Below are 56,984 nucleotides of genomic sequence, written 5' to 3' on the forward strand. Positions count from 1 at the left end.
GCCCACCAGCCCCTGGATCCACCAGCCGTTCGAAGAGTACGACACCCTGCGCCCAGAGGCCCTGGTCAAGAAGCACCAGGGGTGATCCGGGTTGTGCATGGCGGGTTTGAAAGGCGCTCATCGAGGCGCCTTTTTTGTTCACGCGGGGATGATTGAGCGCCCATGAGTCAGGAATCGAGCGATCAGGAGCACGTCCGGCCCTATGTCTTCCGGGATGAGACATCCAGGTCGATGCACTTCTCGCTCCATGAGATCCAGAGTCGCATGCACTTGCACGATCCGCATGCTCTGGACCTGCGCTACACCCGCACGATGATGGGCTTCCTGATGTTTGCCCCCTGTCCGCAGCGCATCATGATGATGGGCTTGGGTGGGGGATCTCTGGCCAAGTTCTGCCACCATCATCTGCCGCAGGCTCACATGGACGTGGTGGAGATCAACCCCCATGTCATTGCTCTGCGTGAGGAGTTTGGTGTTCCTGCCGATGGGCCGCGCTTTCGGGTGATCCAGGCCGATGGCGCCCGCTTCATCCGTGAGGTGGTGCAGCACTATGACGTGCTTTTGCTCGACGCCTTCGATGACCAGGGATTGCCGGGTCCGCTGGCGTCTGCGCGCTTTTACCGCGATTGCGCCGATGCGCTGCAGCCGGGTGGCGTGCTGGTGGCCAATTTGCCCGCCAGCTTGCAGCACCTGTCTGCTTGCCTTCAGCGGATTCGCATGGCGTTCGGTGGTGCGGTGCTGGTGGTGGGCGACGACGATCTGGAGAATGTGGTCGTGTTTGCTTTCAAGCTGGGCGTGGGGCAGAGCCTGGCGTGCCATGTGGACGCCTGTGTGTGCCCTGCGGGTCTGGATGCGTCGGCCCGGGAGCAATTGATGCCTGCGTTTGACGGCATTGCCCAGGCCTGGGCCCGGCGGGTGAGCGCTCGGACCAAAGAAAAAGCCGTTCAGTCGGTGGACTGAACGGCTTTTCAATTGGTGCCCAGGAGAGGACTCGAACCTCCACGGAGTTACCCGCTAGTACCTGAAACTAGTGCGTCTACCAATTCCGCCACCTGGGCAGGTACTTGTTTGACTTATGCTGCTTTGCAATTGCTTGCTCTGCTGCGTCAAGAATTGAACTATAGCACGGCTTTTGAGGTCTTTTGGCGTGCGATGCAGATTTCTTGCAACAACTGTGGCGCGTATGAGCGAGGGAGGGATGTGGCTATGACATTGCGTCAGATCCGGCGATCAGATCGATCAGCTTGATGTACTCTGCAAGGCAATGCAGTTCACACGCACATTTCTGTGTTCATCCTGGCCGGCCATGCGGTCGATGGCGTGCGTCTTGGCTCATCTCGCCCGCCGTGGCGTTGCACATCGACTCATTCGCTGCGCACTTTGCCACCTGAAGGGTGGATCACATGAGAAAAGCCGCATGACCTTTCGATCATGCGGCTTCAATCTGGTGCCCAGGAGAGGACTCGAACCTCCACGGAGTTACCCGCTAGTACCTGAAACTAGTGCGTCTACCAATTCCGCCACCTGGGCAGGTACTTTTTTTCTTCGCTGTGATCAGCGAAGACCGCAACTATAGCATCAAAATTACAAGCATGACAAGCAAAATACAAAATTCTGTGGGCCTGGGCTCCGAAATCGAAGGTGTGGTGCAAGGCCACCGCGATGGACATGGCTTTGTGGTCACCGACGACGGCGCCGTCAGCGTCTACCTGTCCCCGCAGGAAATGCGCACGGTCCTGCACCGAGACATCGTGCGGGTGCGGGTGCAGCGCTACGACCGCCGGGGCCGCCCCGAGGGGCAGGTGCTCGACATCATCGAACGCCGCAAGACGCCCATCATCGGCCGCCTCTTGCATGAAGGTGGCGCCTGGCTGGTGGCGCCCGAAGATCGGCGCTTTGGTCAGGACATCCTGGTGCCTGCCAAGGCCACCGCGGGCGCGGAAGCCGGCCAGGTGGTGGCGGTCGAGCTCACCGAAAAGCCTTCGCTGCACGCGCAGCCTGTCGGGCGTGTGACGGAGGTACTGGGTGGCATCGACGATCCCGGCATGGAAATCGAGATCGCAGTGCGCAAGTACGAAGTGCCGCACCAGTTCAGCGACGAGGTGATGGCGCAGGCGGCCAAGCTGCCCGACAAGATCCGCCCGGCCGATCGCAAGCACCGCATCGATCTGACAGACGTGCCGCTGGTCACCATCGACGGTGAAGATGCCCGCGACTTCGACGATGCCGTGTACTGCGAACCGGCCTGCATCGGTCGCGCCAAGAAGCCCAATGGCTGGCGCCTGCTGGTGGCCATTGCCGATGTGAGTCACTACGTCAAGCCGGGTGAGCCGCTGGACAGCGACGCCTACGAGCGTGCGACCTCGGTGTACTTCCCGCGTCGCGTGATCCCGATGCTGCCCGAGAAGCTCTCCAACGGCCTGTGCTCGCTCAACCCGGAGGTCGATCGCCTGTCCATGGTGTGTGACATGCTGATCACGGCCGAAGGTGAGATCCATGCCTACCAGTTCTTCCCGGCGGTGATCTGCTCGCATGCGCGCTTCACCTACACCGAGGTGGCGGCCATCATCGCCAACACGCGGGGGCCCGAGGCCCTGCGTCGCGCCGAGCTGGTGCCGCATCTGCTCAATCTGTACGACGTCTACCGCGCCTTGCTCAAGGGGCGGGGAGAGCGTGGCGCGGTCGATTTCGACACCACCGAGACGCAGATCGTGTGCGATGACAACGGACGCATTGCCAAGATTGTGCCGCGCACCCGTACCGAGGCGCACCGCCTGATCGAGGAGGCCATGCTGGCCGCCAACGTCTGTTCGGCCGAGTTCATCGAGCGTGCACGTCATCCAGCGCTCTACCGAGTCCACGAAGGCCCGACACCTGAAAAGCGCCAGACCCTGCGCAACTACCTCAAGGCTTTGGGCTTGGGCTTGAGCCTCAGTGAAGAGCCCACGCCCGGCGAATACCAGGCGATCGCCCAGGCCACCAAGGAGCGGCCCGATGCGATGCAGATCCACACCATGCTGCTGCGCTCAATGCAGCAGGCGATCTACACGCCCATCAACAGTGGCCACTTCGGCCTGTCCTACGAGGCCTACACCCACTTCACCAGCCCGATCCGGCGCTACCCCGATCTGCTGGTGCACCGTGTGATCAAGGCCCTGCTGGGCGGCGGTCGCTACGGCTTGCTGCTGCCTCCGACCGTGGTGTCGTCGACCAGCACCTTCAAGGGCAAGGGCGGCAAGGCGCCCGCCAAGGGCTTGCCGGCGGCACCCACCAAGGTGCGCACCAAGGCCAAGGTGTCCACCGAAGAGGCGCAGGCCTGGGAGGTGGCTGGCATCCATTGCAGCGTCAACGAGCGCCGCGCCGACGAGGCTTCCCGCGATGTGGAAGCCTGGCTCAAGTGCATGTTCATGCGTGAGCGTCTGGGCGAGGAATACGGCGGCACGGTGAGCACGGTGGCCAGCTTCGGCCTGTTCGTGCAACTCGATGGCCTGTATGTCGAAGGCCTGATCCACATCACCGAGCTGGGAGGTGACTACTTCAAGTTCGATGAGGCGCGCCAGGAGTTGCGTGGCGAGCGCACGGGGGTGCGCTACAGCGTGGGCAATCGGGTGAGGGTGCAGGTCAGCCGCGTCGACCTGGACAGCCGCAAGATCGATTTCCGCATCGTGCGTGAAGGGCAGGGCCCGCTGGGTGAGGCCACGGGCGGGCGTCGCCGTGGTCGGGGTGGGGCAGGCGAAGGCGGCGAGTCTGCGCAGGCGCAACTGGCCGACGTGCAGCGCCGTGATCGCGACACCAAGCGCGAGGGCAAGGCCGCGAAGGCAGGCAAGGGTTCGGCCCGCAAGGGGGCGGTGTCGGCGCAGCGTGACGAGTTGCGCAGCGACGGTCTGCCGGCGTCACCGCGCCCGGCTGGCAAGAAAGCGCCCAGCCGCAAGAGTGTCCGCCGGAGAAGCTGAGATCGCGTGCTATAATCCGAGGGTTTGTCCGAAATAGGTCGGCAAACGTAATCGCGAAACCGCCAAAACCAAGGTGTCGCTTCGCTGTTGCACAGAGGTGCGCAGCGGGTGATCTCTGGCGGTTTCCAGACCCAACCTCTGGAGCTCTTTATGCCCGTATCCATGCGCGACATGCTGGAAGCCGGTGTCCACTTCGGTCACCAAACCCGCTTCTGGAACCCCAAGATGGCCCCGTACATCTTCGGTCATCGCAACAAGATCCACATCATCAACCTCGAGAAGACGCAGCCCGCCTTCGAAGAGGCCCTGAAGTTCATCAAGCAGCTGTCCGCTCGCCGCGGCACCGTGCTGATGATCGGCACCAAGCGTCAAGCTCGCGACGTGGTGGCTGCTGAAGCCGAACGCGCTGGCGTGCCTTACGTGAACCAGCGCTGGCTGGGCGGCATGCTGACCAACTTCAAGACGGTCAAGGGTTCGATCAAGAAGCTGAAGGACGCCCAGGTTCAGGTGGAAGCCGGTCTGGACAACCTGAAGAAGAAGGAAGGCCTGCTGTTCCAACGTGAGCTGTCCAAGCTGGAAAAGGACATCGGCGGCATCCAGGACATGAACGCCCTGCCTGACGCTCTGTTCGTGATCGACGTCGGCTACCACAAGATTGCCGTGGCCGAAGCCAAGAAGCTGGGCATCCCCGTGATCGCCGTGGTGGACACCAACCACTCGCCCGAAGGCATTGACTACGTCATCCCCGGCAACGACGACTCCTCCAAGGCTGTGGCGCTGTACGCCAAGGCCGTGGCTGACGCCGTGCTGGAAGGCAAGGCCAACGCCGTGAACGAAGTGGTGCAAGCCGCTGCTGCGACGGGCGACGACGAATTCGTCGAAGTCAACGACGCCGCCTGATCACCCGCTTGAAAGGGTCGTCAGACCCGATCCAAAGGGGGCTCATGAGGCCCCCTTTTTTCAAACAGATTCTGATGTGACACGGCTGTGACGGCCGTGTCCGAACCAAACGGAGAAAAGTATGGCTGCTATTACCGCCAGCATGGTTGCCGAACTGCGCGCCAAGACCGACGCTCCCATGATGGAGTGCAAGAAGGCCCTGACCGAAGCCGAAGGCGACTTCGCCAAGGCTGAAGAGATCCTGCGCGTCAAGCTGGGCAGCAAGGCCTCCAAGGCCGCCACCCGCGTGACCGCCGAAGGCGTGGTGTCTGCTGCCGTGTCCGGCTCGACCGGTGCCCTGGTCGAAATCAACTGCGAAACCGACTTCGTTTCCAAGAACGAATCCTTCCTGGCCTTCGCCAAGTCGGTGGCCGAGTTGATCGCCCAGAACAACCCCGCTGACGTCGCTGCCATCGGCGAGCTGCCCCTGTCGCAAGACGGTTTCGGCCCCACCGTGGAAGAAGTCCGCAAGGGCCTGATCGGCAAGATCGGCGAGAACATGTCCATCCGTCGCTTCAAGCGCTACGCTGACGGCGGCAAGCTGGCCGCCTACCTGCACGGCGCCCGCATCGGCGTGGTGGTGGAGTTCGACGGTGACGACGTGGCTGCCAAGGATGTCGCCATGCACATCGCCGCCATGAAGCCCGTCTCCCTGTCGTCGGCCGACGTGCCCGCTGCCCTGATCGAGACCGAGCGCAGCGTGGCCACGGCCAAGGCGGCCGAGTCCGGCAAGCCGGCCGACATCGCCGCCAAGATGATCGAAGGCGCTGTTCAGAAGTACCTCAAGGAAGTGTCCTTGCTGAACCAGGTCTTCGTGAAGGCCGCCGACGGCAAGCAGACCGTCGAGCAGTACTTGAAGGCAACCAACACCTCGGTCAAGAGCTTCACGATGTTCATCGTGGGCGAAGGCATCGAGAAGAAGCAGGACGACTTCGCTGCTGAAGTGGCCGCCACGGTGGCCGCTGCCAAGGGCCAGTAAGGCCTGACGCACACAAGGGGGCTGACGGGCCCCCTTGTTGTATGTGCCTGGCCGGGAACCTTCGGCCACTGAATACACTCCAAAGCGGGGCCTGCACCACAAGATGGCGATAATCGCCCACTGTGGTGACCGGCCTCCGGTTACGACGAACACGACAACAAGGACGATTGCATGCCCGCCTACAAGCGCATCCTTCTGAAACTTTCCGGTGAAGCCCTGATGGGTGACGATGCCTACGGCATCAACCGCGCCACCATCGTGCGCATGGTCAAGGAAATTCAGGAAGTGACCTCGCTGGGTTGCGAGGTGGCGGTGGTCATCGGCGGCGGCAACATCTTCCGCGGCGTGGCGGGCGGCTCCGTCGGCATGGATCGCGCTACGGCCGACTACATGGGCATGCTGGCCACCGTGATGAACTCGCTGGCCCTGGCCGACACCATGCGCCAGGAAGGCATGACCGCACGTGTCATGTCGGCCATCAGCATCGATCAGGTGGTCGAGCCCTATGTGCGCCCCAAGGCGCTGCAGTACCTCGAAGAGGGCAAGGTGGTGGTCTTCGCCGCCGGCACGGGCAACCCCTTCTTCACCACCGACACCGCCGCCGCATTGCGAGGTGCCGAGATCGGCGCCGAGATCATGCTCAAGGCCACCAAGGTCGATGGCGTGTACACGGCCGACCCCAAGAAGGACCCCTCGGCCACCCGCTACACCAGCATCACCTTCGACGAGGCCCTGATCAAGAACCTGCAGGTGCTGGACGCCACGGCCTTCGCGTTGTGCCGTGATCAGAATCTGCCCCTGAAGGTGTTTTCCATTTTCAAGCCTGGCGCGCTCAAGCGCGTCGTGATGGGCGAGGACGAGGGCACGCTGGTCCACGTCTGAGCCCGCGGCCGGTCAGCATGGGCCGGCCACCGGTATGAGCGTTTCCGCACGGAGCATCACATGAGCATTGCAGACATCAAGAAGACCGCAGAGCAGAAGATGGCCAAGTCCATCGAAGCCTTCAAGCACGAACTGACCAAGATCCGCACGGGCCGTGCCCACCCCGGCATCCTGGACCAGATCCACGTGGAGTACTACGGCTCCATGGTGCCCCTCAGCCAGGTGGCCAATGTGGCCCTGGTGGACGCACGCACCATCAGTGTTCAGCCCTGGGAAAAGGGCATGGGCGCCAAGATCGAAAAGGCCATCCGAGAGTCGGATCTGGGCTTGAACCCCGCCACGCAGGGTGATTTGATCCGCGTGCCGATGCCGCCGCTGACCGAAGAGCGTCGCAAGGAGCTGACCAAGGTCGTCAAGAGCGCGGGTGAGGACACCAAGGTGGCCGTGCGCAATCTGCGTCGTGATGCCAACGACCATGCCAAGCGCCTGCTCAAGGACAAGGAGATCACCGAGGACGATGATCGCCGCTCGCAAGACGAGATCCAGAAGCTGACGGACAAGACCATTGTCGAGATCGACAAGCTGGTTCAAGCCAAGGAAGCCGAGATCCTCGCGGTGTGACGGTCAGGCCTCTGGCCTGATTCATCGTGTGTGCGAGGCGGTCTGACCGCCTCGCTTGTTTTGAACAATGACAAATACCATGGCAGTTACCGACCCGTCCCGTGATCCTGGCGTCCCCCGACATGTGGCCATCGTGATGGATGGCAACGGTCGCTGGGCGCGCAAGCGCCTGATGCCGCGCGGCATGGGGCACAAGGCCGGTGTGGATGCCCTGGTGCGTGTCGTGCAGGCGTGTGCCGATCGCCACATTGATTACCTGACGGTTTTTGCCTTCTCGTCAGAGAACTGGAAGCGGCCTGAAGAAGAGGTCTCAGGCCTCATGAGCCTGCTGATCGTGGCACTGTCCAAGCACCTCACCAAGCTGCGCAGCGATGGGGTGCGCATCCGCGTGGTGGGCGATCTCAGCACGGTGTCTGACAAGGTGCGCGAGGCCTTGCTGGATGCGCAGACCAAGACCGCGCACAACGACCGACTGGTGCTGACCGTGGCCTTCAACTACGGTGGCCGCTGGGACATCGTCCAGGCCGCCCAGCGTGCGCTGGCGGCCAATCTGAAGCCCGAGATGCTGGATGAAGCCACGCTGTCGCGGTTCATGGCCATGAGCTACGCGCCGGATCCCGATCTCTTCATTCGCACGGGGGGAGAGGTTCGCCTGTCCAACTTCCTGTTGTGGCAAAGCGCCTACGCGGAACTGGTGTTCACCGATTGCCTCTGGCCGGATTTCGACGAACGCGAGCTCGACAAGGCCCTGGCCGACTATGCACAGCGCGAGCGTCGCTTTGGCGACGTCGGTGCCAGCGGCGATGAGTCCGGTGGGCCGTCTGACGCAGGAGTGGCGTGATCATGCTGAAGCAACGTGTCATCACGGCCCTGATCCTGGTGGCGATCCTGCTGCCTACGCTCTGGGTGGAGGCCCTGTGGCCTTTTGCCTTGCTGAGCCTGCTGTTCGTGGCGGCCGCAGGGTGGGAGTGGGCGCGCCTCAACGAGGCCCCTGGCGTGCCTGCCTGGGGGCTGGGCGCCGCCGTGGCGGGCACAGGCTTGCTGCTGGCAGGCCAGTGGGGCTTGCCGGTGTGGCAGGCTCTGCCCGAGGGCCAGAGTGCCTCGCAGGGGCACGTGCATGCCCTGACCGAAACCCTGGTGGGATTCACGGTGCCGGCCCCGCTGTGGTGGGGCGCCGCGCTCGTGTGGCTGTTGGGGGGCGCCATGGCCTTGCGTCATGGCAGCCAGCATTGGCGCGCCGTTCCCATGGCCTTGCGCGCCGTGCTGGGTCTGGCCCTGCTGGTGGTGGCCTGGCTGGCTCTGGCCGAAGCCAAGCTCCAGGGGCTCAATTTCCTACTGTCGATCCTGTGCCTGGTCTGGGCGGCCGACATCGGCGCCTACTTTGGTGGTCGAGCCTTCGGCCGACGCAAGCTGGCACCCAGCATCAGCCCCGGCAAGAGCTGGGAGGGTGTGCTCGCCGGTGCGCTGGCCGTGCAGGCGCTGGCCGCCTTGTGGTTGTGGGTGGATGCGCATGTGGGGGTGGATTCACCCAGCCTGTACAGCCACCTGCGTCAGGGCCTGGGTGCGCCGGGCATGGTGCTGGCGGTGCTGGCGCTCACCGGCATGAGCGTGGTGGGCGATTTGTTCGAGTCCCTGATCAAGCGTCAGGCGGGCGCCAAGGACAGCAGCCAGTTGCTCCCGGGGCATGGCGGTGTGCTGGATCGCATCGATGCGCTGTTGCCGGTGCTGCCGCTGTCCATGGCCTTGATGTCTCTCTGCCATGGATGGTGAAACGCCCATGACCACCCCATCCCTGCCTTTGGGTCGGCTCAAGCTGTGCGTGCTGGGTTCGACCGGTTCGATCGGCACCAACACGCTTGACGTGGTCGCCCGTCACCCGGATCGCTACGAGGTGTTCGCGCTGGCTGGGGGTAGCCGTGTCGAAGAACTGCTCGCGCAGTGCGTGAACTGGCGGCCCCGCTTCGCGGTGATGCCCCAGGAGGCGGCCGCACAGCGCCTGCGCGAGGCCGTGCGCGAGGCCGGACTGCCCACCGAGGTGCTCAGTGGCGAGCAGGCGCTGGCAGACGTCGCCGAGCATCCCGAGGTCGACATGGTGATGGCGGCCATCGTCGGTGCGGCCGGTCTGATGCCCTGTCTGGCGGCAGCCCGGGCCGGCAAGCGCCTGCTGCTGGCCAACAAGGAAGCCATTGTGGTGGGCGGCCAGTTGTTCATGGACGCCGTGCGCGCGGGTGGCGCCACCTTGCTGCCCATCGACAGTGAGCACTCGGCCATCTTCCAGTGCCTGCCGGAGGATCCGTCCACCTGGGCTGCACGCATCGATCACATTGTGCTCACAGCCTCGGGCGGGCCTTTCCGGCAGCGGGAGCTGGCCACGTTTGGCGACATCACGCCCGAGATGGCTTGCGCCCATCCCAACTGGGTGATGGGGCGCAAGATCTCGGTGGATTCGGCCACCATGATGAACAAGGCCCTGGAGGTCATCGAGGCGCGCTGGCTTTTCAATCTGACGCCAGAGCAGGTGAGGGTGGTGATCCACCCCCAGAGCATCATCCACTCGATGGTGGTTTGCCGCGATCGCTCGGTGCTGGCCCAATTGGGTACGCCCGACATGCGGGTGCCCATCGCTTATGGTCTGTCCTGGCCCGAGCGCATCGAGTCGGGTGGCGAGTTGCTGGATTTCACACGCCTGAGCGCCTTGACCTTCGAGCCCCCTTGCGAGCAGCGCTACCCTGGCCTGTCGCTGGCCTGGCAGACCTTGAAGGGCGCCGAGGGCTCCACTTGCGTGCTCAATGCCGCCAATGAGGTGGCCGTGGATGCCTTCCTGAATCGGCGCATCCGTTTTGATCAGATCCATGCGGTCAACGAGCAGACCCTGGCCGATCTGGTCATCGAGCCGGGCCGTACCCGCAGCGTCGATGGCCTGCTGGATCTGGACGCGCAAGCGCGTCGTCAGGCCAGGTCGGCGGTGGAACGCATGACCTCGGGTACCATCGCGCTGCGGTGACGGCCCATGCCTGGTGCCCCGGCCCGTAAGGAGTCTCTCTGATGTTGATGACTGTGCTGGCTTTTCTCGTGACCATCGGCGTGCTGGTGGTCATCCACGAGTATGGCCACTACCGTGCTGCCGTGGCCTGTGATGTCAAGGTGCTGCGCTTTTCGGTGGGCTTTGGCAAGGTGCTGTGGAGCCGCATGCGCGGCGAGACGGAGTTCGTGGTGTCGGCGCTGCCCCTGGGGGGCTACGTCAAGATGCTGGACGAGCGCGAAGGCGCCGTTTTGCCGGCCGAGCAGCACCGCGCCTTCAACCGCAAGCCCCTGTGGCAGCGCGCTTTTGTGGTGGCGGCGGGGCCGCTGGCCAATCTGGCGCTGGCGGTGTTGCTGTATGCCGTGGTCAACTGGGCCGGCGTGCAGGAGCTCAAGGCCCGCTTGGGCGCACCGGTGGCGGGCTCGATCGTCGCCAGCGCGGGCATGGTCTCGGGCGACGAGATCGTGTCGCTGGCGCAGATCAATGCCGAAGCAGGTGGCGCAGAGAGCGATGACACCGCATGGCAGAGCGTGCGCTCCATGAGCGATCTGCAATGGATGCTGACCCAGGCCGTGCTGCAGGGGCACGATCTGCGTGCCCAGGTGCGCCGTGATGGCACGACACGCACCCTGGTGATCTCCACGGCCAGCCTGCCCGCGTCCGATGTGGATGCCAAGCTGATGGACCGTCTGGGGTTTTCCGGCCCCTACACCGTGCCTCGGGTGGGCAAGGTGCTGCCTGGGGGCCCCGCCGAGGCGGCCGGCTTGCAGTCGGGTGACCGCGTGATCCGGTTCGATGGCCGCGAGCCACAGGATGCGGCCCAGTTGCGTGCCTGGATCGCGGCGGGTGATGTCGATGCCGCACCGCGAGCAATCCCCATGGAGATCGAGCGGGCCCAGCAGGTGCTGACGCTGAGCGTGACGCCTGCCCTCAAGGAGGAAGGCGATCGCCGCGTGCCCCGCATCATGGCCGAGATCGGTTCGCCCGCCGAGATGGTCGAGGTGAACTATGGCCCGATCGAGGGCTTGCAGCGCGCATTCCAGCGCACCTGGGATGTGTCGGTGCTGAGCCTGGAGATGCTGGGCAAGATGGTGATCGGACAGGCCTCGGTCAAGAACCTCAGCGGCCCGCTGACCATCGCCGATTACGCCGGCCGATCGGCCGAAATGGGCCTGGCGCACTATCTGGGTTTTCTGGCCCTGGTCAGCGTCAGCCTGGGGGTGCTCAACCTGCTGCCATTGCCGATTCTGGATGGCGGGCACCTCATGTATTATCTTTTCGAAGGATTGACCGGGCGGCCAGTCTCCGACGCGTGGCTGGAGCGCCTGCAGCGCGGCGGAGTGGCCGTCATGTTTTTGATGATGTCGCTGGCCCTCTACAACGATTTCGCCCGCTTGCTGGGCATGCACTGAAACCCGATGCCATTTCCATCGCTGACCTCTCATCGGCTCAAGCCGACCCTGGCCGCTGCACTGCTGGCCTGTTTTTCGACCTTGCCTGCCTGGGCAGTCGAGCCTTTCGTCATCAAGGACATCCGGGTCGAAGGCCTGCAGCGTGCCGACGCTGGCACGGTGTTCGGCTCCCTGCCGTTCCGGGTGGGGGACACCTACACCGACGACAAGGGCGCGGCGGGTCTGCGTTCCCTGTTTGCCACGGGCCTGTTCAAGGATGTTCGCATCCAGATCGACGGCAATGTGGCTGTGGTGGTCGTGGAAGAGCGCCCCGTGGTCTCACGGGTCGAGTTCACGGGCACCAAGGAATTCGACAAGGACGTGCTGGTCAAGGCCCTGCGTGACATCGGCATCGGCGAAGGTCAGCCCTTTGACCGTGCTCTGGCCGATCGCGCCGAGCAGGAGCTCAAGCGCCAGTATCTGTCGCGCAGCCTGTACGGCGCCGAGGTGGTGACCACCATCACCCCGGTCGAGCGCAACCGCGTCAACGTGACCTTCACCGTCACCGAGGGCGATGTCGCCAAGATCAAGAGCATCCGCATCACCGGGGCTCAGGCCTTCACCGAGAGCTCCTTGCTGTCGCAGATGGAGCTGTCCACGGGCGGTTGGCTGACCTGGTACACCAAGTCGGATCAGTACTCGCGCGCCAAGCTCAATGCCGACATCGAGAACATCAAGGCCTACTACCTGAACCGCGGTTACCTGGACTTCCGCATCGATTCCACCCAAGTGTCGATCTCGCCGGACAAGCAGGATATCTCGATCGCCATCAACATCACCGAAGGCATCAAGTACACGGTCACCGGTGTGCGCCTGGAAGGCGAGTTCCTGGGCAAGGAAGACGAGTTCCGCGCCCTGGTCACGGTCAAGCCCGGCGATCCCTACAAGGCCGAAGACGTGGCCTCGACCACGCGCGCCTTCACCGAGAAGTTCGCGGCCTATGGTTATGCATTTGCCCGCACGGAATTCAAGCCCGAAGCCAACCGCGACAAGGGCCTGGTGGTGGCTGTGTTCCAGGTGCAGCCTCAGCGCCGCGCCTATGTGCGTCGCGTGAACGTGGCGGGCAACTCCCGCACCCGTGACGAGGTGATTCGCCGCGAGTTCCGCCAGTTCGAGTCGGCCTGGTATGACGGCCAGAAGATCAAGCTCTCGCGCGACCGAGTGGACCGCCTGGGCTACTTCAAGGATGTGTCCATCGACACCACCGAGGTGCCGGGCTCGCAAGACCAGGTCGACCTGACCGTGTCCGTTGAGGAAAAGCCCACGGGCAACCTGATGCTGGGGGCGGGCTTTTCCAGTGCGGACAAGCTCTCGCTGTCGGCCTCGATCAAGCAGGACAACGTCTTCGGCACCGGCAACTATCTGGGCCTGGAGTTCAACACCAGCAAGTCCAACCGCACCTTCGTGCTCAGCACGGTCGATCCCTACTTCACGGACATCGGCATCTCGCGCTCGATCGACATGTTCTACCGCACCACCAAGCCGCTGAGCAGCCAGGGTGGGGACTATGAGCTGATCACCCCGGGCGCCTCCATCCGTTTCGGCGTGCCCTTCACGGAGTCCGACACGGTCTACTTTGGCCTGGGCATCGAGCAGACGCAGATCAAGGGCGAAGATGGTCTGCCGCTGAGCTACAAGAACTACCGCAGCGAGTTTGGCGAGAAGAGCACCAGCATCCCCCTGACCCTGGGCTGGTCGCGTGACGCGCGTGACAGCGTGCTGGTGCCCACCAATGGCCGCTACCAGCGCCTGAACGTGGAGTGGGGCATCGCGGGTGACACCCGCTACCTGCGCACGAACTACCAGTACCAACAGTACTGGCCCATCTCCAGCCGCTTCACCCTGGGTGTCAATGCGGAGCTGGGTTGGGGCAAAGGCCTGAGCGGCAAGCCCTATCCCTTCTTCAAGAACTTCTACGGCGGCGGCCTGGGCACGGTGCGTGGTTTCGACCAGAACTCCCTGGGCCCCGTGGACGTGGACGGCGCCTACGTGGGCGGTGCCAAGCGCGTGAACGTCAACACCGAGCTGTATGTGCCCTTCCCCGGCACTGGCATGGACCGCACGCTGCGCCTGTTCGGTTACGTGGATGCGGGCAATGTCTGGGGTGAGGAAGACAAGGTGCAGTTCGGCGACCTCAGGGCGTCGGCCGGTATCGGTATCAGCTGGATCTCGCCGGTGGGCCCCCTCAAACTGAGCTATGGTCAGCCCATCAAGAAGAGCGATCAGGATAAAATCCAGAAACTCCAGTTCCAGATCGGTACCGCGTTTTGATCATGAAATCCCTTGTCAAGCTTCTGACGTCCGCGGCCCTGGTCGCGGGCTTGTTCTCCGCGGCACACGCCGAGGATTACAAGATCGGCTACGTCAATCTGGACCGCGTGATGCGTGACTCGGCGCCCGCCAAGGCCGCGCAATCGCGCCTGGAGGCCGAGTTCGGCCGCCGTGAGAAGGATCTCAACGAGATGGCCCAGCGTCTGAAGGCCGCCTCCGACAAGCTCGAAAAGGATGCCCCCACGCTGTCCGAGAGCGAAAAGGTCCGTCGCCAGCGCGAGTTGCTGGACCAGGATCGTGAGTTCCAGCGCAAGCGCCGTGAACTGCAAGAGGACTTCAGCCAGCGCAAGAACGAAGAGCTGGGCAACCTGCTCGAGCGTGCCAACCGCGTGGTCAAGCAGATCTTCGAGCAGGAACGCTATGACCTGATCCTGCAAGAGCCTGTGTTTGCCGGGCCCCGCCTGGACATCACCGAGAAAGTGATCAAGTCGCTCAACGGTTCGGCCAAGTGACATCGACCCTGGATCAGCCTGGCGTCAGCCTGGGCGAACTGGTGCAGGCTCTGGGCGGTGAACTGCTCGGGCCGCGAGACCAGCGGGTCACTCGGATCGCCCCCCTCGATGCAGCCGACCCCGGCTGCATTTCGTTTCTGGCCCATCCCAAGTACCGTTCGCAGTTGCTGAGCACGTCGGCGGGGTGTGTCATCGTGGCGCCGGTGATGCGTGCCGATGCCCAGGCGCGCGGTGCGGCCATCGTGTCGGACGACCCCTATCTTTACTTCGCTCGCCTGACCCAGTGGTGGGCCCGACGCGTGCGTCCGGCCGCGCCTGCGCGGATTCACCCCTCAGCCGTGGTGCATGCCTCGGCACGCCTGGGCCTGGATGTGAGCGTTGGCCCGCTGGCGGTGATCGAGGCGGACGCCGTGCTGGGGGATGGCGTGGTCATCGGCCCGCACACCGTGGTGGGCGAGCGGGTGCACATCGGCGCCCACAGCCGCCTGGCCGCGCAGGTGAGCGTCGGCTTTGACTGCGTGATCGGCGAGCGCTGCATCGTGCACAGCGGTGTGGTCATCGGCGCGGATGGCTTTGGCTTCGCGCCGGTGGAAGGCCGCTGGGAAAAAATCGAACAGCTGGGCGCCGTGCGCATCGGTGACGACGTCGAGCTGGGTGCCAACACCTGCATCGACCGTGGCGCCCTGGGTGACACCATCCTCGAGAACGGGGTCAAGCTCGACAACCTCGTGCAGATCGGCCATAACGTGCATATTGGTGCTCACACCGCCATGGCGGGCTGCGTGGGCGTCGCGGGCAGCGCCCGCATTGGCGCACACTGCACGGTGGGTGGTGGGGCCGTGGTGTTGGGGCACCTGTCCCTGGCCGACGGTGTTCACATCTCCGCGGCCACCGTGGTCACCCGCTCGCTGCGCCAGCCCGGCCACTACAGCGGCGTTTTTCCCATCGACGACAATGCCGCCTGGGAAAAGAACGCCGCGACGCTCAAGAACCTCCATTCGCTGCGCGAGCGCCTTCGCGCTCTGGAAAAGCAAAGTACCCAATCATGACGATGGACATCCACAAGATCCTCGAGCTGCTGCCGCACCGCTATCCCTTCCTGCTGGTCGATCGCGTGCTGGAGATCGAGCACCACAAACGCATCCGCGCGGTCAAGAACGTCACCATGAACGAGCCCTACTTCACGGGGCACTTCCCGCATCGCCCGGTGATGCCGGGTGTGATGATGCTGGAGGCGCTGGCGCAGGCCGCGGCCTTGCTGACGTTCGAGAGCCAGGGCATCCGCAGCGACGACAAGTCGGTGTACTACTTCGTGGGCATCGACAACGCGCGCTTCAAGCGCCCGGTCGAGCCGGGTGATCAACTGATCCTGGAAGTGAGCATCGAGCGGGCCAAGGCCGGCATCTACAAGTTCAAGGCCCAGGGCCTGGTGGACGGCGAAGTGGCCGTGGACGCGCAGCTGATGTGCACCATGCGCAAGATCGACTGAGCGGCCAGGACGACAGGGAACGATCGCATGGCATCCATCCATTCCACCGCGCTGGTGGACCCTCAGGCCGAACTCGGCGCGAATGTCACCATTGGCCCCTACACGGTCGTGGGCCCCCATGTGCGCATCGATGAGGGCACCACCGTGGGCCCTCACTGCGTGATCGAGGGCCACACCACCATCGGGCGTGACAACCGCATCTTCCAGTTTGCCTCGCTGGGTGCGGCCCCGCAGGACAAGAAGTACGCCAACGAGCCGACCCGCCTGGTGATCGGCGATCGCAACACCATCCGCGAGTTCTGCACCTTCAACACAGGCACGGTCCAGGACACGGGCGTGACCATCCTGGGTGACGACAACTGGATGATGGCCTACACCCACCTGGCGCATGACTGTGTGGTGGGCAACCGCACCATCTTCGCCAACAACGCGCAGATCGCCGGCCATGTGCATGTGGGCGATTGGGCCATTCTGGGGGCCTTCACCTGTGTGCACCAGTTCGTCAAGATCGGGGCGCACGCCATGAGTGGCCTGGGCACCGTGCTGGGCCAGGATCTGCCGCCCTTCGTGATGGCTCAGGGCAACACGGCTTCGGCCCATGGCGTGAACCTGGAAGGCCTGCGCCGCCGGGGTTTCAGCGCCGAGCGTCTGGCCGCGGTCAAGCAGATGCACAAAGCCCTGTATCGCCAGGGGCTGACGCTGGAGCAGGCCAAGGCCCAGATCCAGGGCTTGAGCGCGAGCCATCCCGAGGCCGCAGACGACGTGTCCCTGATGCTGGGTTTCCTGAACGCGGCGAGCCGCGGCATCGTGCGTTGAGGCCGCAGATGGACGATCAGGCGCCACGCCTGGCCATGGTGGCCGGCGAGACCTCGGGCGACCTGCTCGCGGGCCTGCTGCTGTCGGGGCTCAAGCAGCGCTGGCCGGCCCTGGTGTCTCACGGCATTGGGGGCCCCAAGATGGCCGCCCAGGGCTTTGACGCCTGGTGGCCGCACCACAAGCTGGCCGTGCGCGGTTATGTCGAGGTGCTGCGCCACTACCGCGAGATCGTCGGCATCCGCGAACAGCTGACCCAGCGTCTGCTGGCTGATCCGCCGTCGGTGTTCATCGGAGTGGACGCGCCGGACTTCAATCTTGCGCTCGAAGCGCGCCTGAAAGCGTCGGGGATCAAGACCGTGCATTTCGTCAGCCCCTCGATCTGGGCCTGGCGGGGCAAGCGCATCCACAAGATCCACGAGTCGGTGGACCACATGCTCTGCCTTTTCCCCTTTGAGCCCGAGCTGTACGAGCGCGTGGGGATCGCGGCGACCTATGTCGGGCACCCGCTGGCCGATGCCTTCCCGATGGAGCCGCCGCGTGCGGCCTCTCGTGCAGTACTGGGTCTGGGCGAGCGTGAGACCGTGGTGGCCGTGCTGCCGGGCAGCCGTCGCTCAGAGATCCAGTACATCGCGCCAGTCTTTCTGCAGACGGTGGCGCTGCTGGCGCGTCAGCGGCCCGAACTGCGCTTTGTGCTGCCGGTGGTGCCGGGTTTGCGCTCGCTGGTCGAACCCATGGTGGCCCAATACTGCCCGGATGCGCCCCTCACCTTGCTCGATGGGCGCTCGCACGAGGTGCTGGCCGCCTGTGATGTCACCCTGATCGCCAGCGGAACGGCCACCCTGGAGGCGGCCTTGTTCAAGTGCCCCATGGTGATCGCCTACCGCATGAACGGTCTGAGCTGGCAGCTCATGAAGCGCATGCGCTATCAGCCCTGGGTGGGCTTGCCCAACATCCTGGCACGCGACTTTGTGGTGCCTGAGCGCCTGCAGGGCGAGGCCCATCCCCGGCAACTGGCGTCCGACGTGCTGGCCTGGCTGGATCAGCCCGCCCGTGCCGAGGCGGCGCGTCAGCGTTTTGTCGAACTCCACCACCTCTTGCGGCGCGATACAGCCCGCTGTGCCAGCGATGCCATCGCCCAAGTCCTCCAGGCGCGCTAAGCCGCCCACCGAACAACTCGACCTGCTGCTGTGGCAACCCGTGGGCCTGGTGGCCGGGGTGGATGAGGCCGGGCGCGGCCCCCTGGCCGGGCCCGTGGTGGCTGCGGCCGTCATCCTCGATGAGCAGCAGCCCATTGCTGGCTTGAACGATTCCAAGAAGCTCAGCGCAGCACGCCGTGAAGTCCTGTTCGACGAGATCCGCGCCAAGGCCCTGTGTTGCTGCATCGCCGAGGCCACGGTGGCAGAGATCGACGAGCTCAACATCTTGCAGGCGACCTTGCTGGCCATGCGCCGGGCCGTCGAAGGCTTGCGCCTCAAGCCCGCTCAGGTGCTGGTCGATGGCAACCGCCTGCCCGTGCTCAAGGTGCCAGCCGAGGCCATCGTCAAGGGCGATGCCAAGGTGGCCTCTATCGCGGCGGCCTCCATTTTGGCCAAGGTGCATCGGGATCGCTTGTGCGAGGACCTTCACCAGCGCTTTCCACAATATGGGTTTGCCACCCACAAGGGCTATCCCACCGCCGATCACCTGGCCGCGCTGCAGCAACATGGGGCCTGCCCGGAGCACCGCCGCAGTTTTGGCCCGGTCAAGCTGGTGCTCCAGCGCCCCTGAGAGATCCACGCCTCATCATGATACCCAGTCAGCTCATCACCTCCAAGGACAACCCGCTGCTGCAGCGATTGCGCAAGCTGGCGGGCGACCCTTCGGCCTATCGCAAGCTCGGCGAGATCTGGGTGGAGGGCGATCACCTGTGTTCGGCCTGCGTGCAGCGTGGTGCTCATGTGCCGCTGGCCGTGGTGGCCGAATCGGCCTGGACCGGGCTGGATGGCCGCGCACAGGCAGGGGACACCGTGGCCGCCAGATTGTCGGCGCTGGCCTGCGAGGCGGACCGTGTCGTGGTGGTACCCGATCTGCTGTGGCGTCAGTTCACCTCGCTGGAGTCTCCCGCACGTCTGGGTTTCGTGCTGTCCACCCAGGGGATCACGCCTGGCGTGTTGCCGGGGGTGGCCACGGTGGTGCTCGACCGGCTGCAGGACGCGGGCAATGTCGGCACCATCTTGCGCACGGCCTCGGCGCTGGGCGTGCGGCAGGTGGTGGCGCTCAAGGGCACGGCTGCGCTGTGGTCGCCCAAGGTGCTGCGTGCGGGCATGGGGGCTCACTGGGGCCTGCACCTGGTCGAGCAGGCCACGGTGGATGATTTGCAGGCCTTGCAGGTGCCTCTGGTGGCCACCAGTTCGCATGCCGATCACGAGTTGTCACGCGCGCCCCTGCCATCACCCTGCGCCTGGGTGCTGGGGCACGAAGGGCAGGGCGTCAGCGACGAGTTGATGGCGCGTTGCGCCATGACGGTGAGCATTCCGCAGCCCGGTGGTGAAGAGTCCCTGAATGTGGCCGTGGCGGCCTCGATCTGTCTTTACGAGTCCTTGCGCCGTCAAATCACTTGAATTGCGAATTATTCGCATTTAAACTGTCGGGCATGAAGCCTGATCGATCTTCTCCAGCGGAGACCTTGTTCGACGATTTCTCCCTCAATGGCCAGAGCACGCCAGGGTTCGCACCGGATGCCAGCTCCGGGGTTGCCCCGGCGCGGGTGGACAGCGCCGCCTTGTTTCAGGGACAGGACGTGGTGCACATCGTCCACCAGGGCGCGGTCTACCAGTTGCGAACCACCCGCCAGGGCAAGCTGATCCTCACCAAATGAGGCAGCGGGAACTACAATGGCGCCGTGCTGTCCAACACGGCGCATGACTTGTAGAGGAATCTCGATGGACCAATCTCTGAAATCTCTGGACACGGTGTACGGTGCAGCCTTCGGTGCTCAGCGCCAGCGCGTGCTGCGCAACACCTATGCCTTGCTGGCACTTTCCATGGTGCCCACGGTGCTGGGGGCGTGGCTGGGCGTGGCCATGGAATTCAGTTTCTTTGGCGGCAGCCCCTTCATGGGTTTCATCGCCTTCATGGCGATTGCCTTCGGGTTCTTTTTCGCCATCGAGAAGTACAAGAACTCCGGCCTGGGCGTGCTGTTCCTGCTGGGTTTCACCTTCTTCATGGGCTTGATGCTGTCCCGCCTGATCGGTGCCGTGCTGGGCCTGGGCAACGGAGCACAGCTCATCGGCGTGGCCTTTGGTGGCACGGCGCTGGTGTTCGCCGGTATGGCTTCGCTGGCCGGCACCATGAAGCGTGACGTGAGCAGCCTGGGCAAGTGGCTGACCGTGGGCGCCATTGTGCTGATGGTGGCCATCGTGGCCAACATCTTCCTGAAGATGACCGCCTTGATGCTGACCATCTCGGCTTTGTCCGTGGTGCTGTTCTCGGCCTTCATGCTCTATGACCTCAAGCGCATCATGGACGGTGGCGAGACCAACTACGTGACTGCCACCCTGGCCTTGTACCTGGATGTCTACAACGTCTTCCAGTCGCTCTTGAGCCTGCTGGGCATCTTCGGCGGCAGCGACGACTGATCACCGCTGCTGCGATGCTGCAGCGCATGTCAACGGGGCCCGAGGGGGCCCCGTTTTCTTTGGTACAACATGCACAGTGACACGACCGGGTGGTCGACAAGAGCAAAGGACTGGATGTGGCCTGGATGAAAACCGTCGCCCTGGGTGTGGGCACCGTGGTGCTTGTGTCGGGAGGCGCAGCCGCCTACCTGGTGGCCACCTTTGACCCCAATGCCCACAAGCAGGCGCTGGTGGACTGGGTGCAGCAGGAAAAGCAGCGGACCTTGACGCTCCATGGCCCGATCGAGCTGGGCTTGTGGCCGCGGCTGCATGTGCGACTGCAGGATGTCAGCCTGAGCGAGCACCAACGGCCCGCCGAATTCGCCCGTCTGAGTGAGCTGGATCTGGCCGTGCAGGTGATGCCCTTGTTCAAGGGGCAGTTGCGGGTGGGGCAGGTGCACGCCTCGGGCGTGAAGCTCAACTATCGCCGCGATGCCCAGGGCCGCAGCAACATCGACGATCTGCTCACCCCCTCGGACAAGCCCGACAACGCATCCCAGGGGCAGGACCTGTCCTTTGACGTGGAAGGCATCTCTCTCAAGGACGTCCAGGCCGATGTTCAGGACGAGCGCTCGGGTGTGAAGGCCCTGTTGACGCTGGCCGAACTCCAGAGCGGGCGTCTGGCCGATGGTCTGGCCACCGATCTGGTGGTGGCTGCGCAGGCGCAACTGAGTGCGCCACGGGTCGCCAAGGTGGCGGTCAAGGGGAGCTTGACCCTGACGCCGGAACTCAAGGCGCAGCGCTTTTCAGCCAGCAAGCTGGATCTCAGTGTGCTGGGCCAGACGTCGACGCATGAGGGGCAGGCCGCACAAGCTGATCTCAAGGCCGACATCCAGGCGGCCAAGGCGGTCTGGGATGGCCGCAGTGCGGCGGCCACGGCCGACGACCTGGCCGTGACGCTGTCCGGTCAGGTGGGGCAGGGCGCAGGGGCCTTGCTGCTGGACAAGGCCGACCTGGTCGTGGCGCAGTTCGCTTTCGATCCCAAGGCGCAGGCGCTCACCGTCTCCAAGCTGGATGCCAAGGTGCTGGCGCATCAGGATGGCCATGTGCGCGAGGTGGAGGCGCAATGGCCCGAGTTGAGCGTCAAGGGCGATCAGCTCAAGGGCAGTGCCCTGCAGGGGCGCTTCAGCGTGGCGGGCCCCGTGGCCGTGAGTGGCCAGTTCAAGAGTGGCTCGCCGGTGGGCTCATTCCAGGCGATCCGCCTGCCAGATCTGGGGGTGGACTTCAAGGTCACGATGGCGGGCCAGGGCGGTCAGCGGGAGGTGAGTGGCCAGTTGAAGGGACAACTGTCGGCTCAACCGCAAACGCTGGCCGGCACGCTGGAGGGCCTCAAGCTGCAGGCCCGCATCAGCGAGCCCTCGCTGCAGCCGCTGGTGGTGAACATCGCGGGCCGTCTGCATGCCTCGGCGCCGACCTCGGCCGACTGGTCACTGCAGGGCGACATCAACAGCAATGCCTTCACCACCACGGGCAAGGCCATGCTAGGCCAGGGCGCGCCGCGCATTGACGCCAAGGCGAAGTTCGCCTCGCTGGATCTCAATCGCCTGCTGCCTGCCAGACCAGCGTCGCAGGCTCCCGCCAGCGGCGGCGGTCTGGACAAGACCGTGGTGGACCTGTCGGCTCTGCGATCGGTCAATGGGCATTTTGATGTGACGGCGGGCCAACTGGCCTGGCAGCAGTACCGCGTGAGTGACGCCGTGATCCTGGCCCAACTGGACCAGGGGCGCCTGACCTTGCAGCAGCTCTCCGGCGGTGCCTGGGGGGGACGCTTCAAGGCTCAGGGCTCGGCACAGGCCGGTCAGCAAAGGGTGGCCCTGCAGGCCACGGCCGAGGGGGTGAACATCCTCAACATGCTCAAGGATGTGGCGGGCAAGGACATCCTGGAAGGTACGGGCCAGGTCAAGCTGGAGGTGAGCACCTCGGGTGGCACGGTGGGGGCGCTGACTTCGGGCTTGAACGGCACGGCGGCTGTGGTGCTGCGTGATGGCGCCGTGCGCGGCATCAATCTGGCCAAGTCCCTGCGAGAGGCCAAGTCGCGTTTTTCCAGCCACAGCGATGCGGTTGAGAAGGCCAAACAGACGGAGAAGACCGATTTCACCGAGATGACGGGCTCCTTCGTGATCACCCAGGGCGTGGCACGCAACGAGGATCTGTCCGCCAAGAGTCCCTTTCTGCGTGTGGGCGGCAAGGGGGACATTGATCTGGTGCAGCGGCGCATCAACTACACGGTCAATGCCACGGTCACGGGCACGGTCAAGGGGCAGGATGGTGCGGACATCGATGGACTCAAGGGCCTGACGGTGCCGGTCAAGCTGTCCGGGCCTTTCGATGCCCTGGACTGGAAGATCGCCTGGTCGGGTGTGGCCCTGGGCTCCATGCAGAACACCCTCAAGGGGCAACTGGACACCAAGCTGGACAAGGCCGGGGGCAAGCTGGAAGACCAGCTCAAGGCCAAGCTGCTGGGCAAGCCCGCCGCAGCGGCGTCGGGGGCCTCGGCGGCCAGCGCACCGGCGCTCAGTGCAGAAGATGCGGCCAAGGAGAAGCTCAAGAGCAAGCTCAAGGGCTTGTTCCGCTGAGCCTCTTGAATTGGGTGCGCCACATCCCATGTGAGGGATGAGTTCAATGAAGGAGCCGACCATGGACACAGCACTGGAACTTGTCTGCCCGCACTGTCAGGCCGTCAATCGCGTGGCGTCGGCGCGCCTGCATGACACCCCGCTGTGCGGCAAGTGCGGTCAGACGGTTCTGCCGCCCGAGCCCATCGTCCTGACAGGCCAGACCTTTGATCGCTTCGTGGGCCGCAACCATCTGCCCGTGCTGGTGGACTTTTGGGCGCCCTGGTGCGGTCCCTGCAAGATGTTCGCGCCGGTGTTCGCACAGATGGCGGCTTCGCAGTCCGCACGCCTGCGTTTTGCCAAGGTGGACACGGAGGCTGAACCGCAGCTGGGGGCGCAGCATGGCATCCGCAGCATCCCCACGCTGGCCTTGTTCCGTCAAGGGCGTGAGGTGGCCCGCGTGTCAGGGGCCTTGCCGGCCACGCAGCTCGAAGCCTGGCTGCGTCAGAACGGGGTCTGAGGGGCGCCGATCAGTATTCGTCGCCGCCGCCGACGTAGGTGCCTGGGGCCAGGTTCTCGAAGCGCGTGTTGGACTTCAGGAATGCCAGGTGCAGACTGCCCACCGGGCCGTTACGCTGCTTGCCGATGATGATCTCGGCCGTGCCTGGAATCTTCGATTCCTTGTTGTAGTACTCGTCGCGGTAGATGAACATGATGACGTCGGCATCCTGCTCAATGGCGCCGGATTCCCGCAGGTCGGACATCATGGGCCGCTTGTCGGGGCGGGTCTCCACCGAACGGTTCAACTGCGACAGTGCGATCACCGGGCACTGCAGTTCCTTGGCCAGGGCCTTGAGGCCGCGTGAGATTTCACCGATCACGGTGGCGCGGTTTTCCTCGTTGCCGCCCGAGCCGCTCATCAACTGCAGGTAGTCGATGATGATCAGGCCCAGGGTGCCACCGAACTGGCGCGCGAGGCGGCGCGCGCGGGCGCGCAATTCATTGGGTGAGAGGCCCGGGGTCTCGTCGATGAAGACGTTGGCCGTGCGCAGCTTTTCCACCGTCTCGCTCAGGCGGCCCCACTCATCGTCGCTCAGTCGGCCGGTGCGCAGGTTCTGCTGGTTGATGCGGCCGATGGAGCCCACCATACGCAAGGCGAGCTGTGAGGCCCCCATTTCCATGGAGAACACGGCCACAGGCAGGCCTTCGTTCACGGCCACGTTCTCGCCGATGTTGAGCGCAAACGCCGTCTTGCCCATGGAGGGGCGGGCCGCCAGAATGATCAGGTCGCCCTTTTGCAGGCCAGCCGTCATCTTGTCCATGTCATAAAAGCCGGTGCGCACCCCGGTGACGTCTTCCGCGCCGTTGTCGGCCAGCTCCTGCACGCGGTCCAGCAGGTCCACCACCAGGTTGTCCATCGAATGGAAGCCCTGCTTGTTGCGGTTGCCTTCTTCGCCGATCTTCATGATCTTGGCTTCGGCCTCGTCGAGGATGTCGGCCACCGCCTTGCCCTGTGGGTCGAAGGCGTTGGTGGCGATCTCGTCGCTGACGGTGACCAGCTTGCGCAGCACGGCGCGCTCGCGCACGATCTCCGCGTAGCGACGCATATTGGCCGCGCTGGGCACCGATTGCGCCAGGGCATTGAGGTAGGCCAGGCCGCCCACTTCGCCCCCTTTGCCGGACATCTGCAACTGCTCGAAGACGGTGATCACGTCTGCCGGCCGCGAGGCGTTGATCAACTGCGAGATGGCCTTGAAGATCAGCTGGTGCTCATAGCGGTAGAAATCGCTTTCACTGAGCAGATCCTGAGCCCGGTCCCAGGCCGAGTTGTCCAACAGCAGGCCCCCCAGCACGCTCTGTTCACCCTCGATCGAATGCGGAGGCACCCGCAAGCGGGCGATGTCCTCACTGCTGGAGCTGTTGCCGGATGAGCCGGGAAAGGAGGTGGGAAAGACTGCAGACATGCCCTGGATCATACGGGCGACTGCAGGACTTCGAGCCTGTTCCCTGTGGACAAGTCTGTGGATTGACCGGGGAAATGCAGGGGACAGGCTGGGGACAGCGACGCAGAGCCGCTCGACGTGAAGAAATGGCGTGTCGAGGGCCCCGTTGTCCGCATTTCAAATCTAAGATCCCTGGGTTCCAATCGGGGGACACCACAGGCAGCGAGACCCCAAGATGATGGTTGAACCAGCCAGCCAGCCCACCGTGGGTGAGGCCCCCAGCGTGACGCTGGAGTATCTGCTGCGCCGCATGCGCCACAAGAGCGACTTTCCGACACTCTCGGAGTCGGTCACCCGAGTGCAGGCCCTGTCCGAGGCCGAAAACGAAAGCCTGTCGCGCCTGTGTGACGAGATCCTCAAGGACGTGGCCCTGACGCAAAAGCTGCTGCGCGTGGTCAACACGGCGCACTACCGCCGTGCCGGCACGGATTCGATCAGTACGGTGTCGCGTGCCGTGGCCTTGGTGGGGGTGGGCGGGATCCGCAATCTGGCCTTGTCGCTCATGTTGGTCGAGCACATGGAAGACAAGCAGCACGCCCAGCAGTTGAAGGAAGAGTTTCTGCGCACGGTGATGGCCGGAACCCTGGCCAGCGAACTGTGCACCAATGCCAAGGATGCCGAACAAGCCTATATCGAGGCCTTGTTCCGCAATCTGGGGCGTCTGCTGGTGGGCTTCTACCTGCCTGAAGACGCCCAGGAGATACGGGCGCTCATCCAGGGCAAGGACGGCGCCGCTCCGATGAACGAAGCCAAGGCATCGCTCCAGGTGCTGGGCCTGGGCTTCGAGGCTCTGGGCGTGGCTGTGGGCAAGAGCTGGAGCCTGCCCGAGAGCCTGCTGAGCAATATGAGCTCACCTGCGGGGCCGGTGCCCGGCAAGTCTCTGGCGGCGCGCCCCGAGCGGCGTGCCTGGTTGGCCAGTCTGGCCAATGAGGCGGCCAACGCCATGCTCAACTGCGAGCCCACCGAGGTGGGTGATGCGCTGGCCGCTCTGGGGCAGCATTACGCCGTGCCTCTGGATCTGCCCCAGCAGGCTGTGCAGGAAGCGGCGGCACGCGCCCGCAAGCGCCTGACCGAGCTCACGCGCGTGCTCAACCTCAAGCTGGAGCCCGACTCCCACGCCGAGCGCCTGCTGGAGGCCTATTACGTGGATGCACCCAATGCCGGCCAGGCAGACAGCGGCCCCAGCCCCGAGTCCCTGGGTCTGGCCTGGACCGATGAAGAAGGTGCCCTGGCCAGTGGTGAGCTGCCGACGCCGGTGGCTTCCGTGGACATCCTGACCAGTGGCATCCAGGACATCACCAACACCCTGGTGGACTCCTTCCAGCTCAATGAGGTGCTGGGCATGATCCTGGAGACGGTCTACCGCGCGCTGGACTGCCGGCGTGTGGTGTTCTGTCTGCGCGATGCGCGCAGTGCCTCGCTGGTGGGCCGCATCGGCCTGGGGCAGGGGGCCGATCAACTCAAGTCAGCCTTCGTGATCCCGCTCAAGGCACCGGAAGGGGCAAGCGTGGACTTGTTTTCCGCCGTGTGCATCAAAGGCGTGGACACCTTGATCGCCGATGCCAGTGCGTCGTCGGTGGCTTCACGCCTGCCGCATTGGTTTGTGCAACGGGTTCGAGCCCCCACCTTCCTGCTCCTGCCCATGACCATGAAGCGCCAGGGTCAGGATGTGGTGCTGGGCATGATCTACGCCGACCGCGATCAGGCCGACAGCCTGAACATCACCGAAAAGGAGCTCTCGCTGCTACGCACACTGCGGGCCCAGGCGGTGATGGCCTTCAAGCAGAGCACCGCCATCAGTTGATGCCTGGGGGGTGATCAGGGCGAACTTTTGGGGGCCGGAAGGATCCCAACACCGGCGCACATGCGCACGCTGAACGAAGGAAGCCCCGATGAAATGCCCTCATTGTGCAGATGTCACCCTGGTCATGAGCGATCGCCAGGGAATCGAGATCGATTATTGCCCTCAATGTCGAGGTGTCTGGTTGGATCGTGGCGAGCTGGACAAGATCATCGAACGCAGCGCCCAGGCGCAGCCGCCGGTGACCCAGGTGCCCGTGCCGTCGGCGCAGCCTCAGCAGGCGCACCGCCGACCGGATTTCGTCGACTCCGACTATCACGACCACGGCAGCCATGGGCGCAAGCGCCACAAGTCCTGGCTCAGTGATCTGTTTGACTGATGCCCATGAAAAAACCGCCCCTCGGGGCGGTTTTTTTGAGGGGCCAGCGCCAGGTGGCGCTGAGCCTGTCGATCAGGCAGCTTCGCCGACGACTTGAACGGTCACGTCCACCACCACGTCGGAGTGCAGAGCCACCGACACAGCGAACTCGCCCGTGGTCTTCAGGGGACCGTTGGGCAGACGGATCTGCTGCTTGGCCACGTCGAAACCGGCAGCCTTGAGGCCATCGGCGATGTCGTGGTTGGTGACGGAGCCGAACAGGCGGCCGTCCACGCCAGCCTTCTGGCTGACGGACACGGTCTTGCCGTTGAGCTTGTCGCCCAGAGCTTGAGCGGCAGCCAGCTTCTCGGCTTGAGCCTTTTCCAGCTCAGCGCGACGGGCTTCGAATTCGGCGATGGCCTTTTCGGTGGCACGGCGTGCTTGACCGGTCGGGATCAGGAAGTTACGGGCGTAGCCGTCCTTGACCTTGACCACGTCGCCCAGGGCGCCCAGATTGGCGACTTTTTCGAGGAGGATGATTTGCATGTCAGTGACTCCTTAGGCGCGGTGCTGATCGCTGTAGGGCAGCATGGCCAGGAAACGAGCGCGCTTGATGGCGGTCGTCAGTTGACGTTGGTAGATCGCGCGTGTGCCGGTCAGGCGTGCGGGGATGATCTTGCCGTTTTCAGCGATGAAATCGCGCAGGGTGTCCACGTCCTTGTAGTCGATCTGTTCGACGTTGGCGACGGTGAAGCGGCAGAAACGCTTGCGACGGAACAGCAGGGATTGCGTGTTGCGCTTGCCCTTGCGGTCTTTGGAGAACTTGCCTTTGCCACGAGAAATAGCCATGGTGACCTCTTGTGTACAGAAATATCTGAATGTTTAGTTGAGCTCGATGATGTGCAGCAGCACGCCACGTCCGTTGCGCGACATCCCCAGAAATCCCTTGATCTGCAGCTCGGCACCGATGTCGGTGCGGCTGAGCTGGACAGCCATGGGGCCGAGAGCCACCGCCCTGAGATCACAGACCACCTTGCGGGGCTGTCCGGCTTCGACCACGGTGGATTCGTGGTGCAGACCGAGATCCAGAGCCGGCAATCCGGCTGGGGTGTAGCGCAGGGCCTTGCGTTCGACGATGCTGGCGGTCAGTGTCACGTCATTGACGCGAGGGGTGACCGAGGTGTCAGCGTCTGTCAAGGCGGGGGCCCGACGTCACGACCTGATGCTCAATGCATCAGGCAGCGGCTTGCTGGTCTTGCGCGGCCTTGCGGGCTTCTTCGCGCTCAACTTGCTTCATCATGACCGAGGGGGTGGTCTCAGCCTTGTCCTTGACCACGGTCAGGTGGCGCAGAACGGCGTCATTGAAGCGGAAAGCGGTTTCGATCTCAGCCAGGGTTTCCTTGCTGGTTTCGATGTTCAGGCACAGGTAGTGAGCCTTGGCCAGCTTGTTGATCTGGTACGCCAGTTGACGGCGGCCCCAGTCTTCAACACGATGGATCTGGCCGCCAGCGGCGGTGATCGTGGCCTTGTAGCGCTCCAGCATGGCCGGAACTTGTTCGCTTTGATCCGGATGGATCAGCAGCACGATTTCATAGTGACGCATAGGTATGCTCCTTGTGGATTCCCCCCCGTCTAAAGGGGGGATGGAAGCCGTCGTGAAGCGTCAAACCCACGGACGGCAAGGGCTGCAAGAAATCTTGCAACAAACGAAAAGCCTGCGATTGTAGCGCGAATCAGTGCTTGGCTGCAAGGCGCTGCCAGGTTTCGATCACCGTGTCCGGGTTCAGGGACATGGAGACGATGCCTTCGGCGGCCAGCCAGTCGGCAAAGTCCGGGTGGTCACTGGGGCCCTGGCCGCAGATGCCGATGTACTTGCCATGGGCACGGCAGGCGGCAATGGCGCGCGAGATCATGGCCTTGACGGCCGGATCGCGCTCGTCGAAGTCGGCGGCCAGCAACTCCAGGCCGGAGTCGCGGTCCAGGCCCAGGGTCAGCTGGGTCAGGTCATTGGAGCCGATCGACATGCCGTCGAAGAACTCCAGGAACTGCTCGGCCAGAATGGCGTTGGAGGGGACTTCGCACATCATGATGATGCGCAGGCCATCGGTGCCGCCCTGGGAGGCACGCACCAGGCCGTGGTCGGCCAGCATGCCGGTGACGCGCTCGGCCTGCTTGAGGGTGCGCACGAAGGGCACCATGATCTCGACGTTGGTGAGGCCCATCTCGTTGCGCACGCGCTTGAGGGCTTCGCATTCCATGGCAAAGGCCTCGCCGAACTCGGTGCTGATGTAGCGCGAGGCGCCGCGGAAGCCCAGCATGGGATTTTCTTCCTCGGGCTCGTAGCGCGAGCCGCCGATGAGCTTCTTGTACTCGTTGGACTTGAAGTCCGACAGGCGCACGATGACCGGCTTGGGGTAGAAGGCAGCGGCGATGGTGGCGATGCCTTCGGCCAGCTTGTCGACGTAGAAGGCACGGGGACTGGCGTGGCCACGAGCCACCGATTCGACGGCCTTCTTGAGGTCGCTGTCGATGTTGGGGTAGTCCAGGATCGCCTTGGGGTGCACGCCGATGTTGTTGTTGATGATGAACTCCAGGCGGGCCAGACCGACGCCGTTGTTGGGCATCTGGGCGAAGTCGAAGGCCAGTTGGGGGTTGCCCACGTTCATCATGACCTTGATGCCGATGTGGGGCATCTCGCCACGGGTCACCTCGGTGACTTCGGTTTCCAGCAGGCCGTCATAGATGCGGCCGGTGTCGCCTTCGGAGCAGACCACGGTGACCAGGGCGCCGTCCTTGAGACGGTCGGTGGCGTTGCCGCAGCCGACCACAGCCGGGATGCCCAGTTCACGCGCAATGATGGCCGCGTGGCAGGTGCGCCCGCCGCGGTTGGTGACAATGGCGCTGGCGCGCTTCATCACCGGCTCCCAGTTGGGGTCGGTCATGTCGGTGACCAGCACGTCGCCGGGCTTGACCTTGTCCATCTCGGCGATGTTGTCGACGATGCGGACCGGGCCGGTGCCGATCTTCTGGCCGATGGCGCGGCCTTCGGCCAGCACGGCGCCGGTGCTCTTGAGCTTGTAGCGCTGTTCGGTCTTGCCCTGCATCTGGCTCTTGACCGTCTCCGGGCGGGCCTGGAGGATGTAGAGTTGGCCGTCCACGCCGTCCTTGCCCCATTCGATGTCCATGGGGCGGCCGTAGTGCTCTTCGATGATCATGGCGTAGCGCGATAGCTCGAGCACGTCGTCATCCGTCAGGCTGTAGCGGTTGCGCTGCTCGGGGGCCGTGTTCACGGTCTTGACCAGCTTGCCGGATGCGGCCTTTTCTTCGGGCGTGGCGAACTCCATCTTGATCAGCTTGGAGCCCAGGTTGCGGCGGATCAGGGCACGCTTGCCAGCCTTGAGCATGGGCTTGTGCACATAGAACTCGTCGGGGTTGACGGCGCCTTGCACCACGGTTTCACCCAGGCCGTAGCTGGAGGTGATGAAGACCACATCGGGAAAGCCCGACTCGGTGTCCATGGTGAACATCACGCCAGCGGCGCCCAGGTCGGAGCGCACCATGCGCTGCACGCCGGCCGACAGGGCCACGACGTCGTGCGCAAAGCCCTTGTGCACGCGGTAGGAAATGGCGCGGTCGTTGTAGAGCGAGGCAAAGACTTCCTTCATCTTGTGGAGGATGTCGTCGATGCCCACCACGTTCAGGAAGGTCTCTTGCTGGCCGGCAAAGGAAGCGTCGGGCAGGTCTTCGGCGGTGGCCGAGGAGCGCACGGCAAAGGAGGCCTGCAGGTTGTCACCGGCCAGGGTGATGAAGGCCTCGCGGATGGCTTTTTCCAGATCGGCGGGGAAGGGCTGGGCCTCGACCCAGCCGCGGATCTGGGCACCGGCCTCGGCCAGGGCGCGCACATCGTCGGTGTTCAGGGTGGCCAGACGCTGGCTGATGCGCTCACTCAGGCCGTCATGCTTGAGGAACTCGCGGAAGGCGTGGGCCGTGGTCGCAAAGCCCGTGGGCACGCGCACGCCCTGGGGGCCGGTCGGCAGCTGGGAGATCATCTCGCCCAGCGAGGCATTCTTGCCGCCCACCGATTCCACATCGGTCATGCGCAGCTGTTCAAACGGGACGACCAGCGCGGTCGGCTCGAAAAGTTGAGACATACAAACTCCAGATAGTAAAAAATCTTGGGGCCCAGGGCGTGTATGAGCAGCGTTGAATGATGGTTGTTGTTGCGCTGCACCATGGCCCGGGACCGATGCCGGCATTTTAGGGTTGCTCCCTGGTCCTTTGCAGGAAATATTCGAGGAGAGCTACCATCCCGGTCATGCACGGAACGCCCTTGCCCCTCAACGCGCAGCCTGATGCCGCCGCCGACGCGACCGATCAGGCCCTGTTGCTGGACCAGCAACTGTGCTTTGCGCTCTACAGCAACTCTTTGCTGATGACCAAGCTGTACAAACCGCATCTGGAGAAGCTGGGGCTGACCTATCCTCAGTATCTGGTGATGCTGGTGCTGTGGGAGCGTGACGGCTTGACTGTGAGCGGCGCGTCCGCGACACGGATGATGAGCGTCGTCTGCGCCTGATCGTGACCGAAGCGGGGCGGGCGCTCAAGCAGCGTGCGAGGTCCGTGCCGGAGGGCATTCGCTGCCATTTGGGCGGGCAGGACGACGAGATTGAATGACGTTTCCCTTCACCTCATGGACTCAGCCTGGAGATCGCACCATGCAAGCACTCGACAAAGTTGTCTACACCGCCCACGCCACGGCCACGGGAGGCCGTGATGGCCGCGCCTCCACGCCTGATGGCAAGCTCGATGTCGTCTTGTCCGTCCCCAAGGAGATGGGTGGGCGAGGCGAGGGCACCAACCCCGAGCAACTGTTCGCAGCCGGCTACTCCGCCTGTTTCATGGGCGCCATGGGTTTTGTGGCCGGGCAGCAAAAGCGGGGTCTGCCTGCTGGCACCCAGATCGACGGTGAGGTCGACATTGGGCCCATCCCCAATGCGTTCGGCATCGCTGTGCGCCTGAACATCACCTTGCCGGGCATGGCTCGCGAAGATGCCGAGGCCCTGGTGGCGGCCGCGCATCAGGTCTGTCCCTATTCGAACGCCACCCGGGGCAACATCGCCGTGACGCTGACCGTGGTGTGAGGGTCGACCTGGTGATCAGACTCGGGTGACAATGGCGCGCATCGCGCTCGGCGCGCCTGACACGGTCTTGTCGACCGCCCCCATCCATGTCTGATCGCAGTGTGTTCTTCCTTTCCGATGGCACCGGCATCACCGCCGAAACCTTCGGGAACTCCATCCTGGCGCAGTTCGCCATCAAGCCCCGGCATGTGCGCCGTCCCTTCATTGACACAGTGGACAAGGCGCATCAGGTGGTGCGCGAAATCAATGCGGTGTCCGAGCGCGAGGGCAAGAAGCCCATCGTCTTCATGACCCTGGTGGATGAGGAGGTGCTGGCCATCATCCGCCCCTGTCGTGCCAAGGTGTTCGATCTGATCGCCACCTTCGTGGAGCCGCTCGAAGAAGAGCTGAACATGAAGTCCAACCACCGGGTGGGGCGCTTTTCAGACGTGGCGGTCGACCGCGAGTACAACGATCGCATCGAGGCCATCAACTTCACGCTGGAGCACGATGACGGTCAGTCGGCGCGCAGCCTGGAGAAGGCCGATGTGGTGCTGGTGGGCGTGAGCCGCAGCGGCAAGACGCCAACCTCGCTGTACCTGGCGATGCAGCATGGCATCAAGGCGGCCAATGTGCCCCTGATTCCCGAAGATTTCGAGCGGGGCTTTCTGCCCCCCATGCTCAAGCCCTACAAGAAGAAGTGCTTCGGTCTGACCATCGATGCCGACCGCCTGTCGCAGATCCGCAATGAGCGGCGGCCGGGCAGCCGCTATGCCAGCCTGGAGAACTGCCGCCTGGAAGTGCACCAGGCCGAGGCCATGATGCGCCGCGAAGGCATCGCGTGGCTGTCCTCGACCCACAAGTCGATCGAGGAGATCGCCACGACGATTCTGCGGGATCTTCGGCCGGATCGGTTGATCTACTGATCTGCGCAGGCCCGTGTCGCGATCCGGCTTGGCCCGAGGAGGATCAGTTCCAGCTGCTGGCCAGCACGCTTGACAACTGTGCGGCCACGGCGGGGTCCATGCTGACGGCCCCGGGTGCAGGTGGCGTGAATGCAGCCATCGCATTGACCAGGGCGTTGACCTTGCTTGCACTCAGCGTCTGTAAACCGGACGCCTGGATGGTTTCGATGCGGTTGGCGCTGCTGGCGTACCAGCCTTGAATCGTGACGCTGCCCGACGTGGCAGGCTCGCCCAGCGCCTGGATTTTCAAGTCATTGCCGGTGCGGGTCAGCCACAGCTTGTCGGGTGAGACGGTGGCGAAACTGATCTTGTCGTAGGTGAACGGCATCCAGTCGTTGTCCACGATGGTGTCGTCGCCGAAGGCGTTCACGAAGCTATAAGTGTCTGCTCCGGTGCCACCGATCAACAGATCGTTGCCGTCGCCGCCCCGGAGGTAGTCCTTGCCAGATCCGCCCTCCAGCGTGTCGTTGCCCGCGAGGCCTGTCAGGGTGTCATTACCGGCCAGGCCACGAAGAACATCATTGTTGCTGTTCCACCCGTGAAGGTCATCTTTGCCCTGTGTACCGATGATGGGGGGCAAGACAGCAAGGTCCGCAAGTGCCTTCCCCGTGAGTGTGCTGCCGTCGGCAAACCGCACAGTCAGTCCATCCCAACTGCCGATGTCGGGCAAGGTGATCTCCTCGCCTGTGCTCCAACTCAGTACGGCGGATCGCTTTTCAATCAGGTCGTAGGCACCAGCGCCGCTGATGAGAAGGTTGATGGTCATCCCACTGCGTGTCAGGCCAGCACCCAGTTCCAGTATGTCTTGTGAATCGGCGACCACGGTGTCCTTGCCGTCTCCGGTCCCGAAGGCGATGGTGTCCTGTCCCTGAGCGAGGCGGATCGTGCCGACACTCATCCAATACGGCTGGTCGGGCTCACCTCGGGCCACCACCAGATCATTGCCTTGCCCCCCGATGAAAAGGTCATTGCCATGGCCGCCCGTGAGGCTGTCGTTTCCAGCAAGCCCCATCAGGGTGTCGTGACCATCCTGTCCGATGAGCGTGTCATTGCCCGTGGTGCCTGTCAGCGCCTGACTGGCAAGCTCCTGCATCTTCAGGAGCACATCCCAGCGTGTGCCGTCCGCAAATTCAATGAAATCGATGCCATTTGAAAACGGTGCATCCGCTGCCCGGCGTACGTTGAACACAATGGTGTCCGGACGGTCAAGCAGGCTGAGGCGCATGTGGGTGTTGTCCACCATGGTCAACAGGACGTCTGATGCAGCGATGGTGGCATCAAAGCGGATGATGTCCCGACCATCTGATGGCATCTGGATGGCGTTCTGGCTTTGTTCGACATCCTCCTCGATGGTGTCGTTGCCAAAGCCCTCGCTGAACTCGTAAACGTCACCATCACTCGTGTACAGCGTGCCCCAGGCCATGTTGTACTCGGAATAGGGCGGGTTGTAGACCAAATGGGTGCTGCCCACCAACAGGTCGTCGCCAGATCCCCCGCGGATGGTATCCCTGCCTTGTCCCCCATTGATGGTGTCGTTGCCGTCTGTGCCCTGAAGCAAGTCTGCGCCACTTGTGCCGTTGATGGTTTCGCTCATCTTTGTTCCCTTGTCATGCGTTGTATATGATGTTTATTGGATTCCGGCGCTCATCACTACCCCAGGCTACGCCGGACCGTTTGATCTACTGATCAAGCCCAACTGCTGGCCAGGACCTTGCCCAACTGCGCCTCCACCGTCGGGTCAATGGCGCTGGCCCCTGCGGCGGGGGGCGCAAACGCCGCCATGGCGTTGACCAGGGTGTTGACCTTGCTGGCGTTCAGGGTCTTGCCGTCTTGCGACTGGATCTTCTCGATGCGGTTGCTGCTGCTGGCGAACCAGCCCTCGACCGTGACGCTGCTGTTGGTCTGGTCCAGCGCATTGATCTTGAGGTCATTGCCGACCTTGGTCAGCCACAGCTGATGGGCTTTGCTGTCCAGGAAGCGGATCACATCGTTGGTGAAGGGCATGATGTCTTTGTCGACAATGACATCGCGACCGCTGTTGCGGCTGAATTCATAGGTGTCGGCGCCGGTGCCGCCCAGCAGGCGGTCGTCGCCAGCCCCGCCGATGAGCGTGTCCTTGCCTGCGCCCCCCTCCAGCGTGTCGTTGCCCCCCAGGCCCACCAGTTTGTCGTTGCCAGACTGACCGCGCAGGACGTCATTGGTATCGCCCCAGCCCATCATGGCGTCGGCTCCCGACGTGCCGTTGCGTGGCTGCAAGGATGCCTGCTTGATGTCCAGGCCCGACATGCGGCTGCCATCGGCAAACTGCAATTGCAGACCATCCCATTGGCCAGCCTGCTGCAATGTCATGGCTTCGCCAGAGCCCCAGCTCAGGGTGATGCTGCCGGTATCCGATTCGCTCGGGGTATCGCGCAGGCGGGCACCAATGAGCATGGCGCTTTTTGTCAGCCCGGCACCCAATTGAATGACGTCATGCGAGTCGGCGCGCACGGTGTCCTTGCCGTCACCCATGCCAAAGACGATGGTGTCCTGGTCCAACTCATCGAGTGGGGTGATGGTCGCACTTTCGATCAGATCGTTGCCCTGGCCGCCTGTGAGCACATCGTTGCCAGCGCTGCCGATGAGTGTGTCGTTGCCTGAATCCCCCTCCAGCGTGTCGTTACCCCCTAGGCCACGCAGTTGGTCATTCCCCGCCTGACCGCGCAGAATGTCACGGCCGTGGTCCGTGCCTTCCAGGGTGTCGTCGCCCGAGGTGCCGATGCGTGGGGGCAGGGCTGCCAGGGCCAGAATGTCCTGTCCGGTGAGCGTGCTGCCATCGGCAAACTGAAGCCGGGCAAGCCCGATGGCGCTCACGTTTTCCAGCGTGATGGCATCCTCGGTGCCCCAGCTCAGCGTGACCTGCTCCGTCATGGAGTCTGGAGGGGTTGGCACACGCGGGCCGACCGTCAATTTGTCTTTGTCGATGCCCGTGCCCAGGATCAACATGTCGCTGTTGTTCAGGCGGAGGGTGTCTTTGCCGTCTCCAAGGTTGAAGTACACCGTATCAGCGCTGGCCGGGTTGTTGCTGTACTGGTCTGCGACGATGCGGTCATCGCCTGTGCCGCCTTTGAAAATGGTGGTGGGGTTGCTGCCGCCCGTCAGGGTGTCGTTGCCAGCCCCACCCTCCAGAGTGTCGTTGCCGCCGAGAGCGGTGATGAGATCATGGCCATCCAGGCCGCTGAGAAGGTCAGCCGCATCCCACCACCCCAGGATGGTGTCGTCGCCTGTCGTGCCCTGGTGGGTCTTGGCGAGAGCTGTTCGCTTGATCTCCAGTCCTGACATGCTGCTGCCATCTGCAAACTTCAGTTGCAGGCCATCCCATTGGCCTGCATCCAGCAATTTCAGGGACTCGCCAGAGTCCCAGCTCAGGGTGATGCTGCCGTGATCCACCGCGCTCAGGGTGTCACGAAGTCGGGCTCCGATGAGCATGGCGCTCTTTGTCAGCCCCGAGCCCAATTGAATGGTGTCATACGTGTCGGCACGCACAGTGTCCTGGCCATCGCCCATACCAAAGAGGATGGCGTCCCGGTCATCACCGTAGGTGATAGTGCCTGACATCATCTCCTCGAGAGAGGGGGTGTACACACTTTCCAGCAGATCGTTGCCCTGGCCTCCGGTGAGAACATCGTTCCCGGAGTTGCCGATGAGTGTGTCGTTGCCTGAACCTCCATCCAGGGTGTCATTGCCCCGGAGGCCAGCCAACTGGTCATTGCCAGCCAGACCGTGCAGGATGTCATGGCTGTCATTCCAACCTGTCAGCGTGTCGTCACCCGATGTGCCGGTGAGTGGCTGCAGGGCGGCCAGGTCCAGGATGTTCTGCCCGGTGAGGGTGCTGCCGTCGGCAAACTGGACCCGGGCACTGCCGATGTAGTTCACTTTTTCCAGCGTGATGGCATCACCAGTGCCCCAGCTCAATGTGATCTGATCCGACCCGGCGTTTTGGGTCGACACACGAGGGCTGACCATCAACTGGTTTCTGTCGATGCCCGGGCCCAGGATCAAACTGTCGTAGTTGTCCAGTTTGACGGTGTCCTTGCCGTCACCGATATTGAAGTGCACGGTATCGGCACTGGCCGGATTGTTGCTGTCGTCGACGGCATCGATGCTGTCATCGCCTGTACCGCCTTTGAAAACGGTGGAGAGATATAACTGCCCCTTCAGGGTGTCGTTGCCAGCGCCACCATCCAGTGTGTCGTTATCGCCGACAGCGGTGATGAGATCATTGCCAGCCAGGCCGCTGATAAGTTCGGCCACATCCCGCCAACCCAGGAGGGTGTCGTCGCCTGTCGTGCCCTGGGGGGTCTTGGCGAGAGCTACCTGCTTGATCTCCAGTCCTGACATGCTGCTGCCATCTGCAAACTTCAGTTGCAGGCCATCCCATTGGCCTGCATCCAGCAATTTCAGGGACTCGCCAGAGTCCCAGCTCAGGGTGATGCTGCCGTTATCCGTCGCGCTCAGGGTGTCACGAAGTCGGGCTCCGATGAGCATGCCATTTTTTGTCAGCCCCGCCCCCAATTGAATGGTGTCGAGTGAGTCGGCACGCACGTTGTCTTTGCCATCACCCGAGCCAAAGATGATGGTGTCTTGGTCCAGCGAGAGGTAAGCGTCGCTGGGTGCGCTCTCCACCAGATCGTTGCCCTGGCCACCTGTGAACATATCGTTGCCACGGCCGCCATTGAGTGTGTCGTTGCCTGATCCCCCCTCCAGGGTGTCGTTGCCACCCAAGCCCAGCAACTGGTCATTGCCCGCCTGACCGCGCAGGATGTCATCGCTGTTGGACCAACCTTGTAGGGTGTCCGCACCTGTGGTGCCGATGGGCGGGTGCAGGGCAGCCGCCAGGTTCAAGATGTCACCTCCGGTGAGGGCGCTGCCGTCGGCAAACTGGATTTGAATACCGCCGATGTTGTTCACGTTTTCCAGCGTGATGGCATCTGCTGTGCCCCAGCTCAGGGTGATTTGCTGCGACAAGGTGTCGGTGGGGGTTGCCAAACGGGGGCCGACCGTCAAATTGTTTTTCTCGATGCCTTCGCCCAGCATCAACGTGTCATTGCTGTTCAGTCGGACGGTGTCCTTGCCGTCACCGGCATTGAAGTGCACGGTGTCACTCGCCGTGCTGCTGCTGCCCAGGTCGGCGACGATGCTGTCGTTGCCGGTGCCACCTCTGAAATAGGTGGGACTATCACTTCCCCTCAGGGTGTCATTGCCCGCACCGCCATCCAGTGTGTCGTTCTGGCCGTGGGCTTTGATGGAATCATTGCCGTCCAGGCCGCTGAGAAGATCTGCAACATCCGACCAACCCAGGATGGTGTCGTCACCTGTCGTGCCCTGGAGGGTCTTAGCGAGGGCCGCCTGCTTGATCTCCAGGCCTGACATGCTGCTGCCGTCTGCAAACTGCAGCTGCAATCCATCCCATTGGCCTGCTTTCTGCAGTGTCAGGGACTCGCCAGAGCCCCAACTCAGGGTGATGCTGCCGGTATCCGACGTGCTCAGGGTGTCGCGAAGGCGGGCTCCAATGTGCATGGTGCTTTTTGTCAGCCCTGCACCCAATTGAATGGTGTCATGCGTATCGGCGCGCATGGTATCCAGGCCATCTCCTGCATCAAAAATGATGGTGTCCTGGTCCAAGACGCCGGGAGCTGCGCTGGTCGCACTCTCCACCAGATCGTTGCCTTGTCCACCTGTGAGGACATCGTTGCCAAAGCCGCCGATGAGGGTGTCGTTGCCTGCCATGCCGCTGAGGGTGTCGCGTCCATCCTGGCCTGTGAGGACATCGTCTCCGCTGCTGCCGGTCATCACCTGCGTGGACAGTGTCTGCATGAGCTGCAGGGCATCCCATTGGGTGCCATCGGCAAACTGGATCAGGTCGATGCCGATCGACTTCTGTGCATCTGACGCAGTGCGCACATTGAACAAGAGGGTGTCCGTGCTGCCCGCCACGCTGAGCAGCATGTGGGTGTCATCGACCTTGGTGGCTTGGACGGATGATGCCGCGATATCCGCGCCAAACTGGATGATGTCTGCGGGGTCGTTGCTGGAGTAATAAAGGACAGCGTCGTTCTCGTCTTCACGAATGGTGTCGTTGCCAAACCCCGCGCTGAACTGGTAGGTGTCCCCGCCGCTGGGATAGAGGGTGTACGTTCCACCACCGTAGCGCGGATCCCTCATGACATATTCGCCGTAGCTGCTGCCTACCAGCAGATCATTGCCTGAGCCACCGATGATGGTGTCGGCACCCTGGTTTCCATTGATGGTGTCGGCACCATCGGTGCCCAGGATCAGATCTGCACCATTTGTGCCATAGAGGGTTGTGCTCACATTGACTCCCATGTCATGAGTTATGAATAGCGTGTACTGGACGCTTGAGTGATTATTTCCGCACTTGTGTGACGAGCTTGTCCGGGTTGTCCCGAGAAATGAAAAACCGCCCAGATCGGGCGGTTTGAAAGACAAAAAGAGTTGATCGTGATCAGGGTGCCACGGCAGGTGCGGGCGATTCTGGAGCCGCGCTGGTGGCTGGTGCATCGTTCGACCGGCTGAACAGGCTGCCCAGTCCTTGGATCAACGCGCCGGCAGCTGCGGCCTTGCCAGCATCGCCAGCGAGGCCAGGCGCGTAGTAGTTGCCGCGACCGGCCAGACCCTGGGTCAGCGCATTCTGGACGGCCTGCTGGGCGATGGGGTTGACGGTGCCCGCCGTCACGCCGGGCGCACCCGCCACCGGAGCGGCGTTGTAGCCCAGACGACGCGAGGCGATGGACTGGCGCACCTGCATGTCGATCACCGGCGCCAGGGTGGCGCGTTGGTTCGCGGGCACCGAGGCCAGGCTTTGCATCATCAGCGACTGGTATTCCGGGTCCCCCGTGGGGATGGCCGCGGCCGTCGCTGCGATGGCGTTGGTCTGGGCGGGGGTGAGCGTGGCAACCGGCGCGGCGGCGGGGGCCACAGGCTGACCCGTGATGGCGGCTGCGGCCGCCTGAGCAGCGGCTTGTTGTGCCGCTTGCTGGCCTGCCTGCTGGGTCGCGGCGTTCAACACGCCCTGCAGAAAACCGCCGAACTGGGCCTGGGCGCTGCCTGCGACCACCAGCAGGGCGATGCCGAGCGATGCGGGGGCTATGTGCAGGCGGGCGGGGACGGACGAGGGGGGACGGCTCATGGTGGACTCCTGTATCGATATGTAAGGCGGAGCCCATGCTATCGACCCATTCCACGGAGATCTATAGGGGCCGAGCCCTTCCCCCTGCGAACTGGGAGGTCCACACGGGGCTGTGTCGCATGATCATGTGACACAGCCCTTGAAACCCATCACTCCTGATACTGACTCACCGGCACACACGAGCAGAACAGATTGCGGTCCCCATAGACGTTGTCCACACGGCCCACGGGCGACCAGTACTTCTGCTGGCGCAGGCTGGCCACCGGGTAGGCCGCCGTTTCGCGGCTGTAGGCGTGGGGCCACTCGGCCTTGAGCAGGCTGGCAGCCGTGTGTGGTGCGTTCTTGAGCGGGTTGTCGTCTTGCGGCCACTGGCCTTGTTCGACCTGGCGGATCTCTTCGCGGATGGCGATCATGGCGTCGCAGAAGCGGTCCAGCTCGGCTTGGGATTCGCTCTCGGTGGGCTCGACCATGAGCGTGCCCGCCACCGGGAAGCTCAGCGTGGGCGCATGGAAGCCATAGTCGATCAGGCGTTTGGCCACGTCTTCGGCGCCGACACCACTGGCGTCCTTGAGGGGGCGCAGATCCAGGATGCACTCGTGGGCCACGCCGCCACCCTTGATGGTGCTGCTGCCGCCGCTGAAATGGATGTCGTAGTGATCGGCCAGGCGGGTGGCCACGTAGTTGGCATTGAGGATGGCCACTTCAGTGGCGGCCTTCAGACCATCGGCGCCCATCATGCGGATGTACATCCAGCTGATGGGCAGCACGGCCGCGTTGCCCAGGGGCGCTGCCGACACGGCGCCGACCTGGCTGGGCGTGCCCAGCCCTGCCGAACGGTGGGCCGGCAGGAAGGGGACCAGATCCTCGACCACGCAGACGGGGCCGACACCGGGGCCGCCACCGCCGTGGGGGATGCAGAAGGTCTTGTGCAGGTTGAGGTGGCTGACATCGCCGCCAAACTGGCCCGGGGCGGCCAGGCCAACCAGGGCGTTCATGTTGGCGCCGTCCACGTAGACGCGGCCGCCGTGCTGGTGCACCAGGGCGCACAACTCGGTCACACGGGTTTCGAACACGCCGTAGGTGGACGGGTAGGTGATCATCACCGCGGCCAGGTTGGCGCTGTGGGCCTCGCACTTGGCACGCAGGTCATCAAGGTCGACATTGCCCTCGCTGTCGCACTTGGTGACGACCACGGTCATGCCGGTCATCTGGGCGCTGGCCGGGTTGGTGCCGTGGGCGCTCTCGGGGATCAGGCAGATGTTGCGGTGGCCCTCGCCACGCGACTCGTGGTAGGCCTTGATGATCAGCAGACCGGCGTATTCACCTTGCGACCCGGCATTGGGCTGCAGGCTGATGCCTGCATAGCCGGTGGCCTGTGACAGCCAGGCGCACAACTGCTCGTTGAGCAGGTCGTAGCCCTGAAGCTGATCGCGCGGGGCGAAGGGGTGGATGTGCGCGAACTCAGGCCAGGTGATGGGGATCATCTCGCTGGTGGCGTTGAGCTTCATGGTGCACGAGCCCAGCGGGATCATGGTGCGGTCCAGGGCCAGGTCCTTGTCGGACAGGGCACGCAGGTAGCGCAGCATCTCGGTTTCGCTGTGGTGGGTGTTGAACACCGGGTGGGTCAGGAAGGCGCTGCTGCGGCGCAGGGCGGCGGGCAGGCCCAGGGCCACGCCACCTTCGAACGCGGCGAAGGAGGGCAGGGCTTTGGTACCGCCAAACAGCGTCCACAGGTCGATGATGTCGTCTCGGGTGCTGGTTTCGTCCAGCGAGATGCTCAGGGTGTCGGCGCTGGCAATGCGCAGGTTGATGCCCTTGGCCACGGCCGCGGCCACGATGGCATCGCGGTCATCGCACTGCACCTGCAAGGTGTCGAAGTAAGTCGAATGAATCAGTGTACGGCCCAAGGCCTTGAGGCCTTCGGCCAGGATGGCGGTGTAGGCGGCCACGCGCTGGGCGATGCGGGTCAGGCCCGAGGGCCCGTGGTAGACCGCGTACATGCTGGCGATGACGGCCGGCAGCACCTGAGCGGTACAGATGTTGGAGGTGGCCTTTTCTCGGCGGATGTGCTGCTCGCGAGTCTGCAGGGCCAGTCGGTAGGCAGGGTTGCCATGGCTGTCCACGCTGACGCCCACCAGCCGGCCCGGCATGGAGCGCTTGAACTCGTCCTTGGTGGCCAGGTAGGCGGCGTGCGGGCCGCCATTGCCCATGGGCATGCCAAAGCGCTGGGTGGTGCCCAGGGCGATGTCGGCACCCAGCTCGCCCGGGGGCGTGAGCAGGGTCAGGGCCAGCAGGTCGGCCGCTACGATGGCCAGGGCTCCCTTGGCGTGCAGGGCATCGATCAGGGGGCGCAGATCACGCACCTGGCCATTGACCCCGGGGTACTGCATCAAGGCGGCAAAGCAGTCGTGGGCGGTCAGGTGCTCGGCCAGTTGGGCGGCGTGGACCACGTCGACGGTGATGCCCAGCGGCAAGGCGCGCGTCTGGATCACTTCGAGGGTCTGGGGGAAGACATCGTGGCAGACCACGAAGCGGGTGGACTTGGACTTGCCGGCACGGGCGGCCAGGGTCATGGCCTCGGCGGCGGCGGTGGCCTCGTCCAGCATGGAGGCATTGGCCATGGCCAGACCGGTCAGGTCGGTCACCATGGTCTGGAAGTTGACCAGGGCCTCCATGCGGCCTTGCGAGATCTCGGCCTGGTAGGGCGTGTAGGCGGTGTACCAGGCCGGGTTCTCGAGGATGTTGCGCAGGATGACGCCGGGCGTGTGCGTGCCGTAGTAGCCTTGGCCGATGAAGTTGCGCATCACCTTGTTCTGCTGCGCAATGGATTTCAGTTCGGCCAGTGCCTGGGCTTCGGTCAGCGGGGCGGGCAGATCCATGGGCCGGGCGCGATGGATGCTGGCAGGGACGATGCCGTCCATCAGAGCCTGACGCGAGGCCACACCGATCACGCTGAGCATGTGGGCCTGCTCCTGCTCCCAGGGGCCGAGGTGGCGAGCCTGGAACTCGGTGGCGTTTTCAAGTTCAGCGAGAGAGGGCAGGGCAGTGTTCAGCATGGCGGTGTGTCGGCGTCGGTCAGGTCAGTGGCGGGCTCAGGCGTTCTTGAGCAACTCGTCGTAGGCGGTCTTGTCCAGCAGCGCGTCGAGTTCGGCGGCGTTGGCCAGCTTGACCTTGAAGAACCAGCCTGCGCCGGTGGGGTCGCTGTTGGCCAGGGACGGATCGTCACGCAGGGCTTCATTGACTTCGGTGATCTCGCCGGTCACGGGCATGTAGACATCGGCGGCGGCCTTGACGGACTCGACCACGCCGGCCACATCCTTGGGCTTGAAAGTGGCGCCCACGGCGGGCAGGTCCACATAGACCACGTCGCCCAGGGCATCTTGTGCGTGGTGGGTGATGCCGACGGTGGCGGTGCCGTCAGCGTCGATTTGCAGCCATTCGTGGTCGGGCGTGTACTTGATGGTCATGAGACGTCCTAAAAAAATGAAAATGTGGTGGATGCCGAACGGGCGTGAGTATCTCAGCCCAGGGACATATTTTTTGTTTCAGCCGCGGTATCAGCCGCGGTAGTAGCGGTTGGGCACGAAAGGCAGGGGGGCCACGGTCATGGCCACACGCTTGTCGCGCACCAGGGCAAACACCTCGGTGCCCAGGGCCGATTGGGCCGTGGGCAGGTAGGCCAGGGCGATGGGTTGACCCAGGCTGGGGCTGGGCGAACCACTGGTGACCACACCGATCTCGGTGCCATCGGCCGACACGACTTTGGCGCCTTCGCGCACGGGCATGCGCTCGGTGCTGATCAGACCCACGCGCTTGCGGGCCGCGCCGTTCGCCAGTTGGGCGTCGATCACGCTGGCACCCGGGTAGCCACCGGCGCGCTCGCCACCGGCGCGGCGCACCTTCTGGATGGCCCAGGTGATGCTGCCTTCCACCGGGGTGGTGGTGGTGTCGATGTCATGGCCATACAGGCACAGGCCGGCCTCCAGGCGCAGGGTGTCACGCGCACCCAGGCCGATGGGCTTGACCTCGGGTTGCGCCAGCAGGGCGCGGGCCAGTTGCACGGCCTTGTCCGCCGGGACGGAGATCTCGAAGCCGTCTTCGCCGGTGTAGCCCGAGCGGGTCAGGAAGCAGTCGATGCCATCGAGCACGAAGTGGCCGCCCGTCATGAAGGTGAGCTTCTGTACATCGGCATTCAGGCGGGCCAGCGCAGTCACGGCCTGGGGGCCTTGCAGGGCCAGCAGCGCCTGCTCCGGCAGGGGCTGCACCGTGCACAGGTGGCCGATGTGCTGCTGCATGTGGGCGATGTCCTGGGCCTTGCAGGCGGCGTTGACCACCACGAAGAGGTCGTCGGCGCGGCGCGTGACCATCAGGTCGTCAAGGATGCCGCCTTCACTGTTGGTGAACAGGGCATAGCGCTGCTTGAAGGCGGGCAGACCGACGATGTCGACGGGCACCAGGGTCTCCAGCGCGGCATCGGCGCCAGAGCCCTTGAGCAGGACCTGACCCATGTGCGAGACATCGAACAGGCCGGCGGCCGTGCGGGTGTGCTTGTGCTCGTTCAAGATGCCGGTGGCGTACTGCACGGGCATGTCGTAGCCGCCAAAGGGCACCATCTTGGCGCCCAGTTCGATGTGCAGGGCGTGCAGCGGGGTGGTCAGCAGCGGGGCATTGTGATCAGCGGACATGGCTAAAGGCTGGCCGCCAGGCCAGGCAGGAGGGCAATCGACGTGTTCGATCCAGCAGCGCCGATCTGGTCGATCTGCGCCCTGGTGCTGCCCTCGCTGTCCGCTTTACCTGAGAGATTGACCCATCGCGCAGACCTGGTCCACGCGTTACGGGCTTGCCCCTTCGGTGGGCAGGCTCACCATCGTGCTGGTGAAAGCACCTTGGTCACCCACCTCTCTCCAGTGAGGATCACGGTTGTCAAACAACCGTGTCTGCCAGTCCTTTTGCCTGAGCGTTCGGGCCTCTCACTACCTTCTGAGGGGCCCTGCGCCTTCGGCGACCGGGCGACCGTTGGATGCCGTGGCATCGTTCGGGGCCGGTTCTCTCCTGGCTGGGCGCGATTGTAGCGCCCAGGCTCCGGGTTTCCAAGGGGGCCCCTGGATCGAGGGGCCCCGAGCCGGTCTTATTTCATCAACAGATTGGGCAGCCACAGGGACAGAGGCGGCCAGTAGGTGACCAGCACCAGGAAGCCCAGCATGGTCAGCAGCCAGGGCCACACGGCCACGGTCAGCTCGGTGATGCCCATCTTGGTGATGCCCGAAGCCACGTAGAGGTTCAGGCCCACGGGCGGATGGCACATGCCCACTTCCATGTTGACCACGATGAGGATGCCGAAGTGCACCGGATCGATCCCCAGCTTGACGGCCACCGGGAACAAGATGGGCGCCATGATCAGCACGATCGAGGAGGGCTCCATGAAGTTGCCGGCCACCAGCAGCAGGATGTTGACCACCAGCAGGAAGGCGATCGGGCCCAGGCCCATGCCGATCAGCCAGTCGGCCAGTTGCTGCGGGATGTTCTCATTGGCCAGAACGAAGCTGAACAGCACCGCGTTGGTGATGATGTAGAGCAGCATCGCGCTCATGTTGGCCGAGTTCAGCAGCACGCGGGGCACGTCCTTGAGGCCCATGTCCTTGTAGACGAACACGGCGATGAAGAAGGCATAGACCGCGCTCATGGCGGCAGCCTCTGTAGGCGTGAACAGGCCGGTGTAGATGCCGCCCATCACGATCACGATCAGCAGCAGGCCCCAGATCGATTCACGCAAGGCCTTGAAACGCTCGGCGGTGGTGGCCTTGGGCAAGCGCGGGTAGTTGAACTTGCGGGCGCGCCACCAGGCCGTCAGGCCCAGCAGGAAGGCCAGCAGCAGCCCGGGGATCACACCGGCCATGAACAGGGCGCCCACGGAGGTGTTGGTCGAGACCGAGTACATGACCATCACGATGGACGGCGGGATCAGGATACCCAGGGCGCCGGAGGTGGTGATGATCCCCGCCCCGAACTTGTTGGGGAAACCCGCTTTGACCATGGCCGGCAGCAAGATCGAGCCGATGGCCACCACCGTAGCGGGCGAGGAGCCCGACACCGCCGCGAACAGGGCACAGGCCAGCACACCCGCCAGACCCAGGCCACCGTGGTGGTGTCCGACCATGCTGGTGGCGAAGTTGATCATGCGCTTGGCCACCCCGCCATGGGTCAGGAAGTTCCCCGCCAGGATGAAGAAGGGGATGGCCATGATCTCGAACTTCTCGATGCCGGTGAACAGCTTGAGCGCTACCGACTCGACAGGCACCTCAGTGAAGCCGAAGATGAAGGTCAGGACCGTGAGGCCCAGGGAGATGGAGATGGGCATGCCCGTGAGCATGAGGACCAGCAGCAGTCCAAAGATGATGATTCCGCTCATGGTGTGCTCCTCAGGCCTTGGACTGTTCGATCTCGTCTTCCAGGCCATCGACATGGCCATGGTCGTGGTGCGGCAATTCGCCTGTGCGGGCAAAGTGCCAGGCCACCTGCAGGAAGCGGAAGCACATCAGGGACGAACCCAGCGGGATGGCGCAGTAGATGATCCAGGTGGGCCATTCCAGGTCAGGCGTGGTGGGGCCTTCGATCAGGTCGGTCATGTCCAATCCCAAGGCGCTGTGGAAGGCATAGTTGGCGCCGTTGTGCCAGACAAAGCCTGCGCCCATGGTGGCAATGGCGCCCGTGAACAGCGCCCCCGCCAGCAGGCCAAAGAGCACGAACTTGCGGCGGTGCGGTTCCGACAACTGGTTGATCAGCACATCCACACCCACGTGGATGCCGGTACGCACGCCATAGGCGGCCCCGAATTTGGCCATCCACACGAACAGGTAGATGGTGGCCTCCTGGGCCCAGGCCAGGTCGACCGTCAACAACCAGTCCTGCAGGGGGCTGCTCACCCCCACCAGGTAGCGGTGCACAACGGACACAAAAATGATGAGGGTGGCGGCGCCCATGAAGGACGCAATCAGCCATTCTTCGAGATGATCAAGCCACTTCATGGTGTGCTCTCCTGAAAAAAGCCCACGTGGGACGTGGGCTTGGGCAGTGTTCTTTGCGGTGGCTTACAGCTTGGATGGATCGAAGCCGGTGACCTGATAGATCTCCTGGATCGTCTCGGTGCCGATGCGCGAAGCCATCTGCTTGTGCACGCCAATGGTGGCCTTCTTGAGGAGGAAGCGCTCGGCCGGGCTCAAGGTGTAGACCGTCGTCTTTCCGGTCGCCTTGACGGCGGCCAGGGCGTTCTGGTTGTCCTGGAAGGCCACGTCATTGGCCACCTTGGTGGATTCGGCCATGGCCTTGTTCAGCGCGGCACGGACATCGGCGGGCAGGCCGTCCCAGAACTTCTTGTTGACCACCACTGCATAGCCCAGGTAGCCGTGGTTGGTGACGCTGACGTGCTTTTGCACCTCATGCATCTTCTGGGTGTAGAGGTTGGAGGGGGGGTTCTCGGTGCCGTCCACCACGCCAGTCTGCAGGGCCTGGTAGGTTTCAGAGAATGCCAGCACCTGGGGCAGGGCGCCCAGGGCGCGCATTTGTGCGTCCAGCACCTTGGAGGACTGGATGCGCATCTTGGTGCCCTTGTAGTCCTCGACGTACTTCAGGGGTTTGTTGGCCGACATCACCTTGAAGCCGTTGTCCCAGTAAGACAGGCCGGTGATGCCGCGCGACTCCAGCTTCTTGAGCAGCTTCTGGCCGACGGGGCCCAGCGTGATCTTGTGCAGGTCGTTGTAGTCGTCAAAGATGAAGGGCAGATCGAAGACCTCGAATTCCTTGACACCCAACGGGGCGAACTTCGACAGCGAAGGCGCCAGCATCTGGACCGAGCCCAGTTGCAGCGCTTCCATCTCTTCTTTGTCCTTGTAGAGCTGGCTGTTGGGGTAGACCTCGACCTTGACCTTGCCCTTGGTGAGTTCGGCCGCACGCTTGGCGAAGAAGGCGGCGGCTTTGCCCTTGGGGGTGTCCACGGCCACCACGTGGCTGAACTTGATCACGATGGGCGACTGGGCGAAGGCGGCAGGGGTCACCGCCAGTGCGGCGCCCAGAGCCAGCAGAGTGCGACGGACGATGGAGGTGCTCAGCGGTGTGTTCATGGTCGGAAGTCTCCGGTTGATCGGTAGCGTGATTGTTGGCGCTCGCCCATTCGCCGGAAATTGTGGAGATCCACATTCCTGCCACAGGCGCATGCCGTGATCGTGGTCAGCCTCTACACTTTGTGTCCATGAGGCAGCCGCTCACCGCACCCCCCAGGCCACGACTGGCCTTGCCGCCACAGCCGCGGCTCAAATTGCTGGGCTGGCGTCTGGGGGGGCTGCCCAGCCTGTGGGCCTGGCCGCTCATGCTGTCGCTGGTGTTTGTGGTGGGCGTGATGGTCTGGATGGCCAAATCAGCACGCGACGACGCAGAGGCCAAGCGCGCCGAGATGATTTCAGATGCCTTGTCGCTGGAGGCTCAGATCGCGAACTGGCTGGACGGGGAAGCCGTTCGCCTCAAGGCGCTGGGCGACGTCATGGCGGCCGAAGGCATGCGCCCGGAGTCCTTTGCCCGCCATGCCCTGGTGCTCGATGGTGTGCGCCGCTTCTGGGTCAATGTGACCTGGCTGGATGCCAGTGGCCGCATCGTTGCCCAGGTGCCCGATGATCAGGTGCCGCCCAACGATCCCTTGCGGACGTCGGGCACTGACCGTGGCCTGGCGGGTCACCTGATGGTGACCCTGCGCAACGGAGGCACGCTGGTGGCGCGCTATTCATCGGCCAATTTGCTGCGTCAGCGTGTGCCCTGGTGGCTGGCCAGCAAGTACGACATCCGGCTGGTGGATGTCTCCGATGACGTCATTGCGGCCACGGTCGACGGTGAGCGGCGGGAAGACCAACTCTGGTATCGCAAGGCCATGGGGCCGTCCCTGCCTCAGGCCTGGCTGGAGCTGTCCTCCAGAGAGCGTCTGACGCCCTGGTGGCAGACCTTGCCCATGGCCTTGATGGCAGGCTTTGTGCTGCTGGTGGGGGCGGCGTCATGGATGCTGCGGCGCCAGATGTTGGGGGTGGCTCGTGCCGAGGAGGCCTGGCGCACCGAAGCGGCCTGGCGCAGCGCCATGGAAGATTCCTTGTCGGTCGGGATCCGTGCCCGAGATCTCGATGGGCGTCTGGTCTACGTCAACCGCACCATGGCCGACATGGTGGGCTATACCACGGAGGAGCTGGAGGGTGCCATGCCGCCCATGCCGTACTGGCCCCGGGGCGAACTGGATCAGGCCATGGAGCGTCACCTGCGCAACATGGCCGGACGGGCGCCCAGTGAGGGTTACGAGTCCCGCTGGCAGCACCGTGACGGTCATCTGGTGGATGTGATGGTGTTCGAAGCCCCCCTGGTGGATGCCCAGGGTCGACAGATCGGCTGGATGGCTTCGATCCTCAACATCACCGAGCGCAAGCGCCTGGAAGACTGGGAGCGTCGGCAGGCCGAAACCATGGCCCATCATTCACGCCTGACCATGCTGGGCGAGGTGGCGTCCACCCTGGCCCATGAACTCAATCAGCCCTTGTCGGCCATCACGTCCTACAACGCGGGTGTGCTCAATGCCTTGAGGCGGACGGGGGCCACGGACACGACCGTGCTCACGGCCCTGGAGCGCATGGGGGAGCAAGCGGCCCACGCAGGCCGCATTGTCCGACGCATCCGGGACTTCCTGACGCGCCGTGAGCCCCAGCGTGAGGCCTGTGATATCAACCAGGTGGTGGAATCGGCCACAGGCCTGCTCAAGCGCGAGATCGCCCGGCACGCGATCACCGTCACGATGCGTCTGGACAAGACCTTGCCCCGGGTCATGGCCGATCCCATCTTGATCGAGCAGGTGGCGGCCAACCTGGTGCGCAATGCCTGTGATGCGGTGGCCTCGCAAGAGGGGGAGCGTCGCATCGAGGTGCACACGGCGCTGGGCGCGGGCGGGCATTTTGTCAAGGTGAGTGTGACGGACAACGGCCCAGGCCTGGGGGGGCGCAGCATCGAGACGCTGTGCGCACCTTTCTATTCGACCAAGTCCGAGGGCATGGGCATGGGGCTGGCCATCTGCCGATCCATCATCGAATTGCACTACGGCGGCCTGGATGCCGAAGACGTGCCCAGTGGCGGAGCCTGTCTGTCGTTCACGGTGCCCTGCACCGGCGCAGATGATCACCTGGACCACCCAGAAGAGGAGGACGTTCCATGAGTTCACACACCGATGACATCGTGTACCTGGTGGATGACGAGGCTGTGGTGCGCGACGCCTTGGCCTTTCTGCTGGGCTCTCGTGGTTTGCTGGTCTACAGCTTTGCCAGTGGGCCGGCCTTGCTGGCGCATCTGGTGCAGGCTGTGCGGCCGGTCCGGGGCGTGTTTCTGGTGGACGTCCGCATGGAGCCCATGTCCGGCCTGCTGCTGCACGAGGAACTGCTGGCCCAGGGTATCCGCAATCCGCTGCTGTTTCTGAGTGGTCACGGTGACATTCCCATGGTGGTCGAATCCCTCAAGAAAGGGGCCTTCGACTTTCTGGAAAAGCCTTACAGCGACAACACACTGGTCGATCGCATCGAGCAGGCGCTGGCTGTCGAGCGCGCGATGCTGGTCGATGACGCTCGGCATGCCGAAAAAGGCGCCCGTCTGGCCAGCCTGAGCGATCGTGAACGCGAGGTCATGGGCCGAGTCGCGGCCGGCAAGCTCAACAAGGTCATTGCCGATGAATTGCACATCGCGGTACGAACGGTGGAGGTGCATCGCGCGAGGGTGTTTTCCAAGCTGGGTGTGCGTTCGGCCGCGGAGTTGGCCACCTGGTTGGCCGGTGCCTGATGCAAGGACTTGACGAGCCTGCGACAATAGAAGTCTTACCCGATTGTCTGTCCGAATGAATCAGTCCACCGATCCAGCCGTGTCCCCGCAGGAGTCGACGACGTCTGTCGAATTGCTGGCCGAGGCTCGCCTGCCGACGCCCGAGGGCACTTTCACGATGAAGCTCTTCAAAGAGCATCCTTCCGGGGTGGAGCATGTGGCCCTGGTCATGGGTGAGCTCACCGGGCCTGTGCTTTTGCGCGTGCACAGCGAGTGCATGACGGGTGATCTCTTCGGTTCGCTGCGCTGCGACTGCGGCCCTCAACTGCATTTCGCGCTCAAGCAGATCGGTCTGGCCGCTCAAGGGGTGGTGCTGTACCTGCGCCAGGAGGGGCGTGGCATCGGCCTGGCCAACAAGCTGCGTGCTTACGCCTTGCAGGATGAGGGCCTGGACACCGTGGAGGCCAATCTCCGGCTGGGCTTTGCGGCCGATCTGCGGCGCTTTGACGTGGCGGCCCACATGCTCAACGCCCTGGGTGTCAGCCAGGTCCGCTTGATGACGAACAACCCCCGCAAGGTCAGCACCTTGCAGGATGCTGGCGTGAATGTGGTCGAACGAGTGCCCGTGCGGATCGAGCCACAGTCGGAAAACGAGCACTACCTGGCCACCAAGGCACTCAAGCTGGGCCACCACATCGACTGGCTGCCTGCTTCCGAATCGCCTTGAAGCGGCCTGGATGGCCGACCTTCCGTCCGCTGGATGTGGGCGGGTGCAGGGGGGTCAGTGCTTGCGGCCCAGGAGCTTCTGGCCAAAGGTGACCACCGCCAGTACCACGGCGCCTGCGATGATGCCGCCGATGGTGTCCACCAGCGTGGGCGTGACGGCTTGCAGCACCGGGCCCACGGCAGCCACGGTGCCGGCCGCTTCAGACCAGTGATGCACGACATCGTGTGCACCCGGAGTGCCGTGGGTCAGGATGCCTCCTCCCACCATGAACATGGCCACCGTGCCCACCACGGACAGCGTCTTCATCAAGTAAGGCGCGCCAGACAGCATGGCCCTGCCCAGACCCCGCACCAGTGCGCCCGCTCCCTGGCGCTGACTCAGGTACAGGCCGCCGTCGTCGAGCTTGACGATGCCCGCCACCAGGCCATAGACGCCGATGGTCATGACGATGGAGATGCCGCTGAGCACGGTGAGCTGTTGCATGAAGGGCGCTGCCGCCACGGTTCCCAGGGTGATGGCAATGATCTCCGCCGACAGGATGAAGTCTGTCCGGATGGCACCTTTGACCTTGTCCTTTTCGAATGCCAGGATGTCGATCGCCGGGTCGCTGACCGCCTTGACCAGTTCGGCGTGATGGGCCTGGTCCTCTTGCGGACTGTGGAGGAACTTGTGCGCCAGCTTCTCGAAGCCTTCAAAACACAAATAGGCGCCGCCCACCATCAGCAAGGGAGTGACCAGCCAGGGCGCCCAGGCGCTGATGGCCAGTGCAGCGGGCACCAGGATGGCCTTGTTCTTCATGGAGCCCACGGCGACGGCCCAGACCACGGGCAGCTCGCGGTCCGCGTTGATGCCAGTGACTTGCTGGGCATTGAGCGCCAGGTCGTCTCCCAGCACGCCGGCCGTTTTCTTGGCGGCCACTTTGGTCATGACAGAGACGTCATCGAGCACGGTAGCGATGTCGTCAAGCAAGGCGAGGAGGCTGCTGGCCACGGGGAAGATCCTTGAAGTGTGGAATGGTCGGCCAGCAATGTACCGTCAGTTGCAGGCATTGCGGTGCGGCGATGCGCATTTTCCCGGACAATCACGCCCATGACGATCGAACAGACCCCCACATCCGCCCCCGCAAGCGGTCCCGCCCCCAAAATCGGATTTGTCAGCCTGGGCTGCCCCAAGGCCTTGACAGATTCCGAGCTCATCCTCACGCAACTGCGGGCTGAGGGCTATGAGACCAGCAAGACCTTCAACGGTGCCGATCTGGTGATCGTCAACACCTGCGGCTTCATTGACGATGCCGTTAAGGAAAGCCTGGACACCATCGGCGAGGCCCTGGCCGAGAATGGCAAGGTCATCGTGACCGGCTGCCTGGGCGCCAAGACAGGCCAGGACGGCGGCAATCTGATCCGGGGTGTGCACCCCAAGGTGCTGGCCGTGACCGGCCCCCACGCCACGCAGGAGGTGATGGACGCCGTGCACATCCACGTGCCCAAGCCGCATGACCCCTTTGTGGACCTGGTCCCCGAGGCGCGCGGCGTGGCCGGCATCAAGCTCACTCCGCGGCACTACGCCTATCTCAAGATCAGCGAGGGTTGCAACCATCGCTGCAGCTTCTGCATCATCCCCAGCATGCGTGGTGACCTGGTCTCGCGCTCCATCGGTGAGGTGCTGACCGAGGCTCGGGCCCTGTTCGAGTCGGGTGTCAAGGAGCTGCTGGTCATCAGCCAGGACACCAGCGCCTATGGCGTGGACGTCAAGTACCGCACCGGCTTCTGGGATGGCAAACCCGTCAAGACCAAGATGTTCGACCTGGTCGAACAACTCGGTGCGATGGCCCGTGAGCATGGCGCCTGGGTGCGCTTGCACTATGTCTACCCCTATCCCCATGTGGACGAGATCGTGCCTCTGATGGCGCAAGGCCTGATCCTGCCTTATCTGGACGTGCCCTTCCAGCATGCCCACCCGGACATGCTCAAGCGCATGAAGCGTCCCGCCAATGGCGAAAAGAATCTCGAGCGCCTGCTCAAGTGGCGCGAGATGTGCCCGGAGATCGTGGTGCGCAGCACCTTCATCGCCGGCTTCCCCGGCGAGACGCAGGAAGAGTTCGACTATCTGCTGGACTTTCTGCGCGAGGCGCGGATCGACCGCGCGGGCTGCTTTGCCTACTCCCCCATCGAGGGCGCACCAGCCAACGACCTGCCTGGCGCCTTGCCCGACGAGGTCCGAGAGGAGCGCCGCGCGCAGTTCATGGCCGTGGCCGAGCAGGTGTCGATCGCCAAGCTGCAATCCCGTGTCGGGGCCACCATGCAGGTGCTGATCGACAGCGCGCCGGCCCTGGGCCGCAAGGGCGGGGTGGGGCGCAGCTACGCCGATGCCCCCGAGATCGATGGCACCGTGCGCCTGCTGCCTCCCCAGAAAGCCTCCAAAACCCTCAAGGTGGGCGAGTTCACCAAGGCCAAGATCGTGGCGGCTGAAGGCCATGATCTGATCGGCATGCCGATCTGATCGACGCCGGACCTTGTCATGCCCAGCAGCACCGACCTGATCCATCACCCTTACCGCGCACCCGGGGGGTTCGACTCGGTGGTGCCTGGCATCCACAAGGCCTCGACGGTCATCTTCGAGAACACGCAGGCCCTTCGCTCACGCGAGTGGAAGGACAAGAGCGGCTACACCTACGGCCTGCACGGCACGCCCAGCACCTTCATCCTCGAAGAGCGCTTGGCGACGCTGGAGGGCGGTCTGCAGACCCTGCTGGCCCCCTCGGGCCTGTCGGCCATTGCGCTGGTGGACATGGCCTTGCTCCGGCAGGGGGACGAGGTTCTGATCCCGGACAATGCCTATGGGCCCGGCAAGGACTTCGCGCGGGGTGAGCTGGCCCAGTGGGGCATCAGCCACCGCTTCTATGACCCCATGGATGCACAGTCGCTGGCCAGCATGATCGGCGAGCGCACGCGCCTGGTCTGGCTGGAGGCTGCTGGCTCGGTCACGCTGGAGTTTCCTGACCTGATCGGCTTGATGCAGGTCATCCGCCAGCATCCCGGGGTGGTGGCTGCGCTCGACAACACCTGGGGTGCGGGCCTGGCCTTTCATCCCTTTGCTTTCGGGCCGGCAGCAGCGCCGCTGGGGGTGGACGTGTCGGTGCATGCCCTGACCAAATACCCGTCTGGCGGGGGCGATGTCCTGATGGGCAGCGTGGTCACCCGTGATGCGGATCTGCATCATCGCCTGAAGATGACCCACATGCGCCTGGGCCTGGGTGTGGGTGGCAATGATGTCGAAGGCTTGCTGCGCGGTCTGCCCAGCCTGCCGCTGCGTTATGCCGCGCACGATGCCAGCACACGTGAGATTGCCGCCTGGCTGACCACACGCCCTGAAGTCTCTCAGGTTCTGCATCCCGCGCTGCCTGATTCCCCGGGGCATGCCCATTGGGCAGCGGTCTGCCAGGCTGCAGGGGGGCTGGTGTCGATGGTGTTCGATGGGCAACGCTACAGCGCCGCTCAGGTCGACGTCCTGGTGGATGCGCTGCAACTGTTTCGCATCGGCTATTCCTGGGGTGGTCCCATGAGCTTGGTGGTGCCTTATGAGCTCCAGGGCATGCGCCGCTTTGGCGCCATGGCCAGTCGGTCAGGCACGCTGGTGCGCCTGGCCATCGGCCTGGAGCGCACGGCGGATCTGATCGCCGATCTGGAGCGTGCCTTCACAGCCCTGGGGGCTTGACGACCTCAGGTGCCCGCGGCGTGCAGGGCATTGCCTGCGGCGATCGGATCACCGGTTTTCTCGAACGTGGCCACCCAGGTGCCGTAGCTGGGCATCTCGCGCTGCTTCCAGGGGTGGAAGCCCGGCTTGTAGTACGCGAAGTAGTAGCCCAGGGTGGGAATGAACAGTCCGCCGGGCTTGTAGAACCACCACAGCCCCCGTGCCCACAAGCCCATGCGCTGCATGAAGCTGAAGCCGTCGGCCTTGAACATGCGGTTCATCACGCTGGCCACCTTGAAGGGGAAGCCGAAGGTGATGATCAGCATGGGGATGTTGCGGCGCAGCCAGCCTGCCTTGGCCACCTTGACCAGCACATCGAAGGCCACCGCCTTGTGCTCGACCTCCTCGATGGCGTGCCAGGCATAGAGGGCCCGCACGCGGGGATCGCTGGCTTCCAGCAACTCGCGGCGCTCGAAAAAGCAGGTGCACATCATCGAGGTCAGGTGTTCCAGGGCCGCCGTGGCGGCCAGGCGCTGCGTGGGCGTCGAGATCTTGGGCGCGTCGACAAAGAACTCCTGCTCCAGCTCGGCCGTGATGGCATCGACATCGATGCCCTGGCGCTTGAGGCGCTCGTTGTACTGACGGTGCACCATGCTGTGCTGTGCCTCCTGGCGGATGAAGTCCTTCACCTCCTGGCGCAGCTTCGGATCGGTGATCTGGTCGCTGAACTCGCGCACGCTGGTGATGAAGAACTTTTCGCCAGGGGGGAACAAGGTCGACATGGCGTCAAAGAACCGGGTCTTGAAGGCGTCGCCGCCCATCCAGTACTTGGGGATGTCGCCTTCCAGGCCGAAGTCAAGGTGCTCGCGTGGGACGATGCTGGCGTGTGTATCGGTCATGGTCTTGGTCACTCGTTGATGGGATCAGGCAGAGGGATGGCTCTGGTGCTGCTCCTGGTGTTGTCGACGAAATTCGGACGGGGCCAGCCCCGTCCAGCGCCTGAAGGCGCGGGTGAAGCTGTGGCGATCGGAAAAACCCAGTTGCTCGCTCAAGGCCTCGATGTCCGTGGTGGGGCCGGCTTTCAGGGCCGTGATGGCCCGCTCATAACGGCATCGCGCCTGGATGTCTCCAAAAGGCTCGCCTTCCTCGCGCAGACGG

Annotated in this window: 49 protein-coding genes, 2 tRNA genes, 2 pseudogenes and 2 riboswitches (1 of these 55 running past the window's edge); of the genes and pseudogenes, 33 read left to right on the forward strand and 20 right to left on the reverse strand. The window is 63.9% G+C overall.

Features of this window, described 5'->3' with window-relative positions; genetic code table 11:
• A pseudogene (locus tag VFW84_RS17145) lies at positions 1–85 on the forward strand (phosphoribosyltransferase); the annotation flags it as partial.
• A 77-nt stretch (positions 86–162) separates the two neighbouring features.
• Entirely contained in the window at positions 163–960 is a 798-nt protein-coding gene (locus tag VFW84_RS17150) for a fused MFS/spermidine synthase (protein WP_329681689.1), read from the forward strand.
• 13 nt (positions 961–973) lie between these two features.
• Here VFW84_RS17150 and VFW84_RS17155 read toward each other — a convergent pair.
• Together VFW84_RS17155 and VFW84_RS17160 are read right to left on the reverse strand one after the other, a co-directional pair.
• Positions 974–1,058: transfer RNA gene (locus VFW84_RS17155), tRNA-Leu, on the reverse strand.
• Between the two features lie 387 nt (positions 1,059–1,445).
• Positions 1,446–1,530: transfer RNA gene (locus tag VFW84_RS17160), tRNA-Leu, on the reverse strand.
• Positions 1,531–1,592: 62 nt separating this feature from the next.
• On the opposite strand from VFW84_RS17160, the gene rnr reads away from it, so the two are divergent.
• The 21 genes from rnr to trxC all read left to right on the forward strand — a co-directional run bounded on the left by rnr (position 1,593) and on the right by trxC (position 23,666).
• Entirely contained in the window at positions 1,593–3,953 is a 2,361-nt protein-coding gene (gene rnr, locus VFW84_RS17165; protein ID WP_329681690.1) for a ribonuclease R, read from the forward strand.
• Between the two features lie 150 nt (positions 3,954–4,103).
• Positions 4,104–4,853, forward strand: a complete 750-nt coding sequence (gene rpsB / locus VFW84_RS17170; protein WP_329681691.1) for a 30S ribosomal protein S2 — start codon at positions 4,104–4,106, stop codon at positions 4,851–4,853.
• Between the two features lie 121 nt (positions 4,854–4,974).
• On the forward strand, positions 4,975–5,871 hold the full coding sequence (gene tsf / locus VFW84_RS17175) for a translation elongation factor Ts (protein WP_329681692.1): 897 nt from the start codon (positions 4,975–4,977) through the stop codon (positions 5,869–5,871).
• Positions 5,872–6,042: 171 nt separating this feature from the next.
• Complete coding sequence (pyrH, locus tag VFW84_RS17180; RefSeq protein ID WP_329681693.1) at positions 6,043–6,753, forward strand: UMP kinase; 711 nt, start codon at positions 6,043–6,045, stop codon at positions 6,751–6,753.
• 60 nt (positions 6,754–6,813) lie between these two features.
• Positions 6,814–7,374 (forward strand): ribosome recycling factor, encoded by a 561-nt coding sequence (gene frr / locus VFW84_RS17185; protein WP_329681694.1) that lies wholly within the window; start codon positions 6,814–6,816, stop codon positions 7,372–7,374.
• 79 nt (positions 7,375–7,453) lie between these two features.
• On the forward strand, positions 7,454–8,215 hold the full coding sequence (uppS, locus tag VFW84_RS17190) for a polyprenyl diphosphate synthase (RefSeq protein WP_329681695.1): 762 nt from the start codon (positions 7,454–7,456) through the stop codon (positions 8,213–8,215).
• A gap of 2 nt (positions 8,216–8,217) precedes the next feature.
• Positions 8,218–9,144 (forward strand): phosphatidate cytidylyltransferase, encoded by a 927-nt coding sequence (locus VFW84_RS17195; RefSeq protein ID WP_329681696.1) that lies wholly within the window; start codon positions 8,218–8,220, stop codon positions 9,142–9,144.
• 7 nt (positions 9,145–9,151) lie between these two features.
• The gene (ispC, locus tag VFW84_RS17200) at positions 9,152–10,378 is read left to right on the forward strand and encodes a 1-deoxy-D-xylulose-5-phosphate reductoisomerase (protein ID WP_329681697.1); all 1,227 of its coding nucleotides are present in this window, start codon (positions 9,152–9,154) and stop codon (positions 10,376–10,378) included.
• 41 nt (positions 10,379–10,419) lie between these two features.
• On the forward strand, positions 10,420–11,808 hold the full coding sequence (gene rseP, locus VFW84_RS17205) for an RIP metalloprotease RseP (RefSeq protein ID WP_329681698.1): 1,389 nt from the start codon (positions 10,420–10,422) through the stop codon (positions 11,806–11,808).
• Between the two features lie 6 nt (positions 11,809–11,814).
• Complete coding sequence (gene bamA, locus VFW84_RS17210; protein ID WP_329681699.1) at positions 11,815–14,118, forward strand: outer membrane protein assembly factor BamA; 2,304 nt, start codon at positions 11,815–11,817, stop codon at positions 14,116–14,118.
• Positions 14,119–14,120: 2 nt separating this feature from the next.
• Complete coding sequence (locus VFW84_RS17215; RefSeq protein WP_329681700.1) at positions 14,121–14,630, forward strand: OmpH family outer membrane protein; 510 nt, start codon at positions 14,121–14,123, stop codon at positions 14,628–14,630.
• Complete coding sequence (gene lpxD, locus VFW84_RS17220; protein ID WP_329681701.1) at positions 14,627–15,679, forward strand: UDP-3-O-(3-hydroxymyristoyl)glucosamine N-acyltransferase; 1,053 nt, start codon at positions 14,627–14,629, stop codon at positions 15,677–15,679. Before VFW84_RS17215 ends, lpxD begins: the two co-directional genes overlap by 4 nt.
• A gap of 2 nt (positions 15,680–15,681) precedes the next feature.
• The gene (gene fabZ, locus VFW84_RS17225; RefSeq protein ID WP_329681749.1) at positions 15,682–16,119 is read left to right on the forward strand and encodes a 3-hydroxyacyl-ACP dehydratase FabZ; all 438 of its coding nucleotides are present in this window, start codon (positions 15,682–15,684) and stop codon (positions 16,117–16,119) included.
• 27 nt (positions 16,120–16,146) lie between these two features.
• Positions 16,147–16,935: an acyl-ACP--UDP-N-acetylglucosamine O-acyltransferase gene (lpxA, locus tag VFW84_RS17230; RefSeq protein ID WP_329681702.1), complete on the forward strand. Its 789-nt coding sequence runs from the start codon at positions 16,147–16,149 to the stop codon at positions 16,933–16,935.
• A gap of 8 nt (positions 16,936–16,943) precedes the next feature.
• Positions 16,944–18,092, forward strand: a complete 1,149-nt coding sequence (gene lpxB / locus VFW84_RS17235; protein ID WP_329681703.1) for a lipid-A-disaccharide synthase — start codon at positions 16,944–16,946, stop codon at positions 18,090–18,092.
• Positions 18,061–18,702, forward strand: a complete 642-nt coding sequence (gene rnhB / locus VFW84_RS17240) for a ribonuclease HII (protein WP_329681704.1) — start codon at positions 18,061–18,063, stop codon at positions 18,700–18,702. The genes lpxB and rnhB overlap by 32 nt, the downstream gene beginning before the upstream one ends.
• Positions 18,703–18,719: 17 nt before the next feature.
• Positions 18,720–19,535 carry an RNA methyltransferase gene (locus tag VFW84_RS17245; protein ID WP_329681705.1) on the forward strand — a complete coding sequence of 272 codons (816 nt, stop codon included), beginning with the start codon at positions 18,720–18,722 and terminating at the stop codon, positions 19,533–19,535.
• Positions 19,536–19,567: 32 nt separating this feature from the next.
• Positions 19,568–19,792: a hemin uptake protein HemP gene (gene hemP, locus VFW84_RS17250; protein WP_329681706.1), complete on the forward strand. Its 225-nt coding sequence runs from the start codon at positions 19,568–19,570 to the stop codon at positions 19,790–19,792.
• 64 nt (positions 19,793–19,856) lie between these two features.
• Positions 19,857–20,552: a Bax inhibitor-1/YccA family protein gene (locus tag VFW84_RS17255; RefSeq protein ID WP_329681707.1), complete on the forward strand. Its 696-nt coding sequence runs from the start codon at positions 19,857–19,859 to the stop codon at positions 20,550–20,552.
• A 125-nt stretch (positions 20,553–20,677) separates the two neighbouring features.
• Positions 20,678–23,167 carry an AsmA family protein gene (locus VFW84_RS17260; RefSeq protein WP_329681708.1) on the forward strand — a complete coding sequence of 830 codons (2,490 nt, stop codon included), beginning with the start codon at positions 20,678–20,680 and terminating at the stop codon, positions 23,165–23,167.
• A 61-nt stretch (positions 23,168–23,228) separates the two neighbouring features.
• A complete protein-coding gene (gene trxC, locus VFW84_RS17265; RefSeq protein WP_329681709.1) occupies positions 23,229–23,666 on the forward strand; it encodes a thioredoxin TrxC in 438 nt (145 codons plus the stop codon).
• A 10-nt stretch (positions 23,667–23,676) separates the two neighbouring features.
• Here trxC and dnaB read toward each other — a convergent pair whose 3' ends face one another.
• Entirely contained in the window at positions 23,677–25,110 is a 1,434-nt protein-coding gene (gene dnaB, locus VFW84_RS17270; RefSeq protein WP_329681710.1) for a replicative DNA helicase, read from the reverse strand.
• Between the two features lie 214 nt (positions 25,111–25,324).
• On the opposite strand from dnaB, the gene VFW84_RS17275 reads away from it, so the two are divergent.
• Together VFW84_RS17275 and VFW84_RS17280 are read left to right on the forward strand one after the other, a co-directional pair.
• The gene (locus tag VFW84_RS17275; RefSeq protein WP_329681711.1) at positions 25,325–26,953 is read left to right on the forward strand and encodes an HDOD domain-containing protein; all 1,629 of its coding nucleotides are present in this window, start codon (positions 25,325–25,327) and stop codon (positions 26,951–26,953) included.
• An 88-nt stretch (positions 26,954–27,041) separates the two neighbouring features.
• The gene (locus VFW84_RS17280) at positions 27,042–27,329 is read left to right on the forward strand and encodes a zf-TFIIB domain-containing protein (RefSeq protein WP_329681712.1); all 288 of its coding nucleotides are present in this window, start codon (positions 27,042–27,044) and stop codon (positions 27,327–27,329) included.
• Positions 27,330–27,401: 72 nt separating this feature from the next.
• On the opposite strand, the gene rplI is transcribed toward VFW84_RS17280, so the two are convergent.
• From rplI to ppsA, 5 genes are all read right to left on the reverse strand, one after another.
• Positions 27,402–27,854, reverse strand: coding sequence for a 50S ribosomal protein L9 (gene rplI / locus VFW84_RS17285; RefSeq protein WP_329681713.1), 453 nt, complete (start codon positions 27,852–27,854; stop codon positions 27,402–27,404).
• Positions 27,855–27,866: 12 nt separating this feature from the next.
• Complete coding sequence (gene rpsR / locus VFW84_RS17290) at positions 27,867–28,157, reverse strand: 30S ribosomal protein S18 (protein ID WP_329681714.1); 291 nt, start codon at positions 28,155–28,157, stop codon at positions 27,867–27,869.
• A gap of 33 nt (positions 28,158–28,190) precedes the next feature.
• Positions 28,191–28,505: a primosomal replication protein N gene (gene priB / locus VFW84_RS17295; protein WP_329681715.1), complete on the reverse strand. Its 315-nt coding sequence runs from the start codon at positions 28,503–28,505 to the stop codon at positions 28,191–28,193.
• Positions 28,506–28,542: 37 nt separating this feature from the next.
• The gene (gene rpsF, locus VFW84_RS17300; RefSeq protein ID WP_329681716.1) at positions 28,543–28,911 is read right to left on the reverse strand and encodes a 30S ribosomal protein S6; all 369 of its coding nucleotides are present in this window, start codon (positions 28,909–28,911) and stop codon (positions 28,543–28,545) included.
• Positions 28,912–29,041: 130 nt separating this feature from the next.
• A complete protein-coding gene (gene ppsA / locus VFW84_RS17305; protein ID WP_329681717.1) occupies positions 29,042–31,459 on the reverse strand; it encodes a phosphoenolpyruvate synthase in 2,418 nt (805 codons plus the stop codon).
• 164 nt (positions 31,460–31,623) lie between these two features.
• On the opposite strand from ppsA, the pseudogene VFW84_RS17310 reads away from it, so the two are divergent.
• The 3 genes and pseudogenes from VFW84_RS17310 (at position 31,624) to ppsR (ending at position 33,354) form a co-directional block, all read left to right on the forward strand.
• A pseudogene (locus tag VFW84_RS17310) lies at positions 31,624–31,982 on the forward strand (MarR family winged helix-turn-helix transcriptional regulator).
• A 41-nt stretch (positions 31,983–32,023) separates the two neighbouring features.
• Positions 32,024–32,449, forward strand: coding sequence for an organic hydroperoxide resistance protein (locus VFW84_RS17315; RefSeq protein ID WP_329681718.1), 426 nt, complete (start codon positions 32,024–32,026; stop codon positions 32,447–32,449).
• An 86-nt stretch (positions 32,450–32,535) separates the two neighbouring features.
• A complete protein-coding gene (gene ppsR, locus VFW84_RS17320; protein WP_329681719.1) occupies positions 32,536–33,354 on the forward strand; it encodes a posphoenolpyruvate synthetase regulatory kinase/phosphorylase PpsR in 819 nt (272 codons plus the stop codon).
• Between the two features lie 43 nt (positions 33,355–33,397).
• Here ppsR and VFW84_RS17325 read toward each other — a convergent pair whose 3' ends face one another.
• From VFW84_RS17325 to VFW84_RS17365, 9 genes are all read right to left on the reverse strand, one after another.
• The gene (locus tag VFW84_RS17325) at positions 33,398–34,987 is read right to left on the reverse strand and encodes a calcium-binding protein (protein WP_329681720.1); all 1,590 of its coding nucleotides are present in this window, start codon (positions 34,985–34,987) and stop codon (positions 33,398–33,400) included.
• A 92-nt stretch (positions 34,988–35,079) separates the two neighbouring features.
• Positions 35,080–39,747: a beta strand repeat-containing protein gene (locus VFW84_RS17330; protein WP_329681721.1), complete on the reverse strand. Its 4,668-nt coding sequence runs from the start codon at positions 39,745–39,747 to the stop codon at positions 35,080–35,082.
• 151 nt (positions 39,748–39,898) lie between these two features.
• Positions 39,899–40,582 (reverse strand): hypothetical protein, encoded by a 684-nt coding sequence (locus VFW84_RS17335; protein ID WP_329681722.1) that lies wholly within the window; start codon positions 40,580–40,582, stop codon positions 39,899–39,901.
• Between the two features lie 149 nt (positions 40,583–40,731).
• Complete coding sequence (gene gcvP, locus VFW84_RS17340; RefSeq protein WP_329681723.1) at positions 40,732–43,638, reverse strand: aminomethyl-transferring glycine dehydrogenase; 2,907 nt, start codon at positions 43,636–43,638, stop codon at positions 40,732–40,734.
• Between the two features lie 36 nt (positions 43,639–43,674).
• Positions 43,675–44,049 carry a glycine cleavage system protein GcvH gene (gene gcvH / locus VFW84_RS17345; protein WP_329681724.1) on the reverse strand — a complete coding sequence of 125 codons (375 nt, stop codon included), beginning with the start codon at positions 44,047–44,049 and terminating at the stop codon, positions 43,675–43,677.
• 90 nt (positions 44,050–44,139) lie between these two features.
• Complete coding sequence (gcvT, locus tag VFW84_RS17350; RefSeq protein ID WP_329681725.1) at positions 44,140–45,267, reverse strand: glycine cleavage system aminomethyltransferase GcvT; 1,128 nt, start codon at positions 45,265–45,267, stop codon at positions 44,140–44,142.
• Positions 45,268–45,353: 86 nt separating this feature from the next.
• Positions 45,354–45,500, reverse strand: a riboswitch (glycine riboswitch).
• 13 nt (positions 45,501–45,513) lie between these two features.
• Positions 45,514–45,647: riboswitch (glycine riboswitch) on the reverse strand.
• Between the two features lie 63 nt (positions 45,648–45,710).
• Entirely contained in the window at positions 45,711–46,991 is a 1,281-nt protein-coding gene (locus VFW84_RS17355; protein ID WP_329681726.1) for a TRAP transporter large permease subunit, read from the reverse strand.
• 10 nt (positions 46,992–47,001) lie between these two features.
• Positions 47,002–47,607 carry a TRAP transporter small permease gene (locus VFW84_RS17360; protein WP_329681727.1) on the reverse strand — a complete coding sequence of 202 codons (606 nt, stop codon included), beginning with the start codon at positions 47,605–47,607 and terminating at the stop codon, positions 47,002–47,004.
• Positions 47,608–47,670: 63 nt separating this feature from the next.
• Positions 47,671–48,699, reverse strand: coding sequence for a TRAP transporter substrate-binding protein (locus tag VFW84_RS17365; protein ID WP_329681728.1), 1,029 nt, complete (start codon positions 48,697–48,699; stop codon positions 47,671–47,673).
• Between the two features lie 128 nt (positions 48,700–48,827).
• Between VFW84_RS17365 and VFW84_RS17370 the strand changes: the two genes are divergently transcribed.
• Genes VFW84_RS17370 through ribA form a run of 3 tightly spaced genes read left to right on the forward strand, consistent with a single transcriptional unit; the run spans position 48,828 to position 52,133 of the window.
• Positions 48,828–50,813, forward strand: coding sequence for a PAS domain S-box protein (locus tag VFW84_RS17370; protein ID WP_329681729.1), 1,986 nt, complete (start codon positions 48,828–48,830; stop codon positions 50,811–50,813).
• On the forward strand, positions 50,810–51,427 hold the full coding sequence (locus VFW84_RS17375; protein ID WP_329681730.1) for a response regulator transcription factor: 618 nt from the start codon (positions 50,810–50,812) through the stop codon (positions 51,425–51,427). The genes VFW84_RS17370 and VFW84_RS17375 overlap by 4 nt, the downstream gene beginning before the upstream one ends.
• A 55-nt stretch (positions 51,428–51,482) precedes the next feature.
• On the forward strand, positions 51,483–52,133 hold the full coding sequence (gene ribA, locus VFW84_RS17380) for a GTP cyclohydrolase II (RefSeq protein WP_329681731.1): 651 nt from the start codon (positions 51,483–51,485) through the stop codon (positions 52,131–52,133).
• A gap of 54 nt (positions 52,134–52,187) precedes the next feature.
• Here the strand turns inward: ribA and VFW84_RS17385 are convergent, their stop codons facing one another.
• The gene (locus tag VFW84_RS17385; protein ID WP_329681732.1) at positions 52,188–53,123 is read right to left on the reverse strand and encodes a DUF808 domain-containing protein; all 936 of its coding nucleotides are present in this window, start codon (positions 53,121–53,123) and stop codon (positions 52,188–52,190) included.
• A gap of 99 nt (positions 53,124–53,222) precedes the next feature.
• Here VFW84_RS17385 and rimO point away from each other — a divergent pair, with 99 nt between their 5' ends.
• Both rimO and VFW84_RS17395 read left to right on the forward strand, forming a co-directional pair.
• On the forward strand, positions 53,223–54,632 hold the full coding sequence (rimO, locus tag VFW84_RS17390; RefSeq protein WP_329681733.1) for a 30S ribosomal protein S12 methylthiotransferase RimO: 1,410 nt from the start codon (positions 53,223–53,225) through the stop codon (positions 54,630–54,632).
• Between the two features lie 18 nt (positions 54,633–54,650).
• Positions 54,651–55,847 (forward strand): PLP-dependent transferase, encoded by a 1,197-nt coding sequence (locus tag VFW84_RS17395; protein ID WP_329681734.1) that lies wholly within the window; start codon positions 54,651–54,653, stop codon positions 55,845–55,847.
• 5 nt (positions 55,848–55,852) lie between these two features.
• On the opposite strand, the gene VFW84_RS17400 is transcribed toward VFW84_RS17395, so the two are convergent.
• A complete protein-coding gene (locus VFW84_RS17400) occupies positions 55,853–56,725 on the reverse strand; it encodes a metal-dependent hydrolase (protein ID WP_329681735.1) in 873 nt (290 codons plus the stop codon).
• Positions 56,726–56,749: 24 nt separating this feature from the next.
• Positions 56,750–56,984, reverse strand: the final stretch of a protein-coding gene (locus VFW84_RS17405; protein WP_329681736.1) for a helix-turn-helix domain-containing protein. The gene runs 824 nt beyond the window's last position; the window shows 235 of its 1,059 coding nt (coding positions 825–1,059); its start codon lies beyond the right edge, outside the window; the stop codon is at positions 56,750–56,752.

Origin of the sequence: Aquabacterium sp. (genome assembly GCF_036279655.1) — a bacterium.
In the GTDB taxonomy this organism is placed as follows: Bacteria; Pseudomonadota; Gammaproteobacteria; order Burkholderiales; family Burkholderiaceae_C; genus Aquabacterium.

What these genes read in the sequence shown, in the direction of transcription:
- VFW84_RS17315 (WP_329681718.1), top strand. Translation starts at nt 32,024, where the DNA reads ATGCAAGCACTCGACAAAGTTGTCTACACCGCCCACGCCACGGCCACG.
- hemP (WP_329681706.1), top strand. Translation starts at nt 19,568, where the DNA reads ATGAAGCCTGATCGATCTTCTCCAGCGGAGACCTTGTTCGACGATTTC.
- fabZ (WP_329681749.1), top strand. Translation starts at nt 15,682, where the DNA reads ATGGACATCCACAAGATCCTCGAGCTGCTGCCGCACCGCTATCCCTTC.
- VFW84_RS17280 (WP_329681712.1), top strand. Translation starts at nt 27,042, where the DNA reads ATGAAATGCCCTCATTGTGCAGATGTCACCCTGGTCATGAGCGATCGC.
- VFW84_RS17360 (WP_329681727.1), bottom strand. Translation starts at nt 47,607, where the DNA reads ATGAAGTGGCTTGATCATCTCGAAGAATGGCTGATTGCGTCCTTCATG.
- VFW84_RS17400 (WP_329681735.1), bottom strand. Translation starts at nt 56,725, where the DNA reads ATGACCGATACACACGCCAGCATCGTCCCACGCGAGCACCTTGACTTC.
- rnhB (WP_329681704.1), top strand. Translation starts at nt 18,061, where the DNA reads ATGCCATCGCCCAAGTCCTCCAGGCGCGCTAAGCCGCCCACCGAACAA.
- lpxB (WP_329681703.1), top strand. Translation starts at nt 16,944, where the DNA reads ATGGACGATCAGGCGCCACGCCTGGCCATGGTGGCCGGCGAGACCTCG.
- ribA (WP_329681731.1), top strand. Translation starts at nt 51,483, where the DNA reads ATGAATCAGTCCACCGATCCAGCCGTGTCCCCGCAGGAGTCGACGACG.
- rpsR (WP_329681714.1), bottom strand. Translation starts at nt 28,157, where the DNA reads ATGGCTATTTCTCGTGGCAAAGGCAAGTTCTCCAAAGACCGCAAGGGC.
- VFW84_RS17245 (WP_329681705.1), top strand. Translation starts at nt 18,720, where the DNA reads ATGATACCCAGTCAGCTCATCACCTCCAAGGACAACCCGCTGCTGCAG.
- trxC (WP_329681709.1), top strand. Translation starts at nt 23,229, where the DNA reads ATGGACACAGCACTGGAACTTGTCTGCCCGCACTGTCAGGCCGTCAAT.
- tsf (WP_329681692.1), top strand. Translation starts at nt 4,975, where the DNA reads ATGGCTGCTATTACCGCCAGCATGGTTGCCGAACTGCGCGCCAAGACC.
- frr (WP_329681694.1), top strand. Translation starts at nt 6,814, where the DNA reads ATGAGCATTGCAGACATCAAGAAGACCGCAGAGCAGAAGATGGCCAAG.
- VFW84_RS17255 (WP_329681707.1), top strand. Translation starts at nt 19,857, where the DNA reads ATGGACCAATCTCTGAAATCTCTGGACACGGTGTACGGTGCAGCCTTC.
- VFW84_RS17365 (WP_329681728.1), bottom strand. Translation starts at nt 48,699, where the DNA reads ATGAACACACCGCTGAGCACCTCCATCGTCCGTCGCACTCTGCTGGCT.
- VFW84_RS17395 (WP_329681734.1), top strand. Translation starts at nt 54,651, where the DNA reads ATGCCCAGCAGCACCGACCTGATCCATCACCCTTACCGCGCACCCGGG.
- ppsR (WP_329681719.1), top strand. Translation starts at nt 32,536, where the DNA reads ATGTCTGATCGCAGTGTGTTCTTCCTTTCCGATGGCACCGGCATCACC.
- ispC (WP_329681697.1), top strand. Translation starts at nt 9,152, where the DNA reads ATGACCACCCCATCCCTGCCTTTGGGTCGGCTCAAGCTGTGCGTGCTG.
- rnr (WP_329681690.1), top strand. Translation starts at nt 1,593, where the DNA reads ATGACAAGCAAAATACAAAATTCTGTGGGCCTGGGCTCCGAAATCGAA.
- gcvH (WP_329681724.1), bottom strand. Translation starts at nt 44,049, where the DNA reads ATGACCATCAAGTACACGCCCGACCACGAATGGCTGCAAATCGACGCT.
- VFW84_RS17375 (WP_329681730.1), top strand. Translation starts at nt 50,810, where the DNA reads ATGAGTTCACACACCGATGACATCGTGTACCTGGTGGATGACGAGGCT.
- rseP (WP_329681698.1), top strand. Translation starts at nt 10,420, where the DNA reads ATGTTGATGACTGTGCTGGCTTTTCTCGTGACCATCGGCGTGCTGGTG.
- lpxA (WP_329681702.1), top strand. Translation starts at nt 16,147, where the DNA reads ATGGCATCCATCCATTCCACCGCGCTGGTGGACCCTCAGGCCGAACTC.
- VFW84_RS17260 (WP_329681708.1), top strand. Translation starts at nt 20,678, where the DNA reads ATGAAAACCGTCGCCCTGGGTGTGGGCACCGTGGTGCTTGTGTCGGGA.
- VFW84_RS17355 (WP_329681726.1), bottom strand. Translation starts at nt 46,991, where the DNA reads ATGAGCGGAATCATCATCTTTGGACTGCTGCTGGTCCTCATGCTCACG.
- gcvP (WP_329681723.1), bottom strand. Translation starts at nt 43,638, where the DNA reads ATGCTGAACACTGCCCTGCCCTCTCTCGCTGAACTTGAAAACGCCACC.
- VFW84_RS17325 (WP_329681720.1), bottom strand. Translation starts at nt 34,987, where the DNA reads ATGAGCGAAACCATCAACGGCACAAGTGGCGCAGACTTGCTTCAGGGC.
- uppS (WP_329681695.1), top strand. Translation starts at nt 7,454, where the DNA reads ATGGCAGTTACCGACCCGTCCCGTGATCCTGGCGTCCCCCGACATGTG.
- pyrH (WP_329681693.1), top strand. Translation starts at nt 6,043, where the DNA reads ATGCCCGCCTACAAGCGCATCCTTCTGAAACTTTCCGGTGAAGCCCTG.
- rpsB (WP_329681691.1), top strand. Translation starts at nt 4,104, where the DNA reads ATGCCCGTATCCATGCGCGACATGCTGGAAGCCGGTGTCCACTTCGGT.
- VFW84_RS17335 (WP_329681722.1), bottom strand. Translation starts at nt 40,582, where the DNA reads ATGAGCCGTCCCCCCTCGTCCGTCCCCGCCCGCCTGCACATAGCCCCC.
- VFW84_RS17215 (WP_329681700.1), top strand. Translation starts at nt 14,121, where the DNA reads ATGAAATCCCTTGTCAAGCTTCTGACGTCCGCGGCCCTGGTCGCGGGC.
- rimO (WP_329681733.1), top strand. Translation starts at nt 53,223, where the DNA reads ATGACGATCGAACAGACCCCCACATCCGCCCCCGCAAGCGGTCCCGCC.
- VFW84_RS17275 (WP_329681711.1), top strand. Translation starts at nt 25,325, where the DNA reads ATGATGGTTGAACCAGCCAGCCAGCCCACCGTGGGTGAGGCCCCCAGC.
- rpsF (WP_329681716.1), bottom strand. Translation starts at nt 28,911, where the DNA reads ATGCGTCACTATGAAATCGTGCTGCTGATCCATCCGGATCAAAGCGAA.
- bamA (WP_329681699.1), top strand. Translation starts at nt 11,815, where the DNA reads ATGCCATTTCCATCGCTGACCTCTCATCGGCTCAAGCCGACCCTGGCC.
- VFW84_RS17150 (WP_329681689.1), top strand. Translation starts at nt 163, where the DNA reads ATGAGTCAGGAATCGAGCGATCAGGAGCACGTCCGGCCCTATGTCTTC.
- dnaB (WP_329681710.1), bottom strand. Translation starts at nt 25,110, where the DNA reads ATGTCTGCAGTCTTTCCCACCTCCTTTCCCGGCTCATCCGGCAACAGC.
- gcvT (WP_329681725.1), bottom strand. Translation starts at nt 45,267, where the DNA reads ATGTCCGCTGATCACAATGCCCCGCTGCTGACCACCCCGCTGCACGCC.
- ppsA (WP_329681717.1), bottom strand. Translation starts at nt 31,459, where the DNA reads ATGTCTCAACTTTTCGAGCCGACCGCGCTGGTCGTCCCGTTTGAACAG.
- VFW84_RS17195 (WP_329681696.1), top strand. Translation starts at nt 8,218, where the DNA reads ATGCTGAAGCAACGTGTCATCACGGCCCTGATCCTGGTGGCGATCCTG.
- rplI (WP_329681713.1), bottom strand. Translation starts at nt 27,854, where the DNA reads ATGCAAATCATCCTCCTCGAAAAAGTCGCCAATCTGGGCGCCCTGGGC.
- VFW84_RS17370 (WP_329681729.1), top strand. Translation starts at nt 48,828, where the DNA reads ATGAGGCAGCCGCTCACCGCACCCCCCAGGCCACGACTGGCCTTGCCG.